At 71.3% G+C, this 57,671-nt stretch carries 54 protein-coding genes and 1 other RNA gene (2 of these 55 cut by a window edge); 16 read left to right on the plus strand and 39 right to left on the minus strand.

All coding sequences use genetic code 11. From position 1 onward, the window contains the following. The 4 genes from aroA to hisN form a co-directional block, all read left to right on the plus strand. On the plus strand, nt 1–516 hold the end of the coding sequence (gene aroA, locus DEJ27_RS05470; protein ID WP_110859062.1) for a 3-phosphoshikimate 1-carboxyvinyltransferase. Its footprint begins 870 nt before the window's first position; 516 of the gene's 1,386 nt are visible here — the last part of the coding sequence; the start codon falls outside the window, past its left edge; the stop codon is at nt 514–516. A 3-nt stretch (nt 517–519) separates the two neighbouring features. After that, entirely contained in the window at nt 520–1,566 is a 1,047-nt protein-coding gene (gene rsgA / locus DEJ27_RS05475; RefSeq protein ID WP_110859063.1) for a ribosome small subunit-dependent GTPase A, read from the plus strand. 257 nt (nt 1,567–1,823) lie between these two features. Beyond that, the gene (locus DEJ27_RS05480) at nt 1,824–2,996 is read left to right on the plus strand and encodes a hypothetical protein (RefSeq protein WP_146244651.1); all 1,173 of its coding nucleotides are present in this window, start codon (nt 1,824–1,826) and stop codon (nt 2,994–2,996) included. Between the two features lie 19 nt (nt 2,997–3,015). Further along, nucleotides 3,016–3,804: a histidinol-phosphatase gene (hisN, locus tag DEJ27_RS05485; RefSeq protein ID WP_110859065.1), complete on the plus strand. Its 789-nt coding sequence runs from the start codon at nt 3,016–3,018 to the stop codon at nt 3,802–3,804. A 17-nt stretch (nt 3,805–3,821) separates the two neighbouring features. Here the strand turns inward: hisN and DEJ27_RS05490 are convergent, their stop codons facing one another. Beyond that, nucleotides 3,822–5,381 (minus strand): MFS transporter, encoded by a 1,560-nt coding sequence (locus DEJ27_RS05490; RefSeq protein WP_110859066.1) that lies wholly within the window; start codon nt 5,379–5,381, stop codon nt 3,822–3,824. Between the two features lie 524 nt (nt 5,382–5,905). Here DEJ27_RS05490 and DEJ27_RS18105 point away from each other — a divergent pair. From DEJ27_RS18105 to DEJ27_RS05515, 5 genes are all read left to right on the plus strand, one after another. Then, a complete protein-coding gene (locus DEJ27_RS18105; RefSeq protein ID WP_110859067.1) occupies nt 5,906–8,605 on the plus strand; it encodes a LuxR family transcriptional regulator in 2,700 nt (899 codons plus the stop codon). 421 nt (nt 8,606–9,026) lie between these two features. Beyond that, on the plus strand, nt 9,027–10,841 hold the full coding sequence (glmS, locus tag DEJ27_RS05500; protein WP_111090466.1) for a glutamine--fructose-6-phosphate transaminase (isomerizing): 1,815 nt from the start codon (nt 9,027–9,029) through the stop codon (nt 10,839–10,841). Nucleotides 10,842–11,004: 163 nt separating this feature from the next. Then, nucleotides 11,005–11,718 (plus strand): M50 family metallopeptidase, encoded by a 714-nt coding sequence (locus DEJ27_RS05505; protein WP_181419986.1) that lies wholly within the window; start codon nt 11,005–11,007, stop codon nt 11,716–11,718. An 88-nt stretch (nt 11,719–11,806) separates the two neighbouring features. Further along, nucleotides 11,807–13,192, plus strand: coding sequence for an O-acetylhomoserine aminocarboxypropyltransferase/cysteine synthase family protein (locus DEJ27_RS05510; protein WP_110859070.1), 1,386 nt, complete (start codon nt 11,807–11,809; stop codon nt 13,190–13,192). Further along, nucleotides 13,193–14,515 carry an LLM class flavin-dependent oxidoreductase gene (locus DEJ27_RS05515; protein WP_110859071.1) on the plus strand — a complete coding sequence of 441 codons (1,323 nt, stop codon included), beginning with the start codon at nt 13,193–13,195 and terminating at the stop codon, nt 14,513–14,515. It abuts the gene before it with no gap. A 16-nt stretch (nt 14,516–14,531) separates the two neighbouring features. Here the strand turns inward: DEJ27_RS05515 and DEJ27_RS05520 are convergent, their stop codons facing one another. The 7 genes from DEJ27_RS05520 to DEJ27_RS05550 form a co-directional block, all read right to left on the minus strand. Continuing rightward, nucleotides 14,532–15,416 carry a hypothetical protein gene (locus DEJ27_RS05520; protein ID WP_111090467.1) on the minus strand — a complete coding sequence of 295 codons (885 nt, stop codon included), beginning with the start codon at nt 15,414–15,416 and terminating at the stop codon, nt 14,532–14,534. A 161-nt stretch (nt 15,417–15,577) separates the two neighbouring features. Continuing rightward, nucleotides 15,578–15,954: a transfer-messenger RNA gene (ssrA, locus tag DEJ27_RS05525) on the minus strand. Nucleotides 15,955–16,049: 95 nt separating this feature from the next. Beyond that, the gene (smpB, locus tag DEJ27_RS05530; protein WP_027465851.1) at nt 16,050–16,526 is read right to left on the minus strand and encodes an SsrA-binding protein SmpB; all 477 of its coding nucleotides are present in this window, start codon (nt 16,524–16,526) and stop codon (nt 16,050–16,052) included. A gap of 131 nt (nt 16,527–16,657) precedes the next feature. Beyond that, on the minus strand, nt 16,658–17,572 hold the full coding sequence (gene ftsX, locus DEJ27_RS05535) for a permease-like cell division protein FtsX (RefSeq protein WP_027465852.1): 915 nt from the start codon (nt 17,570–17,572) through the stop codon (nt 16,658–16,660). Next, nucleotides 17,569–18,324 carry a cell division ATP-binding protein FtsE gene (ftsE, locus tag DEJ27_RS05540; protein ID WP_017888215.1) on the minus strand — a complete coding sequence of 252 codons (756 nt, stop codon included), beginning with the start codon at nt 18,322–18,324 and terminating at the stop codon, nt 17,569–17,571. Before ftsE ends, ftsX begins: the two co-directional genes overlap by 4 nt. A 61-nt stretch (nt 18,325–18,385) precedes the next feature. Continuing rightward, nucleotides 18,386–19,495, minus strand: a complete 1,110-nt coding sequence (gene prfB, locus DEJ27_RS05545; RefSeq protein WP_071244840.1) for a peptide chain release factor 2 — start codon at nt 19,493–19,495, stop codon at nt 18,386–18,388. Between the two features lie 138 nt (nt 19,496–19,633). Then, nucleotides 19,634–20,128 carry a GNAT family N-acetyltransferase gene (locus DEJ27_RS05550; protein ID WP_220032925.1) on the minus strand — a complete coding sequence of 165 codons (495 nt, stop codon included), beginning with the start codon at nt 20,126–20,128 and terminating at the stop codon, nt 19,634–19,636. Nucleotides 20,129–20,186: 58 nt separating this feature from the next. Here DEJ27_RS05550 and DEJ27_RS05555 point away from each other — a divergent pair, with 58 nt between their 5' ends. Continuing rightward, nucleotides 20,187–20,822 (plus strand): hypothetical protein, encoded by a 636-nt coding sequence (locus DEJ27_RS05555; protein ID WP_110859074.1) that lies wholly within the window; start codon nt 20,187–20,189, stop codon nt 20,820–20,822. On the opposite strand, the gene DEJ27_RS05560 is transcribed toward DEJ27_RS05555, so the two are convergent. The 4 genes from DEJ27_RS05560 to DEJ27_RS05575 all read right to left on the minus strand — a co-directional run bounded on the left by DEJ27_RS05560 (nt 20,815) and on the right by DEJ27_RS05575 (nt 23,077). Continuing rightward, nucleotides 20,815–21,300: a hypothetical protein gene (locus tag DEJ27_RS05560; RefSeq protein ID WP_110859075.1), complete on the minus strand. Its 486-nt coding sequence runs from the start codon at nt 21,298–21,300 to the stop codon at nt 20,815–20,817. The two genes, DEJ27_RS05555 and DEJ27_RS05560, sit on opposite strands and share 8 nt — an antisense overlap. 2 nt (nt 21,301–21,302) lie before the next feature. Continuing rightward, the gene (locus DEJ27_RS05565) at nt 21,303–21,500 is read right to left on the minus strand and encodes a hypothetical protein (RefSeq protein WP_111090468.1); all 198 of its coding nucleotides are present in this window, start codon (nt 21,498–21,500) and stop codon (nt 21,303–21,305) included. A 197-nt stretch (nt 21,501–21,697) separates the two neighbouring features. Then, nucleotides 21,698–21,880 carry a hypothetical protein gene (locus DEJ27_RS05570; RefSeq protein WP_110859076.1) on the minus strand — a complete coding sequence of 61 codons (183 nt, stop codon included), beginning with the start codon at nt 21,878–21,880 and terminating at the stop codon, nt 21,698–21,700. A 15-nt stretch (nt 21,881–21,895) separates the two neighbouring features. After that, nucleotides 21,896–23,077, minus strand: a complete 1,182-nt coding sequence (locus DEJ27_RS05575) for a cysteine desulfurase family protein (protein WP_111090469.1) — start codon at nt 23,075–23,077, stop codon at nt 21,896–21,898. 59 nt (nt 23,078–23,136) lie between these two features. On the opposite strand from DEJ27_RS05575, the gene DEJ27_RS05580 reads away from it, so the two are divergent. From DEJ27_RS05580 to glgB, 3 genes are all read left to right on the plus strand, one after another. Next, on the plus strand, nt 23,137–25,245 hold the full coding sequence (locus DEJ27_RS05580; protein ID WP_110859078.1) for a glycogen-debranching protein: 2,109 nt from the start codon (nt 23,137–23,139) through the stop codon (nt 25,243–25,245). A 174-nt stretch (nt 25,246–25,419) separates the two neighbouring features. After that, on the plus strand, nt 25,420–27,420 hold the full coding sequence (locus DEJ27_RS05585) for an alpha-1,4-glucan--maltose-1-phosphate maltosyltransferase (protein ID WP_181430094.1): 2,001 nt from the start codon (nt 25,420–25,422) through the stop codon (nt 27,418–27,420). Continuing rightward, on the plus strand, nt 27,417–29,951 hold the full coding sequence (glgB, locus tag DEJ27_RS05590; RefSeq protein WP_111090470.1) for a 1,4-alpha-glucan branching protein GlgB: 2,535 nt from the start codon (nt 27,417–27,419) through the stop codon (nt 29,949–29,951). Before DEJ27_RS05585 ends, glgB begins: the two co-directional genes overlap by 4 nt. A 211-nt stretch (nt 29,952–30,162) precedes the next feature. On the opposite strand, the gene DEJ27_RS05595 is transcribed toward glgB, so the two are convergent. Further along, nucleotides 30,163–31,173 carry a tetratricopeptide repeat protein gene (locus DEJ27_RS05595; RefSeq protein ID WP_110859080.1) on the minus strand — a complete coding sequence of 337 codons (1,011 nt, stop codon included), beginning with the start codon at nt 31,171–31,173 and terminating at the stop codon, nt 30,163–30,165. Beyond that, complete coding sequence (locus tag DEJ27_RS05600) at nt 31,170–32,912, minus strand: hypothetical protein (RefSeq protein ID WP_111090471.1); 1,743 nt, start codon at nt 32,910–32,912, stop codon at nt 31,170–31,172. The genes DEJ27_RS05595 and DEJ27_RS05600 overlap by 4 nt, the downstream gene beginning before the upstream one ends. 182 nt (nt 32,913–33,094) lie before the next feature. Here DEJ27_RS05600 and DEJ27_RS05605 point away from each other — a divergent pair, with 182 nt between their 5' ends. Continuing rightward, nucleotides 33,095–34,936 (plus strand): hypothetical protein, encoded by a 1,842-nt coding sequence (locus tag DEJ27_RS05605; protein WP_111090472.1) that lies wholly within the window; start codon nt 33,095–33,097, stop codon nt 34,934–34,936. 87 nt (nt 34,937–35,023) lie between these two features. Here the strand turns inward: DEJ27_RS05605 and DEJ27_RS05610 are convergent, their stop codons facing one another. From DEJ27_RS05610 to DEJ27_RS05655, 10 genes are all read right to left on the minus strand, one after another. Then, complete coding sequence (locus DEJ27_RS05610; RefSeq protein WP_111090473.1) at nt 35,024–35,761, minus strand: alpha/beta hydrolase; 738 nt, start codon at nt 35,759–35,761, stop codon at nt 35,024–35,026. Continuing rightward, nucleotides 35,758–36,060, minus strand: coding sequence for a hypothetical protein (locus tag DEJ27_RS05615; RefSeq protein WP_111090474.1), 303 nt, complete (start codon nt 36,058–36,060; stop codon nt 35,758–35,760). Before DEJ27_RS05615 ends, DEJ27_RS05610 begins: the two co-directional genes overlap by 4 nt. A gap of 12 nt (nt 36,061–36,072) precedes the next feature. Further along, nucleotides 36,073–36,972 carry a lytic transglycosylase domain-containing protein gene (locus DEJ27_RS18015; protein WP_258369801.1) on the minus strand — a complete coding sequence of 300 codons (900 nt, stop codon included), beginning with the start codon at nt 36,970–36,972 and terminating at the stop codon, nt 36,073–36,075. 147 nt (nt 36,973–37,119) lie between these two features. Then, nucleotides 37,120–37,668: a DivIVA domain-containing protein gene (locus DEJ27_RS05625; protein ID WP_071406375.1), complete on the minus strand. Its 549-nt coding sequence runs from the start codon at nt 37,666–37,668 to the stop codon at nt 37,120–37,122. 76 nt (nt 37,669–37,744) lie between these two features. After that, nucleotides 37,745–38,689: a phosphatidate cytidylyltransferase gene (locus tag DEJ27_RS05630; RefSeq protein WP_111090507.1), complete on the minus strand. Its 945-nt coding sequence runs from the start codon at nt 38,687–38,689 to the stop codon at nt 37,745–37,747. 65 nt (nt 38,690–38,754) lie between these two features. Next, nucleotides 38,755–39,309, minus strand: coding sequence for a ribosome recycling factor (gene frr / locus DEJ27_RS05635; protein WP_110859084.1), 555 nt, complete (start codon nt 39,307–39,309; stop codon nt 38,755–38,757). Between the two features lie 46 nt (nt 39,310–39,355). Further along, nucleotides 39,356–40,075 carry a UMP kinase gene (pyrH, locus tag DEJ27_RS05640; RefSeq protein WP_110859085.1) on the minus strand — a complete coding sequence of 240 codons (720 nt, stop codon included), beginning with the start codon at nt 40,073–40,075 and terminating at the stop codon, nt 39,356–39,358. A gap of 127 nt (nt 40,076–40,202) precedes the next feature. Further along, nucleotides 40,203–41,030 (minus strand): translation elongation factor Ts, encoded by an 828-nt coding sequence (gene tsf, locus DEJ27_RS05645; protein ID WP_111090475.1) that lies wholly within the window; start codon nt 41,028–41,030, stop codon nt 40,203–40,205. An 87-nt stretch (nt 41,031–41,117) separates the two neighbouring features. Next, nucleotides 41,118–42,035: a 30S ribosomal protein S2 gene (gene rpsB / locus DEJ27_RS05650; RefSeq protein ID WP_027465874.1), complete on the minus strand. Its 918-nt coding sequence runs from the start codon at nt 42,033–42,035 to the stop codon at nt 41,118–41,120. A gap of 322 nt (nt 42,036–42,357) precedes the next feature. Continuing rightward, entirely contained in the window at nt 42,358–43,800 is a 1,443-nt protein-coding gene (locus DEJ27_RS05655; protein ID WP_258369802.1) for a sugar porter family MFS transporter, read from the minus strand. 335 nt (nt 43,801–44,135) lie between these two features. On the opposite strand from DEJ27_RS05655, the gene DEJ27_RS05660 reads away from it, so the two are divergent. After that, nucleotides 44,136–44,693 carry a murein hydrolase activator EnvC gene (locus tag DEJ27_RS05660; RefSeq protein WP_181430095.1) on the plus strand — a complete coding sequence of 186 codons (558 nt, stop codon included), beginning with the start codon at nt 44,136–44,138 and terminating at the stop codon, nt 44,691–44,693. Between the two features lie 33 nt (nt 44,694–44,726). On the opposite strand, the gene DEJ27_RS05665 is transcribed toward DEJ27_RS05660, so the two are convergent. From DEJ27_RS05665 to rplS, 9 genes are all read right to left on the minus strand, one after another. Then, the gene (locus DEJ27_RS05665) at nt 44,727–45,659 is read right to left on the minus strand and encodes a tyrosine recombinase XerC (RefSeq protein WP_111090477.1); all 933 of its coding nucleotides are present in this window, start codon (nt 45,657–45,659) and stop codon (nt 44,727–44,729) included. 25 nt (nt 45,660–45,684) lie between these two features. Next, the gene (dprA, locus tag DEJ27_RS05670; protein WP_111090478.1) at nt 45,685–46,923 is read right to left on the minus strand and encodes a DNA-processing protein DprA; all 1,239 of its coding nucleotides are present in this window, start codon (nt 46,921–46,923) and stop codon (nt 45,685–45,687) included. Beyond that, entirely contained in the window at nt 46,920–48,443 is a 1,524-nt protein-coding gene (locus DEJ27_RS05675) for a YifB family Mg chelatase-like AAA ATPase (protein ID WP_111090479.1), read from the minus strand. Before DEJ27_RS05675 ends, dprA begins: the two co-directional genes overlap by 4 nt. Then, on the minus strand, nt 48,440–48,829 hold the full coding sequence (locus DEJ27_RS05680) for a YraN family protein (protein ID WP_051596761.1): 390 nt from the start codon (nt 48,827–48,829) through the stop codon (nt 48,440–48,442). Before DEJ27_RS05680 ends, DEJ27_RS05675 begins: the two co-directional genes overlap by 4 nt. 151 nt (nt 48,830–48,980) lie before the next feature. Further along, nucleotides 48,981–49,331 carry an Lsr2 family protein gene (locus DEJ27_RS05685; RefSeq protein WP_017888250.1) on the minus strand — a complete coding sequence of 117 codons (351 nt, stop codon included), beginning with the start codon at nt 49,329–49,331 and terminating at the stop codon, nt 48,981–48,983. A 117-nt stretch (nt 49,332–49,448) separates the two neighbouring features. Continuing rightward, entirely contained in the window at nt 49,449–49,772 is a 324-nt protein-coding gene (locus tag DEJ27_RS05690; RefSeq protein ID WP_017888251.1) for a DUF2469 family protein, read from the minus strand. A 45-nt stretch (nt 49,773–49,817) separates the two neighbouring features. Beyond that, nucleotides 49,818–50,525, minus strand: coding sequence for a ribonuclease HII (locus DEJ27_RS05695; protein ID WP_110859093.1), 708 nt, complete (start codon nt 50,523–50,525; stop codon nt 49,818–49,820). Further along, nucleotides 50,522–51,265, minus strand: a complete 744-nt coding sequence (gene lepB / locus DEJ27_RS05700; protein ID WP_110859094.1) for a signal peptidase I — start codon at nt 51,263–51,265, stop codon at nt 50,522–50,524. Before lepB ends, DEJ27_RS05695 begins: the two co-directional genes overlap by 4 nt. Nucleotides 51,266–51,387: 122 nt before the next feature. Then, on the minus strand, nt 51,388–51,744 hold the full coding sequence (rplS, locus tag DEJ27_RS05705; protein WP_017888254.1) for a 50S ribosomal protein L19: 357 nt from the start codon (nt 51,742–51,744) through the stop codon (nt 51,388–51,390). Nucleotides 51,745–51,912: 168 nt separating this feature from the next. Here rplS and map point away from each other — a divergent pair, with 168 nt between their 5' ends. Beyond that, on the plus strand, nt 51,913–52,704 hold the full coding sequence (map, locus tag DEJ27_RS05710; RefSeq protein WP_111090480.1) for a type I methionyl aminopeptidase: 792 nt from the start codon (nt 51,913–51,915) through the stop codon (nt 52,702–52,704). A gap of 149 nt (nt 52,705–52,853) precedes the next feature. Here map and trmD read toward each other — a convergent pair whose 3' ends face one another. The 6 genes from trmD to DEJ27_RS05740 form a co-directional block, all read right to left on the minus strand. After that, on the minus strand, nt 52,854–53,546 hold the full coding sequence (gene trmD, locus DEJ27_RS05715) for a tRNA (guanosine(37)-N1)-methyltransferase TrmD (protein ID WP_111090481.1): 693 nt from the start codon (nt 53,544–53,546) through the stop codon (nt 52,854–52,856). Between the two features lie 5 nt (nt 53,547–53,551). Then, nucleotides 53,552–54,097, minus strand: a complete 546-nt coding sequence (gene rimM / locus DEJ27_RS05720; protein WP_171907871.1) for a ribosome maturation factor RimM — start codon at nt 54,095–54,097, stop codon at nt 53,552–53,554. A 19-nt stretch (nt 54,098–54,116) separates the two neighbouring features. Then, nucleotides 54,117–54,353: an RNA-binding protein gene (locus tag DEJ27_RS05725; RefSeq protein WP_017888258.1), complete on the minus strand. Its 237-nt coding sequence runs from the start codon at nt 54,351–54,353 to the stop codon at nt 54,117–54,119. Between the two features lie 3 nt (nt 54,354–54,356). After that, entirely contained in the window at nt 54,357–54,770 is a 414-nt protein-coding gene (gene rpsP, locus DEJ27_RS05730; protein ID WP_027465884.1) for a 30S ribosomal protein S16, read from the minus strand. A 164-nt stretch (nt 54,771–54,934) separates the two neighbouring features. Next, complete coding sequence (locus DEJ27_RS05735) at nt 54,935–57,070, minus strand: FAD-dependent oxidoreductase (protein WP_111090482.1); 2,136 nt, start codon at nt 57,068–57,070, stop codon at nt 54,935–54,937. 4 nt (nt 57,071–57,074) lie between these two features. Further along, nucleotides 57,075–57,671, minus strand: the 3' portion of a protein-coding gene (locus tag DEJ27_RS05740; protein WP_110859098.1) for an SDR family oxidoreductase. Its footprint extends 249 nt past the window's final position; only the last 597 of its 846 coding nucleotides appear in the window; the start codon falls outside the window, past its right edge — the gene reads right to left on this strand; the stop codon is at nt 57,075–57,077.

The raw sequence follows: 57,671 nt of genomic DNA on the forward strand, positions 1-57,671 counted from the left end.
GTCGGTGCCGACCTCGAGACGCTCCTGCCCCTGTGGGGGGCGAGCGTGGTCCGTGACGGTGACGACCTGGTCGTCGACGGCGGCGTCGGGATCCGGGGTGGGGCCTCCTTGCCGGGTCTCGAACTCGACCTGAGCCGCGGCGGCGAACTGGCCCCGGCGCTCGTCGCGCTGGCCGCGCTGGCGGACGGCCCGAGCGAGATCACCGGGATCGGCCACCTGCGGGGGCACGAAACGGACCGCCTGGCCGCGCTGGCGGCGGACCTCAACCGGTCTGGAGGCGCGGTGCACGAACTCGACGACGGCCTGCGGATCGAGCCGGCGCCGCTCCACGGCAGCGCCTGGGGCGCGTACGACGACCACCGGATGGCGACCGCCGGGGCGATCGTGGGCCTCGTCGTCGACGGCGTCGCCGTCGACGACATCGGGTCGACCGCGAAGACGCTGCCGCAGTTCCCGGAGCTGTGGGCGGCGCTCGTGGCGTCCTCGGTGGCCGCGGCACCGGTGAGTGGGGACTGACGCATGAGCTGGTGGGACGACACCGACGGTGACGACTCCGACGCGGACGAGCCGTACGGGCAGTACGACGAGTCGAGCGTGCGGGTGCGGCCGAACCCGAAGGGCAACCGGCCGCGCACGAAGACCCGGCCGACGTACGACGACGCCCCCGTGGGGTGGGTGACGAACGTCGACCGCGGGCGGTTCGGCGTGCTGATCGACGACCACGTCATCACGGCGACGAAGGCCCGCGAGCTCGGCAAGAAGTCCGTCGTCACCGGCGACCACGTGTCGCTCGTCGGGGACGTCTCGGGCGACCCCGGGTCGCTGGCACGAATCGTGAAGGTCGCCGAACGCACCACACTGCTGCGACGGAGCGCCGACGACTCCGACGAGGTCGAGCGCGTCATCGTGGCGAACGCCGACCAGATGCTCATCGTGGTGGCCGCCGCCGACCCCGAGCCGCGCACCCGCCTGATCGACCGGTACCTGGTGGCCGCGTTCGACGCCGGCCTCGACCCGATCCTCTGCATCACGAAGACCGACCTCGCCGACCCCGCTGCGTTCCTGGCGCACTTCGCGTGCCTCTCCTTACGGATCGTGACGAGCCGCTCGGACGACGTCCCGTTCGAGGCGCTGCACGAGCTGCTCGACGACAAGGTGACCGTGACCGTCGGGCACTCCGGTGTGGGCAAGTCGACCCTGGTGAACGCCCTGACCGGGTCGACGCGCGCGATCGGCGTCGTGAACTCGGTGACCGGTCGGGGGCGGCACACGTCGTCGTCGTCGATCGCGCTGCGGGTCCGCGACGGCGGGTGGATCATCGACACGCCCGGTGTGCGGTCGTTCGGCCTCGGGCACGTCGACCCCGCGAACGTCTTCCGGGCGTTCGCGTCGCACGCCGTGCCGGTGCTGCCCGCGCGGGACGGCATCCCGCTGGCGCAGGCGCACGACTGGGAGATCGTCGACCGGGTGCAGGACGGGGAGCTGGGGCCGACCGGTGTCGAGCGGCTCGACTCGTTCCGGGCGCTGCTGACCGGGATGGGCGCGTCCGACCCCGGTTCCGAGTAGCGCGCGGTGCGGTGATGCCGGCCGGTCGGCGGCCGGTCGGCGGCTGGTCGGCGGCTGGTCGCAACACCCCGCGGTGCGTGCGGCGAGTGGTCACGAACTGTCGGCTGGGGGTGCGGCAACCGACAGTTCGTGACCACTCGAGCGTCGGCGCGCGGTGAGTCGTGACCACTCCGGTTCCCGCGCAACCTCGCACCGGACGGCGCCTCGGCACCGGGCCGCCGTCGACAAGCACGCATCGGGGTTGTACAGTTGCGGTCGTGTCTGAAGTTGCAAAGTACAACTTTGCGCCGACCCCCGCTGTCGACGCCCCGTCCCCGAGCACGACGACGACGTCGCACGCGCACCACTCCCCCACCCACAAGTCCCCCCGGCCCACGAAGCCGCAGCGCTCCGACAGCGTCGTGCGCCCCGCCGGCCTCGGTCGCGTGCTGCTGACCTTCGCCTCGCACATCCTCGTGCCGCTGTTCCTGGCCGCCGGCATGGGCCTGGCGTACCTCGGCGCGTTCCACGCCCCGGCACCGCAGGAACTGCCCGTCGGCATCGTCGGTCAGGGCGCGGCCACCCAGGTGTTCGCCCAGACCGTGACCGACCAGTCCGACGGGGCCCTCGTGGCCCACGTCGTCGGCTCGACGAAGGCGGCCGAGCAGCAGGTGCGCGACCGCGACCTCGCCGCGGTGTACGCGCCGACGGCGACGGGTGCCACGCTCTACGTCTCGACCGCCGCGTCGGAGACGACCGCGAGCGCCGCGCAGAAGGTGTTCCTGCCGATCGCCTACGACCAGCACGTGCCGTTCCGGGTCGACGACGTCGTGCCCACGGGCGACCAGGACACCACCGGCCAAGGGCTGTTCTTCCTGCTCGTCGCCCTGAGCGTCGGCGGGTACGCGTCCGCGATCGCCGTGGCCTCGGTCGCGACGAAGCTCCGTGCCGTGTGGACCGCGGTCATCGGGCTCGCCACCGCGGGGGTAGTCGCCGGCATCGGCGTGATCGTCGCCGGACCGATCTACGGCGTCATCACCACCCACCACTGGCAGGTGTTCCTGTTCGCCTGGCTCTACGACGCGATCATCGTCGCGCTCGGCGTCGGGCTGCACCCCGTGCTCGGACGGTGGACCACCCCGATCCTCACGATGCTGTTCGTGATGCTGAACTTCACGTCGTCCGGCGGGATCTTCCAGCCGGCCTTCCAGCCCGGGTTCTTCGCCGCCCTGCACACCTTCTGGAGCGGTGCCGCGTGGCTGCAGGCCGCACAGGACCTGCAGTACTTCCCGGACGCCTCGCTCGGCCGGTCGTCGCTCGTGCTCGCCCTCTGGCTGGCCGCCGCGCTCCTGCTCTGCGTCGTCGTGCACGGGCTCGTCGCCCGCCGGACCCGCATCGCCCGCGAGCGCGAGGTCACCCGGCTCGAGGAAGAAGAGGTCGTCGCCGCGTAGCGACGGTAGGTTGGGCGACGTGGACCTCAGCGCCGACCTGGACTTCGCCCGCTCCCTCGCCGACACCGCCGACGCGATCAGCCTCGAGCGCTTCCGTGCCGCCGACCTGCACGTGACGAAGAAGGCCGACAGCACGCACGTCACCGACGCCGACCAGGCCGTCGAACGGGCCCTGCGCGCGCGACTCGCCGCCGAGCGACCGGACGACGCGTTCCTCGGCGAGGAGACGACGGCGGACACCGGGGCCGAGGCCGTCAGCGAAGGGCACCGCCAGTGGGTGGTCGACCCGATCGACGGCACCGCCAACTACCTGCGTGGTGTGCCGGTGTGGGCGACCCTCATCGCACTCGCGGTCGACGGCCGCCCGGTGCTCGGCGTCGTCAGCGCTCCCGCCCTCGGCAAGCGCTGGTGGGCGGCCGAGGGCTCCGGCGCGTTCTCGCTGGACGGGCCGCTCCGGGTCTCCGGGGTGTCCGAGCTCGCCGACGCGAGCCTCAGCTACAACAGCATCCAGCAGTGGGACGACGACGACCGCCTCGAGCCGCTCGTCGACCTGTCGCGCCGGGTCTGGCGAACCCGGGCCTACGGCGACATGTGGTCGTACATGATGGTGGCCGAGGGCGTCCTCGACGTCGCCGGCGAACCGGACCTGAAGCCGTGGGACATCGCGGCCCTCGTCCCCATCGTGGAAGAGGCCGGCGGCCGCTTCACCTCGCTCGACGGTGACCCCGGGCCGTGGCACGGCAGCGCCCTCGCCTCGAACGGCCTGGTCCACGACGCCGTCGTCGAGGTCATCCGCCGCGACGCCTGAGCACGGTCGGCGGGCGATCAGCCGCGCTCGGCGGGACCCGACGCCTCGGTCTGCTCGGCGGACCCCGCAGCCGAGCTGGAGTGCTCGGACTCACCGTCGGAACGCCGCGCCGCGCGCCGACGCGCCACCAGGTCCGCACCGGCCAGCACCAGCGCCAGCGCCATCAGCGACACCGTGAACGTCGTGCCACTGCGGAACGCGTCGTGGTACGCGTCGAGACGCCCGCCCGACCCGCCGGATCCCGACCCCGCCGCCTCGCTCCGCACGATGCCGTAGAAGATGCTCGTCGCGACCGCGGTGCCGATCGCGGTGCCGACACGCTGTCCGAGCTGCTGCATCGAACCCGCCACCCCGGACTGTTCGACCGGGATCTCGGCCAGGGTCAGGGTCTGGTTCGGCGACACCACGAACCCGCCACCCAGTCCGCCCACCAGGAACGCACCGGCCATCGCCCACGGGGTGACCTCCGGAGGGGTGGCGACGGCGGCGACCATGAGCAGCAGGAAGCCGACGACGACCATCCCGAGCCCGGCGACGACCAGCGCCCGCCCGACCCGGTCGACGATCCGTCCGCCGATGTAGGAACCCACGGCACTCGTCGCGGCGAAGGGGATGCTCACCATGCCGGCGAACAGCGGTGCGAGCCCGAGGCCCTCCTGCAGGTACAGCGTCACCATGAGGAACGACGCCGGCAGGGCCGCGAAGTAGACGGCGACGATCGACAGCCCGTTGCGGTACGACGACAGCCGGAACAGCTCGAAGTGCACCACGGGCGACTTGCCCTGCCGCTTGAACCGCTGCTCCCAGAGCACGAACAGCACGAGGAACACCGCGAAGCCGACGAGCCAGAACCAGCGGGTCGCGGAACCACCGCCGCCGCTGGTCAGCACGAACGGCAGCATCAGGGTGATGATGGCGGCACCGAGCAGCAGGATGCCGACGACGTCCAGTTCGCGGTCCTGCGCCTTCCCCTGGGCACCTCTCGGCAGCAGGCGGACGGCGAAGAGCAGTGCGGCGATCCCGAGGGGCACGTTCATCCAGAACAGCAGCCGCCAGCCGGACTCCTCGCCGCCGATCGCGATGAGGCCACCGCCGATGGTCGGCCCGAGGGCGGTGGAGATGCCGATCATCGCCCCGAACAGTCCGAACGCGCGGCCCCGCTCCGGCCCGCGGAACAGCTGCTGCACGAGTCCGATGACCTGGGGCATCTGGATCCCGGCGGCGAAGCCCTGCAGGATCCGGGTGACGATCAGGACCTGGATGTTCGGTGCGACCGCGCACAGCAGGCTCGATCCGGTGAACGCGCTGAGCCCCACGATGAACATGACGCGCCGGCTCTTCAGGTCCCCGAGCCGACCCGCGGGCACGAGGGCGAGGCCGAACGCCAGCGCGTACCCCGCCACGATGAGCTGGAGCGACGAGCTGGTGGCCCCGAGCGACTGCTCGATCGAGGGCAGCCCGACGTTCACCTTGGACAGGTCGAGGATCGTCAGGGCCGCGACCGCCACGCACACGGCGAAGGCACGCCACCGGGTGCGGTCATCGAGGCGGGCGTCGGTCGGTTCGGCGTTGGACATCCCGTCCGTGCTACACCTGCGACGACGAACGAGGTCCGGACAGACCTGTACCCCGGTTCCGTCCGGCGGACCCGGATCGGGGTGCAGAGGGCGGGTGTCACACCCCCTCGTGGCCCCCCGTACTGGGGGCACCGTTCTGGACATCTGCTCGCCGGAGTCCGCTCGGCGGGCCGGTACCTGAGTTATCGTGCTCCAGACGGCAGGTCACGTGATGCTCTCGGATTCCCTAGATCCGGACGGCGGAACAGACCGGTCGTGTTCGTCCGAAGACCCTAACCCGAGGGGTGATACAGACGATGACATCATCGTTCCCGAGCGGAACCGAGTGCACCCACACTCGTCGACCGCATCCAATCCACGACAGTTCCGGCGCGCGCTCAGTCGCCGCCGCTCGTCCGCACTCCGCCACGGTCACCCGCCGTGCAGCAGTCCGGTCCGCCTCCGTGCGCCCCGTCGCAGCGACCCCCGTGTTCGCCGACGCCCTCCTCGCAGCATCCACCTCCGGACCCGGAGGCCGGTGAGTCATGGCACTCACCGGTCGACGTCTCGAGGTCGACCGGATCGCGACCCTCGCAGTGCTCCCACGGGAGTCCGCGATGGTCGTGGTCGGCGACCCTGGTTCCGGACGCAGCAGCGTCCTCGACGCGGTCTCGAACCGCGTTTCCCTCCCCGTCGTCCGGGTCGGTGTCAACGGGAGTGAATCCCGCTGGCCACTGGCCGGGGTGACCTCCCTGTTCACCGCGCTCGACGACCCCCGAGCGACCGCGCACATCGCCCACCTGCTGCAGGCAGGCGGGACCGCGGCCGCCGTGACGGCCGGGCTGGCGGCGGCGCACGACTTCCTCGACGCCGTGCACGCCCTGACCCTCCCGCCGACGCTCGTCCTCATCGACGACCTCGACCGGATGGACACGGAGAGCCAGGAACTCATCGCGTTCCTCGCCGGACGACTCGCGGGCACCGCCCTGCGCGTCGTGGCGACGGTCCGCTCGGTGCCGTCGGACGGTCCGCTCGCGGCCCTGCCGACCCTGCGCATCGAACCGCTGCCGTCGGACGAGGCCCTGGTCCTCGCCCGGGCCATGGCACCGGCCGAGGCGAACGACGGCGTCCTCGCCGTCCTCGCCGAGGAGACCGGTGGCAACCCCGGCGCGCTCCGCGAACAGCTCGCGGTGCTCACCCGGGAGCAACTCACCGGTGCGGAGCCGATCGTGCTCCCGCTCCGACCCACTCCGATGACCGAGGCCATCGCGGCACTCGCACTCGGGCCCGCCGCGGGACGCGATCTGGACGTCCTCGCGAAGCTCGCCCTGGTGCCCGTCGCGAAGACCACGGCGTGGGACCGGGACGAGCTGGACGACCTGGTCGGGGCCGGTCTCGCGACCGTCCGCGGACAGAGCGTCACCGTCCGGCACCCGCTGGTCCGTTCCGCGCTCTACTGGCGGATGCCCGCCCGTGACCGTCGTGCGGCACACGCCGAGCTGGCCACGGCGAGCGCGGAGAGCGACCCGCGGTCGGCCGCGTGGCACCGGAGCTTCGTCGACGACGTCCCCGACGTGGTCGCACTGCTCCAGGCTGCACGGTCGTACGTCGTGGACGGCAACGTGCACGCTGCGATCGCGCTGACCGAGCGTGCCCTGCACGTCGGTGGCGGGACCGAGGACGAGCACGTCGCGCTCCTCGGGGTCGCGGAGGCCATGCTCGGCAAGCGCTTGCTCGGCTTCGCCGCGCGGTACCTCGCGGCGCTCCGTCCGTTCCGGACGACGCCGGACGAGGTCCGCCGGCTCCGGCTGCAGTACTCGGCCGAGTACCTCAGCGGTGACGCCGTGCACGCGGACGAGCTGCTCGTCCCCGTCGACGCGACCGACCCGGCGGAGGTGGACGCCGTCGCCGGTCTGATGGCCATGGTGGCGTGCTTCCGTGCCGAGGCGTGGGAGCTCGACCAGGCGAAGGATCTGCTGCACCGGATCGAACCGCTCGAGGGGTCGGCGTCCGCGCACACCCTCGAGATCGCGACGACCGCGCGGGAGCTCATCGCTGCCGTGGACGGCGTGCTGCCGCCCGACACTGAGCTGCACGACGGGCTCGCGACGTCGGAGCTCGTGGCGATGTCCGACCCGGCCCTGCTGCTGCTCGCCCACGCGCTGAGCATCGGCGAGCGCTACCGGAGCGCGCGACGGGTGTTCGCACTCGTGCTCGCCCGGGGGCAGGAGACCGCAGCGGTGTGGACCGAGGCGGCGCGCTACCTGACGGCCGAGAACGAGGTGCGCTCCGGCAACTTCCGGCAGGCGCTCCGCGCGATCGACGTGTGGGAGTCCGGTTCGTCCGTCGCCGAGCGGTTGCGTGAGCCCTCCCGGGCGATCGCCGTCGCGTGGCGGCACTTCGCCGAGGGCCGTTCCGCCGAGGCGCTCGACGTCGTGGACCGGTGCCTCGAGCACCGTTCGACGAGTCGGCTCTGGGGTGCGACGGCGAAGCTGCACGCGCTCCGCGGCAAGGTCCTGCTGCTCGACGGCCGCCTCGACGAGGCAGCCACCGCGCTCGAGGCCGCCGACGCCATCGGTCGGTCGCTCCGGAACCCCGCGGTGCTCCGGCACCTCGGTGACCTGGTCGAGGCGTACGTGCGTCTCGGACGGATCGACGACGCGCGGGCGATCACGGCCCGTCTGGCGGCGGACCACCATGCCCGTCCCGGGCGCTGGGGTGCCCTCGTGCTGGCGCGGAGCCTCGCGCTCGTCGCCGACGACACCACCCGCGAGACGGCTCGTCGCCGTGCGCTGGAGCTGTTCCAGCCGCACGACTCGCAGTACGAGCGGGCTCGCACGTTCGCGGCGCTGGCCGCGGTCGGCAACCCGGCTGAGCGTCCGCGCCTCGGTGCGGCGGCGGCGGCGGCGTACGAGGCGGCCGGCCTGCGTCGACCGCTGGTGACGCCGGCGCCGGCTGCGGCGATGCCGCAGTTCGGCACGGGCTCGTCGTCGATCCGGTCCGCACCGGTGCTCTCGCCGGCGTTCCCGGGGACGCCGCGCAGCGCCCCCGACGCGTCGGCGGTGCTCACGTCGCTGACCGCCGAGGAGCGTGCGGTGGTGCAGAAGGTCACCGAGGGCTACCGCAACCGCGAGATCGCCTCGTCGCTGTTCATGTCGCAGCGCACGGTGGAGCTGCGGCTCACGCAGATCTACCGCAAGGTCGGCGCGCGGTCGCGATCGCACCTGGTCGCGCTCCTCACGTAGGAGACGCACCACAGGACGGAGGGGAGGCCCGGTACCAGCTGGTACCGGGCCTCCCGTCCGTCGTCCCTCGCTTGGTGCGCCGGCGGTTGCGGGAGTCCGCACGCGACCGCAGCGCGGTGTGCCCCCGCACGCGGGGAACCGCAAGAGCGTCCGACGGGTGTTGCCGTGTGGTCGGCGGCGGGTGAGGCTTCTCCTGCACCGACCGCCGTGCCCCTCCCCCGGGGGCCAGCCCGCGGTACCTCGTCCGGTACCCGAACCCCTCGGCCCAACGACACCGACGTCCGTCCTCGCCTGATCCGAGGACGGGCGTCGGTTCCCGGGCCGGGAGGCCCCGGACGCGCGGCAGACCCGACGGCGGTCGGTGCCGCACCAGTCCCACCTCCCCGTTCCACCCACCCTCGTTCCCCCGAAGGGACAGCCGATGTGCGGCATCATCGCGGCCCGCGTGTCTGACGACGCGACCCCCTACCTGCTCGACGGACTCGAACGACTCGAGTACCGCGGGTACGACTCCGCCGGCATCGCCGTCCGGACGGCCGCCGGCCGCACCGAGACGATCCGCTCGGTCTCCCGCGTCGGCGACCTGCGCACCCTCGTCGCTGCACGCTCCGGTGACGCGCTCACCGGCGTCGGCATCGGCCACACCCGCTGGGCCACGCACGGTGCCGTGCGTGAGGCGAACGCGCACCCGCACGCCGACTGCACCGGCCGGATCTCGATCGTGCACAACGGCATCATCGAGAACGCGGACCGGCTGCGGCAGACGCTCGAGGCGCAGGGCCACCGCTTCCGGTCCGACGTCGACTCCGAGGTCATCGCGCACCTGGTCGAGCGGGCCCTCGCGGTCGACCCGGACCTGATGCTCGCGGTGCAGATCGCGACGGCGCAGCTCGAGGGCTCCTGGGCGATCGTGGTCCTGGACGCCCGGGACGGCCGCATGGTCGTGGCGGCGGACCGTTCGCCGCTCGTCGTCGCCCGCTCCGGCCGTGGTGACTTCGTGGCGAGCGACATCGGCGCGATCGCCGAGTGGTGCGAGACGTTCGTGGCGCTGCGCGACGGCGACGTCGTCGAGCTCGGTGAGGCCTGGACGTGGTCGTCCGACGGCATCACGGTGCCCGTGCCGTTCCCCACGCCGTCCCCGTTCGCCGCCGCCGCGCTCGACCTCGGCGACCACACCGACCACATGGCGAAGGAGATCGACGAGCAGGCCGACGTCGTCGCCACGATCCTGGACCGGATGGCCCGGCGCACCGCCGACGGCAGCATGTGGGTGGGTCTCGGCCTGGCCGGCTTCCACCGGCTGGCGATCGTCGCCTGCGGCACGTCGTTGAACGCCGGTCAGGTGATCGCGACCGCACTGCGCGGGATCGGCGGGGTGCCGACCGACATCGTCGTCGCGAGCGAGGCCGAACAGGCCGTGCTCGGTCCGGGCACCCTGGTCGTCGCGATCAGCCAGTCCGGTGAGACCGCGGACGTGCTCCGCGCCCTGGACCGGTTCGAGGACCGCCACCCGGTGCTCGCACTGACGAACAACATGCACTCCTCGCTCGCCCGACGGGCCGACGCCGTGCTCGACTGCCACGCCGGCCCGGAGATCGGGGTCGCCGCCACGAAGACGTTCACGGCGCAGGTCGTCGTCGGCGTCGCGGCGATGATCTCCGCGATGGTGGCCTCCGGCCGCATCGAACCGTCACGCGCGCAGGTGCTCGTCGACGAGCTGCTCGACCTGCCGGCCCGGATCGAGCACGCTGCGCGGGTGTCCGCCGAGCGGATGCCGCTGCTGGTGTCGAGCGTCAAGGAGGCGACGGGCTTCCTCTTCCTCGGCCGCGGCGCCGGGTTGCCGTACGCCGCCGAGGGCGCCCTGAAGCTCAAGGAGCTCAGCTACCGTTGGGCCGAGGCGTACCCCGCCGGCGAACTCAAGCACGGGCCGCTCGCGCTGGTGGACGACGGCACCCCGGTGGTCGTCATCGACCACGGCGAGCCGAAGATCCAGTCGGCGATCGCCGAGGTCCGGGCCCGCGGTGGCTTCGTCATCACGATCGGCGGCGAGACCGCGGACATCCCCGCGCTCGGCCGCCGTGGCACCGGCGACCTGGCCTGGGGCGCGATGACCGCGCCCTGGGGGCCGCTCGAGGCCGTCGTGCCGCTGCAGATGCTCGCGCGGGAACTGGCCCTGCAGCTCGGGTGCGACGTCGACAAACCCCGGAACCTCGCGAAGTCGGTGACGGTCGAATAGCCGGGCGCCGACGCGTGAACCGTCTGACGGTGTTCCTCGCCGTCCTCACCGCCCTGGCGATCACCGGCACCGTGGTCCTGGTCACGGTGGTGCTGACGACGCCCGTGCTCCCCTGACGCCGATCCCGCAGGGTCTTCCTGGGCGGGGCTGCGATGCTGGTCCCTTGACCACAGCAGCCCCGCCCCTCGTCTTCGTCGCGCTCCTCGTCGGCGCCGTCCTGCCGTTCGTGCCGTTCGTCGGCCGGGTGGCCCGCATCGCGGCGACCATCGCGCACGAGGTCGGTCACGCGATCGTCGTCGTGCCGTTCGGCGGGCGGATCCAGCGGATCGAGCTGCACCCGGACGGGTCCGGCGAGGCCTGGGTCCAGCTCGGCCGGGTGCCCGGCGGTGTCCGGTGGCTCGTCCGGATCCTGAACCTGTACGCCGGCTACAGCGCACCCCTGTGGGCGGGGGTGCTCCTGGTGACGGGGGTGCTGCACGGCGCACGGTGGCTGCCCGTGGTGGTGCTCGCGGTCATCGGGCTCGTCGCGCTGGCGTTCGTCCGGAACTGGTTCGGCCTGCTCGTCGTGCTCGGCTTCGACGCGCTCGCCCTGTGGGTGGCCGTGCGCCCGTCCGAGACGACCGTCCTGGTGGTCGCCGCCGTCGGGGCCTTCTTCGTCGTCGACGGCCTGCGCTCGGTGGTGCAGGTCGGGCGCTGGCTGGTCACCGGCGCCCGGGTGCAGACCGACTTCCACATCGCCGCAGCCGAGATGCGGGTGCCGGCGTCCCTGTGGTTCGTGCTGTTCGTCGCCGTGAACGCCGTCGCGGTGTGGCTGGCGCGCGAGCCGCTGCTCCAGGTCTGGGACACCGTCGTCACCGGGGTCGGCGCGCTCGTCTGAGGCTGCGCTCGCGTAACCGGGGGCCGCAATCGCCTGTCCGCGCCGAGGGGCTGCGAGGCTACCGCCAGATGACCCCCGGAGGTGTCCCATGGCGACCGACGACCACGGCTTCGCGACCGAGCAGGTACACGGCGGCTTCGTGCCCGACGCCGGGCACGGCGCCCGGGTCCCCGCGATCCACATGTCCTCCGGGTTCCTGTTCGACGACTTCGACCAGGCCCGCGACCGCTTCGCCGACACCGACGACGGCTACACCTACACGCGCCTCGGCAACCCCACGAACGCCGACGTCGAGCGTCGCGTGGCGCTGCTCGAACGCGGTGTCGCAGCGATCCTGGTCGGCAGCGGTCAGGCAGCGGCCACCGTGGCGTTCCTCGGCCTGCTGCAGGCCGGCGACCACGTCGTCAGCGCCCGGAGCATCTACGAGGGCACCCGCGGCCTGCTGCTGCAGAACCTCGGCCGGCTCGGCATCGAGGTCGACTTCGTCGCCGACGCCCGCGACCTCGACGCCTGGGCCGCCGCGGTCCGACCGAACACGAAGGCGTTCTTCGCCGAGACGATCCCGAACCCGAAGAACGACGTCCTCGACATCACCGGCGTCGCCGAGACCGCGCACCGCGCCGGCGTCCCGCTGATCGTCGACAACACCCTGGCCACGCCGTACCTGGTGCGCCCGGTCGAGCACGGTGCGGACATCGTCGTGCACTCGGCGTCGAAGTTCCTGTCCGGCCACGGTGCCGGACTCGGCGGCGTGGTCGTCGACGGCGGCCGGTTCGACTGGACCGCGGCCCCCGAGCGCTGGACGCACCTGACCAGCCCCGAACGGTCCCTCGGCGGCGAGAGCTACGTCGAGCGGTACGGCAACCGGGCGTTCGCCGTGTTCGCCCGCGACGTCGTCGCCGCACGCATCGGTCCGGCGCCGTCCCCGTTCAACGCGTTCCTGCTCCGCCAGGGCATCGAGACGCTGTCGCTGCGGGTGGAACGCCACTGCGCGAACGCGCTGGCCGTGGCGTCCTGGCTGGACCAGCAGCCGGAGGTGACGAGCGTCGACCACGCGGGCCTGGCCTCCAGTCCGTTCCACGACCTCGCCCAGCGCTACCTGCCCCGCGGGGCCGGGTCCGTCTTCGCCTTCACGCTCGCCGGTGGCGAAGCCGCCGCGCGGGCGTTCATCGACGCCGTGCAGCTGTTCAGCCGGATGACCCACCTGGGCGACGTGCGCTCCCTGATCCTGCACCCGGCCACCACCACGCACGTCGGCCGCACGCCGGAGGAGCGAGCTGAGCAGGGGATCAGCGACGGCTTGATCCGCCTGTCGGTCGGCATCGAGGACGTCGCGGACCTGCTCCGCGACCTGGAACGCGGGTTCGCCGCGGTGCGGTCCTCAGACGCCGCCGCCGGCCTGGAGGCGCGTGGAGCGTCGGACGCGCAACGCACAGCGGTCGGTGGGCCGGCCCTCGACCGGCAGGAGCGCTGAATGGCCGGGCTGCAGCACTTCGGGTACTTCTTCTCGCGCGGCTTCGGCCCCCAGGCGTGGGGGCGGTCCGACTGGGACTGGGGCCACGACTGGACGAAGCCGGACCTGTACCAACAGTCCGTCCGGACGCTCGAGCAGGCCGGCATGGACCTGGTCATCGCCGAGGACGCCGTCTCGCTCGGCTCCCCCGCGACCCTCGACCTGCGCATCCGGCAGGCGTACGGCGGCCCGAAGCACGACCCCCTCCTGCTCGCCCCGTACCTGTTCGCCGCCACCTCGCACATCGGCATCGCGCCGACCGTCAACGCGGGCATCACCCCGCCGTACCTGGCGGCACGGCAGTTCGCGACCCTGGCGCACCTGTCCTCGGACCGGCTGGGCATCAACGTCGTCACCGACGTCGGCAGCGCACGCCACGCCGGCCTGCCGCCGCTGCCGCACGACCAGGCGTACGACCGCGCCGAGGAGTGGATCACCCTGCTCCGCCGGCTCTGGCACTCGTGGGGCGACGCGTACGTCGGCGCACCGGACTCCTGGCACTTCGCGGACGGCGACGCCCTCGACGCGTTCCACCACGAGGGCGCCCACTTCACCGCTGACGGTCCGCTCAACGCCCTGCCGTTGGCGTCGGACCCCGTGGTCGTCTCCCCCGGTGGCTCGGGCCGGGGGCTCGCGTTCGCCGGCACCCACTCGGACGTGCAGCTCGCGCTCGCGCCGCTGTCCGCCGCCGCGGTGACGGACTACCGCGCCCGGGTGATCGCGGCAGCCGAGGCCGCAGGGCGGTCCACTGCGGACCTGCGGATCCTGTTCGTGCTCAAGCCCGTGATCGTGTCCTCGCCGGAGGAGGCCGACCGCATCGTCGCGGCGTCCGAGCACCCCACCGACGACGCGCTGCGTGCGGCGGCGGTCGCGTGGTCGAGCGACTCCGAGACCGACCTGCTCGCGCTCGACCTGGACGCCCCGGTGCCCGACGGGACCTTCGGTGAGCACGTCTCGGCCGGCACGATCCGCGGGCTGCTCGGGGACACCCCGGACGCACCGCTGCGGGAGCTGCTCACCCGCAAGGCGCGGCAGGGGCGGATCGCGTCGGGCTCGGGGTCCGGATCGCGGTCCGGGTTCGTCGGGACCGCGGACGAGTTCGCGGACTTCATCGAGGAACTCGGCAGCGACGCCGACAACGACGGGATCATCTTCTCGGGCGACCTGCACCCGGTGCAGATCCACCGGATGTTCGGCGACCTGGTGCCCGTGCTGCGGCGCCGCGGGCTGCTGCGACGGGAGTACGGCGCCGGAGGGATCCGGGGGAACCTGTTCGACTTCTAGCGGGAGCGGCTGCGAGCTACTTCTTCTTCTTGGACTTCTTCTTCCCGTCGTCGTCCTTCTTCTTGGACTTCTTCTTCCCGTCGTCGTCCTTCTTCTTGGACTTCTTCTTGTCGTCGTCCTTCTTCTTGGACTTCTCCTTCTTCCCGTCGCCGTCCTGCTTCGACGTCGCCTTGCTCGCACCCGCCGGCAGCGGCAGGACGGCCGACACAGCCTCCGGCTCCGCCTGCGCGGCGTCGGCGTCAGCGTCAGCGTCAGCGTCAGCGTCAGCGTCAGCGGACGCAGGCTCGTTCTCGGGCGACTCCACCCCGTCGATCGGCTCGACGACCACGGCCGACCCGGTGTCCAGCTCGACGTCGACCGCGTGCTCCTCGAGCACCGGCGCCAGGGCGTCGGCGACCCGTTCGACCGTCAGCACCGCGTCCGCCTCGGCGAGCCGGAGCAGGGCCTGCGCGGCCCGCACCCGGGTGGTCGCCTTGCGCGCGAGGACGTCCGACCGCGCCCCCTCGAGGAACGTGCGCAGCTCGCGTTCCACGGCGGAGCGTCCGCGCGGGGCAGCGCGGTCGAGCCGATCGAGTTCCCCGGCGACCCCGGAGACGTCGTCGGCGACGTGCTCGTGGCGGACCGACTCGACGAGCGCGGCGATGGCGGACGCGGCACGTTCGACCCCGGCCGAACGCTGGTCGAGCACGACGAGCATCTCGACCACCGAGCCGTACGTGACGGTCTCGAGCCGCACCGGTTCGGCACCGCGACCGCGCACGACCAGGCGGGCGTCGGGGTTCGGCAGCCAGGCCGCGAGGGCCGCGACCGTGGCGACGGAGCCCACGATCCGCTCGTACTCGCTGAGCACCACTCGTTCCTGCTCCCGCAGACGGACACGGATCGCGATCTCCTGCACCACGTGCTGACCTCTCGTTCGGGTTCGACGCGAGCGTGTTCTGCGCGCCTGCTCCGGAGCGTAGTCCTCGGACGTGGCGGAACAGCGAACGCCCCGGCACTGTCCAGGGACGGTGCCGGGGCGTTCAGGTGGCGCAGCGTGACAGCGGTTCGTCGTTCGGCGAATGGTGGAGATGGGGGGAATCGAACCCCCGTCCATCGCTGCAATTCGACGTCTTCTACGGGCGTATCCGGATAGTTCGTTCTGCTCGGCCCCGTCCTTTGCTACCGGCTTCTAGGACGACGGGCCCAGTCTCAGTGCAAGTCCCGCACGGCCCTGAGGCGCAACCGTGCAGCAAGTCCTCTGGATGACGCCGGTATCAGGTTAGAAGACGATCACCTGGCCGACGGACTTCATGTGCTGGGCTGCTTACGCAGCGAGAGCGAAGTCAGTGCGCTTGGAATTGGCACTTGTTGTTTTCCACGGATCGTTAACGAGATAACCGTGGGTCCTCGGCCCGCTTCCCGTCGGCACACAGGCAATGTCGAAACCGATCATCCCCATGCGGGCCGGACGTGCGAGCCGCTGTCACGCTGTTGAGTTGCCAATGCCCCTGTCGGAGCAGTCCCTCAGTCTAGCCGAGGAGATACGTCGGCGCTACTCGCCGACGCGGTTCCGGGTGCGCATGGCCCGCTCGGCCTCACGCTTGTCGGTCTTCTCGCGCAGCGCCTGGCGCTTGTCGAACTCGCGCTTGCCCTTCGCGACAGCGATCTCGATCTTGGCCCGACCGTCGTGGAAGTAGATCTGCAGCGGCACGAGCGTGTACCCGCCCTGGGCCGTCTTGTGCGAGATCTTCACGATCTGCTGCTTGTGCAGGAGCAGCTTGCGCTTCCGTCGGGGCGAGTGGTTGTTCCACGTGCCCTCGGTGTACTCCGGGATGTGCACGGCGTCGATCCACGCTTCGCCACCGTCGATGTAGGCGTACCCGTCCACCAGGGACGCCCGCCCCATCCGCAGGGACTTCACCTCGGTGCCGGACAGGACCATGCCCGCTTCGTACGTGTCCTCGATGAGGTAGTCGTGCCGGGCGCGACGGTTCGTCGCGACGATCTTCTCCCCGCGTTCCTTCGCCATGACGACTCCTCTCGATGGTGACCGGTGCAGTGTGCTGCGTGGGTCTTCCCGCGCAGCCCTACAGACTACTCAACACGAAGCGGGCGGCGCACCTTCCCGGCGCGCCGCCCGTTCGCGGATGCTGTGCTGGGTCAGACCTTCAGGTACCGGCGGATGGCGATCGACGCCGACGCCGCGGCGAGGAGCACGCCGATCACGATCACCGCCGGGACCACGATGGCCGCGTCCCCCATGCCGATGAACGCCGTGCCGGTGAAGCGCTCCGCCAGGAAGTTCCGGACGAAGAACCAGACCACGGCGGTGATCGCGCCACCGGCCAGGACGGCTCCGATGGCGGCGGCGATCACCCCCTCGAGCACGAACGGTGTCTGGATGAACCGGTTCGACGCACCGACGAGCCGCATGATGCCGAGCTCTCGCCGTCGACTGAACGCCGACAGACGGATCGTCGTCGCGATGAGCAGCACCGCCGCCACGAGCATGAGGGCCGCGATGCCGATCGCCGTGTACGACGAGGCGTTGAGCAGGTTGAAGATCGGCTGCAGGTACCCGCGTTGGTCGACGACGCTCTGCACGCCGGCGACCTTCGACAGGCTCTCGACCAGGACGTCGGCCTGCGAGGGGTTCTTCAAGTTCACCCAGAAGGTCTCGTTCAGGTACTCCGGCTTGACGAACTCCGTCGCGGCCGAGTCCTTGAACTGCTCCTTGAACCGGGTGAAGGCCTGGTCCTGGTTCTCGTAGTAGGTCTTCTCGATGTACGGCTTGAGCGTCGACGAGTCGAGCTGCGCCTGGACCTGCTCGCGCTGGTCCGCGGTGGCCTTCGCGCCGGTGCAGTTGCCCGTGGTGTCGGTGTCGGTGCACAGGTAGACGGCGACCTGCGCCCGGTCGTACCAGTACCCCTTCATCTGGTTGATCTGCATCTGGAGCAGGATCGCCGTGCCGACGAAGGTCAGGGAGATGAAGGTCACGAGGACGACGGAGACGACCATCGACGCATTGCGCCGCAGGCCCGAGCCGACCTCGGACATGACGAGCCCGAGCCTCATCGGATGAGCCCCGGGATCGTCTGGATGCCGGTGGTGTTGGACACGGTGCCTCGCTGGATCGGGACGGCCTGGGTCTGGTAGCCGCCGGACTGCTCGTCGCGCAGGACGGTGCCGTTCGAGAGCTCGATGACCCGACGCTGCATCTGGTTCACGATGCTGGCGTCGTGCGTCGCCATCAGCACGGTGGTGCCTCCCTGGTTGATGCGTTCGAGGAGCGCCATGATGCCGGCGGAGGTGGTGGGGTCCAGGTTTCCGGTGGGCTCGTCGGCCAACAGGATCGCCGGCTTGTTCACGACGGCGCGGGCGATGGCCACACGCTGCTGCTCACCACCGGAGAGTTCGTGCGGCATGCGGGTGGCCTTGCCGGCGAGCCCGACGAGCTTCAGCACGTCGGTCACGGCCTCGCTGATGAAGCCCTTGCTCTTGCCGATGACCTGCAGCGAGAACGCCACGTTGTCGAACACGTTCTTGTTCGGCAGCAGACGGAAGTCCTGGAAGACCACACCGAGGTTGCGGCGGAAGTACGGGACCTTCCGCGATGCCAGGGACCCGAGGCGCTGCCCGAGCACGTGGATCTGCCCACTGGTGGGCTTCTCCTCCTTGAGCACGAGGCGCAGGAAGCTGGACTTGCCGGAACCGGACGCGCCCACGAGGAACACGAACTCGCCCTTGAGGATCTCGAGGGTGAGGTTGTCGAGCGCCGGACTCGGGTTGCCCGAGTAGACCTTGGTGACCTGGTCGAATTTGATCATGACCGGATCAGGGTAGGTCGCCCCGCTTGGAAAGCAAGCGAGGCGCGCGGCTCACGAACCCCTACTCGGCGGCGGATTGCTTGCGCCAGCGGATGCCCGCGTTGATGAAGCCGTCCAGATCACCGTCGAACACGGCTGAGGGGTTGTTCACCTCGTGCTCCGTCCGGAGGTCCTTGACCATCTGGTACGGCGCCAGCACGTAGGAGCGGATCTGGTCGCCCCAGCTCGCCGTGATGTTGCCGGCGAGTTCCTTCTTCTTCGCGTTCTCCTCTTCCTTCTTCAGGAGGAGCAGGCGCGACTGCAGCACGCGCATGGCGGCAGCACGGTTCTGGATCTGCGACTTCTCGTTCTGCATCGAGACGACGGTGCCGGTCGGGATGTGCGTCAGGCGCACCGCGGAGTCAGTCGTGTTGACGGACTGCCCGCCGGGGCCCGACGAGCGGAACACGTCGACGCGGATGTCGTTCTCGGGGATGTCGATGACGGCGGTCTCCGGCATGAGCGGGATGACCTCGACCGCGGCGAAGGACGTCTGGCGCTTGCCTGCGGCACCGAACGGCGACATCCGCACCAGGCGGTGGGTGCCGGCCTCGACCGACAGCGTGCCGAACGCGTGCGGGGCGTCGATCTCGAACGTCGCGGACTTGATGCCCGCTTCTTCGGCGTACGAGGTGTCCATCACGGTGGTCTTGAAGTTGTGCTGCTCGGCGTACCGCAGGTACATGCGGAGGAGCATCTCGGCGAAGTCCGCCGCGTCGACACCGCCCGCGCCGGCACGGATCGTGATGACCGCGGGACGGTCGTCGTACTCGCCGTCCAGGAGCGTCTGCACCTCGAAGTCGCCGATCATCTTCTGGATCGCCTTGAGCTCGGCGAGGGCTTCGTCGGCGGACTCCTGGTCGTCACCCTCGTTCGCCATCTCGACCAGCACCTCGAGGTCGTCGATGCGCTGCTCGGTGTCGGTGATCTTCTTCAGCTCCGACTGGCGGTGCGAGAGCGCGCTCGTCACCTGCTGCGCGTGGTCGACGTCGTCCCAGAGGTCCTGGGCCCCGGCCTGCTCGCTGAGGTCGGCGATCTCACGCTGCAGGCGGTCGACGTCGACCACCGAGCGGATGTTGCCGAAGGTCTCGCGAAGGGCGGAGAGCTGCTCGGTGAAGTCCAGTTCGACCATGGTCATCGATCCTACCGGCGCGAGTCCGACTCGGCCGACCGGGAGGCCCGGTGTCGGTCCGTCCCGCTGGTCGCGGTCTTCCCCCACGCGCCCTGCACCCCCGCTCCGTCCCCGCAGCACCGGATGACCGGCGCTTCGTCATCCGGGCCTCCGGTGCGACCTGGCGATGGCGTACCGTCGCAGCCGCACGCCTCCGCGGCGCTCGGTCGACAGCAGGACGGCGTCGTAGTGCTCCAACACCCCGATGGAGCCGTCGTTGTCATCGCGGCAGACGGCGATCACCGGGTCGATCCCGACGCGCGATGCGTGCGCGAGCACCTGGCCCAGCGCCCACGTCGCCACGCCTCGGCCCCTCGCCGACGGGCGGATCCCGTACCCGACGTGGCCGAACCGCTGCACGCCGTCCGCGTCTCCCGGAGCCCGGAGTGCGATCCCGCCCAGGACGCGGCCGTCCTCGACGATCCACCAGAGCGCTCCGGGTCTGGCGTGCAGTCGTCCGACCCAGGTGCGGAACCCGTCCTCGTCGCCGACGTCGTCGTGGGCGGTGATCCCGAAACCGTCCTCGTGCACGCCCGGCCCCCACTCGGCATGCGCTTCGGCCCACGCCTCGTACAACGCCGTCTGCGGTCTCACCAACTCGAGCATGTCCAAGTATCACAACGAAGCGGGTCGGTACGTCAGGACCAGAACCATGACCAGCCCCGCAACCGACCCAGCCGGAGCCGATCGATGGGCAGCCGCCGCCCGGCTCGCCGACGGCCAGAGCGACGACGGGTTCCACCGTCGCCGGACGCGCGTGTTCGTGTGGGTGGGGGCACTCGTCCTGGTCTCGTGGGCGGTCGGGGTGGTCCTGGCGCTGGTGCTGGTGCCGGCCACCGGGAGCAACCACGCGAGTGGCGGCGGTGGCGTGCAGCTGCTCCTCCAGCTCCTGCTGTTGCTGCTCGGGCTGGTCGTCGGCATCGTCGGTTTCGTGTGGGCGTACCGCTCCGGTCACTACGTCACTCGCTGGCGATCGGTGAGCAGCCCGCTCTCGCGCGCTGAGCAGCGGTCGGTGCGGCGTCAGATCGCCGGCAAGGAGCCGGTCGACGACGAGCACGCGGACATCGTCACCGCGGTCGCCGTGCAGAACCGTCGAGCCACGCTCGGCATCCTGCCGATCTTCGGCGCCCTGATGCTGTTCGCCGCGTCGACAGCGGTGAGCACGGACAGCGTGGCCATCAAGCTGCTCGAGCTCGTCGCGTCGCTCGCGTTCGTGGTCGGGCTCGTGCAACTCGCCTTCCAGTACCGGCGTGCCGGGCGCTTTCTCTCGGAGCGGCCGCTCAGCTGACGCCGTCCGCAACACTCGGCCGTCGGCGGCGTCGGCGCCTCAGGGCCAGCAGGAGAATGACCAACGACGCGGCTCCCCCGAGGAAGACCCCCGCTCCGATCCACGTCGTGACGAACGTGCCGTGCCCGAAGAGCGCGTTGATGAGCATGCCGAGCCCCACTGCCACAGCCGTGAGCAAGCCCGCGCAGGTCGGTTCGAGCCACGGAGGCGACAGGAGCGACCGTCGGTCGACCGGCAGGCCGCGGTCCAGTCGAGCGCGCGCAGCTTTCTCGCGGTCCTGGATCGCGATCCCGATCGTCGGTCCCCAGAACGCCACCGTCGCCTGGCTGCCGTCGGGATCGACCAGGATCAGGATCGCCATCGTCGCCACCGCGCCGCTGAGGTACCACCAGGGGAAGACCCGACGGATCGGGACGGCCCAGCGGCTGTCCGGCCGGGTGCCGTTCCGAGGGTGGCGCTCACCGCTGTTGGTGGCCATGGTCAGCGCTCCCGGCGCAGCCCTCGGATGAGCAGAGCGGTGCACACCAGCATCGTGCCGGAGAGGAGCATCGCGGCCCCGAGGACGGCAGTCGGTGTCCTTCCTGCGGCCACGAGCAGGACGATCCCGATGAGAGCGAGCGGATCACCGACGAGCAGGCCCACCAGGTCGGCGCTGCCCTCTGGTCTCGGAGTGGTCACGAGATCAAGCTACTGGCGCGCACGTGCGAGCTTCGCTTCGAACGCCGCAGCGATCTCGTCGTTCCACTCGGTCGAGCGGTACCAGTTGTCGTCCCGCGGCGGTCTGACGCGCGCTGGACGGCGGACGTCCCCTGCGTCGTGTACGTCGTCCTGCCCCAGCACCACGAGCAGCAGTATGCCCTGGAAGGGGACCGGCGTCAGCGTCGCAGCCGAGATCGCCGGTGTCCCACCCAGGCACTGACCAGGACGACGACCGCGCAGACGAGGGTGACGAACCCGAAGGGCCGGGATCCCGCCTGGGCGAACAGCGCGACCGAGACCCCGAAGAACACGATGCCGAGCAGGGCGAAGACGACCCACACGGCGGACGAGCGAAGCATGCCCGGAGTCAACCACTACCGCCCGAGCAGCGGCTCCCTCGACGCCATCCCCGCGGCACCGGCCCGTGCGACGGCATCCGGCAGCGCCGCCAGGAACGCGTCGACGTCGGCATCGGTGGTCGTGTGGCCGAGCGTGATCCGGAGCGCACCACGGGCGTCCTGCTCCGACAGCCCCATCGCGAGCAGCACGTGCGACGCCTCGGGCACACCGGCCTGGCACGCCGATCCGGTCGAGACCGCGACCCCGGCGGCGTCGAGCAGGAACAGGAGCGAGTCGCCCTCGCACCCGGGGAACGTGAAGTGCGCGTTGCCCGGCAGCCGGTCGACGGGGTCCCCCATCAGCACCGCTGACGGCACGGCTGCACGGACCCCGGCGATCAGCCGGTCCCGCAGGGCGACGAGCGACGGGTGCGGCATCGGCTCGGCGACGACCGCGCTGGCCGCCACGCCGAAGGCCGCAGCCGCCGGGGCGTCCTGCGTGCCGCTCCGCACCTGCCGCTGCTGCCCACCACCGTGGATGAGGGGCTCGACGGTGGCCTTCCGTCCGAGCACGAGCGCACCGATCCCGACGGGCCCACCGACCTTGTGCGCGGAGACGCTGAGCGCGTCGAGGCCGGACCCGGCGAACGACACCGGCACCTGCCCATAGGCGGCGACCGTGTCGCTGTGCACGGGCACGCCGGAGGCGTGCGCGAGCTCGACGATCCGTGACACGGGCTGGATGGTGCCCACCTCGTTGTTCGCCCACAGGAACGTGACCAGGGCGACGTCCGAGGCGTCGGCGAGCCGCGCCTCCAGTCCGGCGAGGTCGACGCGACCCTGCGCGTCCAACGGGACCACGTCGATGACGGCGCCCTCGTGCGTCTCCAGCCAGGTCAAGGTGTCGACGGTGGCGTGGTGCTCGCCACCCGGGACGACGATGCGGGGCCGCCGGCGGTCGCGCTGGCGAGCCCAGAACAGGCCCTTCACGGCGAGGTTGATGCTCTCGGTGCCGCCGGAGGTGAACACGACCTCCACCGGGTCGGCGTCGAGCGAGCGGGCGACGGCGGCGCGGCCGTCCTCGAGCAGCATCTTGGCGCGCTGACCGGCGCTGTGGATGGACGACGGGTTGCCGACGGTGCCCAGGGCATCGGTGAAGGCGGCGAGCGCCTCCGGCAGGATCGGCGTCGTCGCGGCGTGGTCGAGGTAGACCGACAAATGCACCCCCTGGATCGAGCAGTGTCCAGGATACGCGCCGGTCCTCGTACCCTTGTCGCGTGCACGAGACAGCGATCGACCTCACACCGGGGTTCTCCCTGGGCGGGACCGTCCCCCGGTTCACCCTGCGGTCCGCGACGGCGACGGGCGTCGTCCTGGTCGTGGCGAGCGCGGGAAGCGCCGACGGCGCGGACGGTGCCGACCGCACCGACGGCGGGCCGACCCGGCACCCGCTCGAGCGGGTGCCGGACACGGACGTGTGGACCGGCGAGGTCCCCGGGATCATGCCCGGCGACCGCTACCACCTGCTCGTCGACGGGCCGGTCGGGCCGCGACACGAGTTCGACCCGACGCGTCCGCTGCTCGACCCGTACGCGCGGGGCATCCTGCCGACCGGCGACGAAGAAGCGGCCGGTCCCCGCTGGACCAGCGTGGTCGTCGACGACGCCTTCGACTGGGGCGGCGTCGTGAAGCCGCAGGTCCCGCTCGACCGCGCTGTCGTGTACGAGGCGAACGTCCGCACCCTGACGGCAGCGAACCCGCACCTGCCGCAGCACCTGCGCGGCACGTACGCCGGGGTCGCCCACGAGACCACGATCGCGCACCTGCACCGCATCGGCGTCACCACGCTCGAGCTGCTGCCCGTGCAGGCGTTCGACACCGAGCGGTGGCTCCGCGACGCCGGTCGTCAGAACGCCTGGGGCTACAACACGCTCGGTTTCTTCGCCCCGCACGCCGCGCACGCCTCGGCGCCTGCGCAGCAGGAGGGCGCCGACGCCGTCCTGCGCGAGTTCAAGGGCATGGTCCGGCTGCTGCACGAGGCCGGCATCCAGGTCGTCCTGGACGTCGTCTACAACCACACCGCGGAAGAGGGCCTGGGTGGTCCGACGACGAGCCTGCGTGGCATCGACGGTGCGAACCGCTACCGCTGGGCGCAGACCGACCCGCCCCGCCGGGACACGTACTACGACACCACCGGGTGCGGGAACACGCTCGACACCTCGGTCGAGGCGACGGCGGACCTCGTCGTCGACAGCCTGGTGTACTGGGCGCGCGAGGTGCAGGTCGACGGGTTCCGCTTCGACCTGATGGCCGCCCTCGCCCGCGACGGCGAGCACCGGTTCGACCCGTCGCACCCACTGCTCGAGCGCATCCGGAACCACCCCGACCTGCAGGACACCCTGATGATCGCCGAGCCGTGGGACGTCGGCCCGGACGGCTGGAAGACCGGGGCGTTCGGCGCGGCCGGCCAGCGCACGAGCGAGTGGAACGACGGGTTCCGCAACACGGTCCGCCAGTTCTGGCTCACCGACATCGCCGAGGAGCGCCGCACCGGCCTGCCGCAGACCGGGATCGGCGCGCTCGCCGGAGCCCTGACCGGCTCGCGTCACGTCTTCGGCGCCGACCGCGGCCCGCTGGCGAGCGTCAACTTCGTCACCGCGCACGACGGCTTCACCCTGCTCGACCTGGTGTCGTACGACGGCAAGCACAACGAGGCCAACGGCGAGGACAACCGTGACGGCTCGAACGACAACCGCTCGTTCAACCACGGCATCGAGGGTGACACCGCCGACCGCGGGGTCCGCGCCGCGCGTGGTCGGTCGATGCGCAACCTGCTGGCGACCCTGATGCTGTCCGCCGGGGTGCCGATGCTCACCGCCGGTGACGAGCGGAGCCGCACGCAGCACGGCAACAACAACGCCTACGTGGTGTCCGACGACCTGACCCCGGTGGACTGGTCCGACGACGAGGACGCCGAGGCGATGACCGAGGCCGTCGCCGCGCTGGCCCGGTTCCGGCAGGCGCACCCGTCGCTCCGACCCACCCGCTTCGGCGTCGAGGGGCAGGAGACCCCGGGGGCCTCGCGGATGTCCTGGTACGGACCCGACGGGCACCCGATGACGATCGAGGGCTGGGACCAGCCGGTGCACCGCGCCCTGCAGTACTTCGTCGAGTCGACGCCCGAACACGAGCCCTTCGACCGCGTCCTGGTGGTGGTGCACGGCAGCGGCCGCACCCGCGACCTGACCCTGCCGGTGCGCGAGGACGTCCTCGGGTACCGGCTGGCCTGGTCGAGCGAGAAGCACCGCGACCACGAGCGCCTCCGACCTGCCGGGCAGGTCTTCACCGCCTACGGCCCCGGCATCCACCTGTTCGAGGTGGCGTAGCGCCGAGCAGTCGGGTGCGGCCCGGCGCCGCGACCGGCCGACGGACGGGAGGCCCGTGGCGGCTCCGCCACGGGCCTGGCGTCCGGTCCTCCACAGGCTCCACGGCGCGCCCGGCCCGCCACAGCGGGCCGATTCCGGGGAACGCGGAGCCGCCCGCCGGGTAGCGTCGCTTCCGTGGCCACCGCAGACCGACCCCGCCGCCCGAAGATCGGGCGCATCCCGATCACCGAGCTCGCCCCGAGGACGCCGAACGGCTTCCCCGGCAAGGCATTCGACGGCGAGGTGATCACGTTCGGTGCAACCGTCTTCCGAGAAGGACACGGCATCATCGGCGCAGACCTCGTCCTCGAACGCCCAGACGGTGGAACCCGCACCGTCCCCATGACCCTCGGTGCCCCCGGCACCGACCGCTACGAAGCCACGGTGCAGGTCGACCACGTCGGCGTCTGGACCTGGCACGTCGAGTCGTACTCCGACGACTGGGCGAGCTGGCTGCACGGCGCACGCCTGAAGATCGCGGCCAGTGTCGACACCGAGGCGACCCTGCTCGACGGCGCCGTGCTGCTCGACCGGCTGGCCGAGGAGACCGACTCCCCCGCCGCCACCCGTGCCGCCGCGCGCGTCCGTGACACCGACCTCGACCCGGCCGAACGCCTGGCCGCCGTCGACGACCCGCGCATCGTCGCCGAGGTCGAGGAAGCACCGCTCACCTCGCTCCGCACGCACTCCGCCACCCAGCTGCTCGACGTCGAACGCACCCGCGCCGGCGTCGGTGCCTGGTACGAGTTCTTCCCCCGCTCAGAAGGCGCGAAGAAGAACCCCGACGGCTCCTGGAAGAGCGGCGACTTCCGCACCGCGGCCCGCCGTCTGCCCGCCGTCGCCCGGATGGGCTTCGACGTCATCTACCTGCCGCCGATCCACCCCATCGGCACCACCGCCCGCAAGGGGCCGAACAACACCCTCACGCCCGGGCCGAACGACCCCGGCAGTCCCTGGGCGATCGGCTCTCCCGAGGGCGGGCACGACGCGATCCACCCCGACCTCGGCACCGAGGACGACTTCCGCGGCTTCGTCGAGACGGCGAAGAACACCGGCATGGAAGTGGCGCTCGACTTCGCACTGCAGTGCTCCCCCGACCATCCCTGGGTCACCCAGCACCCGGAGTGGTTCACACAGCGTGCCGACGGCTCCATCGCGACCGCCGAGAACCCGCCGAAGCGCTACCAGGACATCTACCCGATCCAGTTCGACACCGACCCCGAGGGCCTGGTCACCGAGGTCGAGCGCGTGCTGCGCCACTGGATCGACTTCGGCATCCGGATCTTCCGCGTCGACAACCCGCACACCAAGCCGCTCTGGTTCTGGGAGCGGGTCATCCGTGAGATCCGCGACGAGCACCCCGACACCGTGTTCCTCGCCGAGGCGTTCACCCGCCCGGCGATGATGCGCGCGCTCGCCGAAGCCGGGTTCCAGCAGTCGTACTCGTACTTCACCTGGCGCAACACCAAGGACGAGATCGAGGACTACTTCACGGAGCTCTCCCACGAGACGAGCGACTACCTGCGCCCGAACCTCTTCGTGAACACCCCCGACATCCTCACCGAGTACCTGCAGTTCGGCGGCCGTGCCGGCTACAAGGTGCGCGCGGCGCTCGCCGCCACCGGTGCACCGACGTGGGGCATGTACGCCGGCTACGAGCTCTTCGAGGACGTCGCCCGACCGGGCTCCGAAGAGAACATCGACAACGAGAAGTACGAGTACAAGCCGCGTGACTTCGCCCTGGCCGAGGCCGAAGGTGCGTCGCTCGCGCCGTACGTCACGATGCTCAACCGCTTCCGGCAGGCGCACCCCGCGCTCCGACAGCTGCGGAACCTGCACGTGCACGCCGCCGAGGACCCGGCGATCGTCGTCTACTCGAAGCACCTGTCGGGCGAGTACATCCGGTCAGGACGCCCCGACACCGTGATCGTGGTCGCCAACGTCGACCCGCACTCCGCCCGTGAGACCACCGTGCACCTGGACCTCGCCGCACTCGGTCTGCCGACCGATGGCCTGTTCGACGTCCGTGACGTCGTGACCGGTCAGCGCTGGACCTGGGGCGCGTCGAACTACGTCCGCCTGGATGCGTTCCAGGAGCCCGTGCACCTGCTCGTCGTGGAAGGACCCCACCGATGACCAACGACCCGACCGACCCCACGAAGCGCGGACCGGCCGTCCCGCCGGTGCCGCCTCCGCCGCCGGCCGTGCCGCGGTACGAACCGAAGGTGTCCGCGCCCGACGAGGACCTGCCCGGCGCCCCGCCGGCGCAGCGCGAGGCGCCCGACCGCGGGGTGGCGGAGTCCGCCACGCTCGCCGGGCACCCCGCCGATCCGACGCACCCGCGGCAGCCGTCCGTCGCAGCCGCCTCGGCGTCCGACACCCCGACGGCCCCGACCGGGGGCGCCGCGCCCGTGGTCCGGCCGGCCTCCGTCGAGGCTCCGGTCGCCCCCACCGCTGCTGCCTCGGCTCCGGCCGCCGCCGGTACGTCCACGGATCCGCGTCCGGCTCCGATCGAGGACTGGCTGCGTCTGCAGGTGGCCGAGGGCCGCTGGTCCCAGCCGCACGACGTGCTCGGCCCGCACCCGGTCGACGGCGGCACCAGCGTCCGCGTCGTCCGGCACCTGGCCCGTGCGGTACGGATCGTCCGCCCCGACGGCGACGACATCGAGCTCACGCACGAGGGTGACGGGCTCTGGGCCGGCGCCACCGCCGGCCCGCTCGGTCGCTACCGCGTCGAGTCGGAGTACGACTACGACGAGTCCACGGACGAGGACGACGCCACGTGGACCACCGACGACGCGTACCGGTTCGCCCCGACGCTCGGCGAGCTCGACCTGCACCTGTTCGGCGAGGGCCGTGACGAGCAGCTCTGGCACCACCTCGGCGCACACGCCCGCACCGTCGACGGGGTCGACGGCGTCGCGTTCGCCGTCTGGGCACCTCGGGCGACCGCCGTCCGGGTGATCGGCGACTTCGAGGGCTGGGAAGGCCGCACCACCGCGATGCGCCGTCTGAGCGACCTCGGCGTCTGGGAGCTGTTCTGGCCCGGCGCCGTCGTCGGCCAGCGCTACAAGTTCCAGATCCTCACCGACTCCGGGTGGGTGGAGCGCGCCGACCCGTTCGCCCGCGAAGCCGAGATCGCCCCGGCGACGGCTTCGGTCGTCACCGAGTCCACGTACACGTGGTCCGAGGGCGACGCCGCCTGGATGGAGCGCCGCGCCCAGACCACCACGCACGACGCTCCGATGAGCGTCTACGAGGTGCACCTCGGCTCCTGGCGCCCCGGCCTGTCGTACCGCGAGGTCGCCGACCAGCTCATCGGCCACATGGAGTACACCGGCTTCACCCACGTGGAGTTCCTGCCGCTCGCCGAGCACCCGTTCGGCGGCTCGTGGGGCTACCAGGTCACCGGGTACTACGCACCGACCGCGCGCTTCGGTTCGCCGGACGACCTGCGCTACCTGATCGACCGTCTGCACTCCGCGGGCATCGGCGTGATCATGGACTGGGTCCCCGGACACTTCCCGAAGGACGAGTGGGCCCTCGGGCGCTTCGACGGCTACGCGCTGTTCGAGCACCCGGACCCCCGCCGCGGCGAGCAGCTCGACTGGGGCACCTACGTGTTCGACTTCGGACAGCCGCAGGTGCGCAACTTCCTGGTCGCGAACGCGCTGTACTGGTTCGAGGAGTTCCACATCGACGGCCTGCGGGTCGACGCGGTGGCCTCGATGCTGTACCTCGACTACTCCCGCACCGACTGGCTGCCGAACATCCACGGCGGCCGCGAGAACCTCGACGCGATCTCGTTCCTGCAGGAGACGAACGCGACGGCGTACAAGCGCTACCCCGGCATCGTGATGATCGCGGAGGAGAGCACCTCGTGGCCGGGCGTGACGCAGCCGACGAGCGCCGGCGGGCTCGGCTTCGGGCAGAAGTGGAACATGGGCTGGATGCACGACTCGCTCGAGTACGTGCAGCGCGACCCCGCGTACCGCAGCTACCACCACGACGAGATCACGTTCTCGTTCGTCTACGCCTTCAGCGAGCAGTTCACCCTGCCGATCAGCCACGACGAGGTCGTGCACGGCAAGGGTTCCCTGTACGGCAAGATGCCCGGCGACGAGTGGCAGAAGCTCGCCAACGTGCGCGCCTACCTGGCGTTCATGTGGGCGCACCCCGGCAAGCAGCTGCTCTTCATGGGCCAGGAGTTCGCGCAGCCCTCCGAGTGGTCCGAGGCGAAGGGCCTCGACTGGTGGCTCCTCGACCAGCCCGGCCACCGCGGTGTGCAGGACCTCGTCGCGGAGCTCAACCGCGTGTACAAGGACTCCCCGGCGCTCTGGACGCACGACTCGACGGCCGACGGCTTCGAGTGGCTCGAGGGCGGCGACGCACCGCACTCGACCCTCGGGTTCCTGCGGAAGGACGGCGACGACCGGGTCGCCGTGTTCGTGAACTTCTCCGGCGTGCCGGTGGAGCGCCGCTTCGGGCTGCCGACCGCTGGCGAGTGGCACGAGGTGCTCAACACCGACGCGGCCGAGTACGGCGGCTCCGGGGTCGGCAACCTCGGCGTCGTCACGGCGGAGGACACCCCCTGGGCGGGCCGCCCGGCCTCGGCGCACCTCGTGGTCCCGCCGCTCGGCGCCGTCTGGCTGAAGCTGGCCCAGTAGCCCGGCCAGCGTCCGCGACGCGACCGACCGACGGACGGGAGGCCCGGTGCCAGCTGGCACCGGGCCTCCCGTCTGTCCGTTGCCGCGTCCGCCGCGATGCGCGAGACGCCGTCGTGTCCTCGAGATGCCCCGGACACACCGAGACGCCGCCGGATCCGGCGGCGTCTCGGTGTGACGACGGCGTCTTCTCCGCCGCGAGGACCCTACGGGTCTAGTACAGGGCGTTCGCCAGGCGACGACGCGCCGCGACGACGCGCGGGTCCTCGCTACCGATGAGCTCGAAGTACTCGACGAGCCGGACACGCAGGGCCTCGCGGTCATCGCCGAACACCGTCGGCACGAGGTCGAGCAGACGCCCGAAGGCGTCGTCGACGTGCCCGCCCGAGATGTCGAGGTCGGCGACCGCCAGCTGCGCCTGGACGTCCTGCGGGCCGGCGGCCGCTGCCGCACGGATCTCGTCGGCCGTCCGGCCGTTGAGCCGATCGAGCAGCGACACCTGTGCGAGGCCGGCGACGGCCATCTGGTCGTGCGGGTCCTGCAGGATCGCGGTCTTGTACTCCTCGATCGCGGTGGCGAAGTCGCCCCGCTCGATCGCGTCGTACGCGGCCTGGTGGTGCGGCGGGAGCGGCTCCGGCTCCGGCTCGCCCTGCTCGGCGTCGGTGGGGGCCGCTCCGCCGTCGACGGTGACGCGACCGGTCACGCCGTTCTGCTCGGCCGCCTGGAGCACCTGCTCGTAGACGTCGCGGACCTGCGCCTCGGGCAGTGCCCCGACGAAGAGCCCGAGCGGGCGTCCGCCGATCACGGCGGCCACGGTCGGGATCGACTGCGCCTGGAACGCCTGCACGAGCTGCGGGTTCGTGTCGGCATCCACCTTGGCGAGCACCACGCGGCCGTCGTACTCCGCGGTGAGCTGCTCGAGGATCGGCGAGAGCTGCTTGCACGGCCCACACCACTCGGCCCAGATGTCCACGATGACCGGGACGATGGTCGACAGCTGCAGGACGTCCTGGAACGTCGCATCGGTGACGTCGATCACGAGCGACGGCACCGTCAGGTCGGCGCCGTTCGCGGTGTCGGCTTCGGTACCGGGCACGGCACCGCCAGTGGAACCCGCCGGGGCCGGAGCACCGGACGGCTGGGGCGGCCGCTGTGCGCGGTCGACGAGGGACGACAGGTCCACGGCTCCGCGGAGCCCGGACGGGGTCGGGGGGATGTTGCTCATTGCACCTCACTCGCTGCGGTCAGGCCCTGTGTGAACCCGAGCAGGACCACTTTGCCATCCGAGGCGACCGGCGGCACGTAGAAGAGCAGCTGGACGCTGTAGGTCGCGCTGATGCCCTTCTTGCTCGTGTCCACGCCGGACAGTGCCTTGACCGCACCCTCGGTGTTCACCTCGGCGCCCGAGGCGGTCGGGGTCACCTTCTCGACCTCGTCCAGGTCGGCGGAGACCAGGGCACCGGCGTCGTCGGTCGCGATGGCGACGGCGGAGTCGGCCGGGACCTCGGACGAGTACTCGATCTTCGCCGTGTCCGGCAGGGCCTTGGCCTTCTTGTCCTTGTACGCCTTGCCGATGGTGGTGCGGAGCGCATCACCCTCGCTCGCGAACAGGTCGGCGTACTCGCTGGCGGTGTCCTTCGACAGGATGTCGCCGTACGCGGTCGCGACCTGGGCGGGCTGGATCGTCAGGAGCTTCGACTCCGGCGCGAGCAGTGCGGCACCGATCGTCGTCGGCGCGAGGCTCGGGATCTTCGCGTCGGCCTCGAGCGAGACGTCGTACGCCACCTTGTACGGATCGCGAGCGGTGTCCTGCACCAGGGTCAGGGCCTGCGGGGCCGACTTGGCGTCGCAGTCCTCGGCGACGATCGTGAAGACCGTGCGCGGCCAGCTGTCGGTCTGCTGCGGCAGCGCGACGCACACCTGCGCGGCCGAGATCGCCGGCGGCGCCTTGACGTCCGTGTCCTTCGCGCGGATCGCGTAGTTCGCCTCGCGCAGCTCGAGCGCGGCGCCCGTGAAACGGGTCCCGGCGAGCCTGCTGTCGCGGGTCTCGTCGGCCTGCTTCGCCACGGCGGCGGTGCGCTGCACGACGCGGGTGATCTGCTGCTTGGTCGCAGCCGTCGGCTCGGTCGTCTCCGCAGCCCCCGTGGCAGTGGCCGTCGGGGTCGGCGTGGCGAGCGACGGGTCGCCGCCCTGCGGCCAGTAGTCCGAGGAACAGCCGGCCAGGGTCAGGGCACCGACGAGCAGCACCGGCACGCCGACGAAGGCGCGCGAGCCGCGGCGACCAGGACGCGGCACCTGCGCACCGGCTGCGGCAGCACGGCGCGAGGCGCGCACCCGCGGCGGCCGGCTGCCCCCGCTGCGGCGACGGGGACCGCGGCCGCGGCGCTGGTGCAGGAACGCGAGGACGAGCAGCACGAGGCCTCCGACGACGAACACGCCACCGGCCACGAGCAGCGGACCGACCGCCGGGGTCGCGGTGTCCTGCGGCCAGGTGACGGACACGTCGCTCGGGGCCGCGGCCTTGCCGTCGCTGACGACCAGCACCGAGACGTCCTGCGGCAGACGCACGGTGAACTGCCCGGCGCCGTCGTACTCCTGGTACCAGAGGTCGCTGCCCCCGGGCGAGGGGACGCTGGTCTCGCTGCCCGTGGTCGACCCGACGAGCGAACCCTTCTCGGCGTCGAAGCGGAGCGTGGTGTGCTCGGCGTCACCGATCCAGGCGTCGACGTCGGCGGTCTTGCCGTAGGCCGCGAAGACCTTGCCGGAGCCGGACACGTTGATGCGCTGGTAGCCGGGGTTGGCGTTGAGGGTCGTCCCCGGGATCACCGTCACCGGGGCGGAACTGGTCGTCGAGCTCTCGGCCACGAGCGAGGACGGCGGCGCGAACACGGTCCGCTGTCCCACCGCCAGCGCCACGAGCAGCAGACCGATGACGAAACTGACGATCGCCAGGACGAATCGCACGAACTCTCTCCCTACCGCGCCGGGGTGGGGATGTCGGCGCGCGAATCAGCGACTCAGGATAGCGAGCAACGCTGGACAGTGCATCAATCCGCGCTGCCGCCGGACTCAGACGCCCCGCTCCGGCCCCCACTACAATCGGCAGCGGGCCGAACCTGGCCCGCTGCCGACCCCAGGAGCGACACGTGGCGAACGACGAGGCCGAGTTCGGAACCGAGCTGCGCGGGTACCGCCGCGACGAGGTGGAACGCGCACTGAACGACCTGCGCCGCGAGCTCATCAAGTCGAACAACGACCGCGCCGACGCCGCGAAGGAGATCCGTCTCCTGCAGGCCCGGGTCTCCGAGCTGCAGGGCGAGCTCGACGAAGCCGGCACCCCCACGTACAGCGGACTCGGCACCCGCCTCGAATCCACCCTGCGCGTGGCCGAGGAGCAGTCGACCCGGCTCATCAGCCAGGCGGACATCGACGCCCAGCGGCTCCGTGCCTCGAGCCGCACCGAAGCCGAGCGCACCGTCCGCGAAGCACAGGAAGAAGCGCGCGACACCCTCGAGGACGCCCGTACCCGCGCCACCAACGAGCTCACCCGCGCCCGCGCCGAGGCGGCCGACACCGTCGAGCGCGCCCGCGCCGAGGCCGGTCTGCTCACGCAGGACGCCCGGAACGAAGCGGCCGCGATCCGCGGTGCCGCCGTGACCGAGGCCGCCGAGGTCCGCTCCATCGCCATCCGCGAGACGAACGCCCTGCGCGCCCAGGTCGAGCACGAGGTCGCAGAACTGCGCGAGATCGCCCAGCGGGAGTCCGCCGAGGCCCGCACCGCCGCCGCCGAGCTCGACCGCGAGACCGAGCACCGCCGGACGGTCTTCGAAGCCGACCACACCCGCCGTACCGAGGACCTCGACCGTGAGGAGACGACCCGGCGCGAGGCCCTCGAGCGCGAGGTCACCGAGGGTCGCGCCGCCTGGCACCGTGAGCGTGACGAGGAGCAGCAGGCACACGCGCTGGCACTCGAGACCGGTCGTGCCGAACTCGAGTCCGAGGTCGCCCGCCGTCGCGCCGAACTCGACAGCGAGGTCGCCGACCGCCGCCGCGAGCTCGACGAGGAACTCGCCGCCGCCCGCGCCCAGTGGGACCGCGAACTCGCCGCCGCCCGCACCGCACTGGAGCAGGAGGTCGAAGCGGCCCGCGCGCAGCTCCGCGTCGACGAGGAACAGACGCGCGTCGAGAACGCGCGCCTGGTGCAGGAGACCGCCGACCGGATCGCCCGTGAGCTCGAGGAGCACGACGCCCGGATCGCGCAGGAGCGCGCGGAGGCCGTTGCGGCAGCCGAGCGCGCGCTCCGTGAGCACGAGAACGCCATCGCCGCCCGACGCGAGCGCGAGCACGCCGAGGTCGACACCGAGATCGCCGACCGCCGCACCGCCGAGCTCGGGGTGCTCGAGGCCGAGCGCACCGCCCTGCGGCAGGAGATCGACACCGCCCGCGCCGCCCTGGTGAAGGAGCGCGACGAGGTCCGCGCCGAGATCGCCCGGGAGCGCGACGAAGCCCGCACGACGCTCGAGTCGGAGCTCGCTTCCCGACGTGACGACGCCGAGCAGGACTACCTGCGGAAGCACCACGAGACGGTGACCGAGACGCAGAAGTACCTGGACGAGGCGAACCTGCAGCTCGCCGAGGCCACGCGTCGCGCGACCGAGGCCCGGGAGCGCGCCGAGCGCCTGCAGCAGGAGGCCGACGACCTCGAGCGCACGAGCACGGCCGAGGCCCAGGAGCACGCGCGCACCATCGTCGCCGACGCGCAGGACCGCGTGCACCGGATGGTCGCCGACGCCGAGGAGCGCACCGCCGGCGTCATCGCCGAGGCCGAGGACCGCCTGGCGGCGATCCGGACCGAACGCGAAGCCGTCGCGGGGTACCTCGAGAACCTCCGCGGCGTCCTCACGAACGCCACGGGCCTGCTCGGCACGGCGCCCGCCGCAGCGTCGGATGCGGACGCTGACGACGACGTGGACGCGACCGAACGCTGACGGTCCACTGCCCGGAGGCGCGACCCGCGCCTCCAGGCAGTCCCACCTGGTGCAGGTGGCGGGCCGCAGGGCGCCTTCCGGGCGTCGTCAGACGGGCCAGCGGGTCGGCAGCGGCGCGCTGCCCGGCACGACGAGGTCGGCGATCGCGTCGAGGACGATCCGCACGTACCGCTCCCCCACCCACAGGTGCTTCGCGCCCGCGACCGCCACGACCCGGACGTTCGGGGCGAGCGCGAACCGTGCCGCCGCGGCCTCGGGCTGCAGGAAGTCGTCGTGCTCCGGGACGAGCGCCACGACCGGGACCCCGACGGCAGCCCAGCGGACGAGTTCCTCGTCCGAGGTGCGGTGCAGCGGCGGGGACAGCAGGACGACCCCGGCGACCGTGCCTGCCTCGACGTGTTCGAGCGCGTGCTTGAGGATCACCTCGGTGCCGAACGACCAGCCGACCAGCCACGGGGTCGGCAGGCCGCGGTCGATGACCTCGGCGACGGCGGCTCGCAGGTCGAAGCCCTCGGACACACCCTCGCCGAAGACGCCCTCGGAGGTGCCGCGCGGCGACGTGACGGACCGGAAGTTGAACCGCAGCACCGCGATGTCGGCGAGGGCGGGCAACCGTGCGGCAGCCTTCTTGAGCACGTGCGAGTCCATGAACCCGTGCGCGGTCGGCAGGGGATGGAGCGTGACGATGGTTCCGCGAGCCGAGGTGTCGGCAGGCTCGGCGAGCTCACCGACGAGCGTCAGGTGGTCGTCCGTGACGAGCTCGACCTCGGTGCGACGGGCCGGCAACTCGGTGGCGGATCGGATCTCGGTGTCGTGCTCGGTCATGCGATGCTCCAGCAGTGGTTGTGCCAGTGCCGACGCGACGCCAGGTCGGCGGCGTCACCGAGCACGCCGTCCGCGCGCCAGACGACCACGTGGGCGGCGCCGGGCAGGACCGTTCCGCCGCACCCCGGGCAGATGTACTCCTTCTGCGCCGACGCGGCCGAGATCGGCTGCACCTGGTACTCGCGACCGTGACGGACCTCGGTGCGCTTCCACGAGCTCATCAGCCGGTCGAGGGTGGTCTCCTCGTCAGGCTCGACGTCGCGACCACGGGGACGCCGCGGCCGGTTGCTGCGCGGCACCCGAGCAGCCGATCAGTACCAGTTGTTGGCCTGGCTGTGACCCCAGGCACCACAGGGGGTGCCGTAGACGCCGGCGATGTAGTTGAGACCCCACGTGATCTGCGTCGCCGGGTTGGTCTGCCAGTCGGCGCCGGCCGTGGCCATCTTGCTGCCGGGGAGGGCCTGCGGGATGCCGTACGCACCGCTCGGGTTGTAGGCGTTCACCCGCCAGCCGGACTCCTTGTTCCACAGCGAGACCAGGCAGTTGTACTGGTCGGTCCCCCAGCCACGAGCCGTGACCTGCTGCAGGGCGATCGCCTGCGCGCTGCCCGGGTCGGGCGTCGCGGCGGTGGCGGCGAGCGTGTTGGCGGCCGAGACCGGCTGGGTCTCGGTGGCCGCGGTGTCGTCGGTGGTCTCGGCGTCGGCCTCGTCCTCTTCGACGACGGGCTTGACGACCTTCGGGGCGGGGACGGTGACGTCGTAGCCGTCACGGTCGGCGGCGGCCACGGCGTAGGTGCCGTGCGCGGTGTACTGCTGCGGTGCCGGCGGCGTCTTCACGAGCACCGGGGTGTCGACGGCGGCCTGTGCGACGTCGGCCTGCAGCGGGTTGAACAGCGAGCCGCCGACGAACAGGAACACGCCGACGAAGGACATCATCGGGGCGGTCGCGCGCTTGCGGGCCACGGCGTTCACCGACGATGCGGCGGGCTTGACGAGCTTCGGCGTCGCACGGCGCTGCACCGTCGCGGTGCGCTGCTTCGCGGGACGCTGGTCGGCGTCGACGAGGGCATCGTGGGCGAAGGACGCCACACGCTCGTCGGAGACGCGGTTCGCCGCCACCGACTTCGGCGTGGCGACCGGACCCGTCGTCGCGGGCGCTGCCTGCGGGGTCACCCCGAACGCCGACGTCTCCGTCGTGCGGGTTCGCTGCATTGCCGCGCGGCGCTCACCGGAAGCCTGGAGGCTGAGGTGCTCGCGGGTATCGCGGTCGGAGCTTGAGTCTGCCGTGTGCCTGCCCATGAGTAGGACCAGGGTAACGGAACGATCACGGAAAGCGAAGCACCTGGGGACAGCGCGTCGTCACCGGACAGCGAGCATCACTTCGACGACGGCGTCGAGCAGCGCGTCGACCTGCGCCTCGCGGTACCCGCCGTGCTTCGGGCGGAAGACGATCGAACGGACCTCGGTGAGGCTGAGCGGCTTGCCCTCGCGGAAGTACCCGGCGAGCCGGGCGGCGAACGCGTCGACGTCCTTCGGGTGGTAGCCGGTGCCGAGCACGCTGACCCGGCTGAACCGCTGACCGTCCGGCCGCTCGAGCCGCGCCACGACGTCGGATGCCTTCGTCCGTGCTTCTGCGTACCAGGCCTTCTTGCCGACCTCGCTCATCTCCCGCTCACGCTCACGGGCAGCGAAGGCGTCCTCGAGCCGCTCGAGCGCAGCGTCGACGTGCGACGTGGAGTACCCGCCCTTGCGCATCGAGAAGGCCGTGGCGCGGATCTTCGCAGCCTCGATGCCGGGGGCGCTGTCGTCGGCGGAGTACGCGCGCCGGGCGTCCTCGAGGAAACGCTCGACTTCGTCGACGTCGTAACCGAGAGCGGAACGGGCTGCGGTCGGGAAGGTGGTGGCCACGGCGTCATTCTGCCAGTCCGGACCCGTGGCACAACCTGGACGCGCTGAGTGCGGCGTTCAGCCGACCCGACCGCGGTCAGTGGTTGACGATGAGGTACAGCACGTAGGCGACCGCGGCGGACGGCAGGATGCTGTCGATGCGGTCGAGCAGGCCGCCGTGTCCGGGCAGGAACGACGAGATGTCCTTGATGCCGAGGTCGCGCTTGATCATCGACTCGGTCAGGTCACCCAGCGTGGCCGAACCGGAGATGAGCACACCGAGCAGGACACCCGTCCACCAGGGCAGCCCGAGCATGAACAGGGCCACCAGGATGCCGACGACGATGCTCGCCGCCACGGACCCGGCGAAACCCTCCCACGTCTTCTTGGGGCTGATGCGAGGTGCCATCGGGTGCTTGCCGAGGTTCAGCCCGGTGGCGTACGCGCCGGTGTCGACCGCGACGACGACGAGGATGAAACCGATCACCCAGAGGTTGCCGTCCGGCTGAGCGGAGAGCAGCACGACGCAGGCGCCGAGCAGCGAGATGTAGGCCTGGACGAACAACCCGTTGGTGAGGTCACGGGCGACGTTGCCGGCCGGGGGCTTCTGCCGCGCGACGGCGACCTCGACCAATCGCCAGACGCTGATCAGGACGATGCCGCCGAGCAGGGTGAACAGCGCAGCCACCTGCCCGAGCAGGAACGCCGCCGGAACGATCGCGACCGCGACCGCGACGCTCGGGATCCGCGGGACGTCGCGCCCGGCGAACCGCATCGCGCTCGTCAGCTCGTAGACGCCGACGCCCAGCAGGAACGCCGCGACCACCATGAAGGACGGCGGCCAGAGGAGCAGCGTGCCGAGCATCACGACCGCGAACGCGAGCGCGATCCCGATCGCCGCCGGCAGGTTGCGCCCGGTCCGCGCGGTGAGCGCTTCGTTGCGCGCGCCGAATTCGGCCTTGCGCTGGCGGAGCTGCGCCTCGAGGTCGGTGCGCGCCGCTCGTGCACGCGCATCGAAGTCCTGACGGAGCCCCTTCTTCACGGGCCCGCTCGACGCGGGCCCGTGCTCTGCTGTGGGGCGGTCATCGCCCTGGTCGGAGCGACGCATCAGACCTCGAGGAGTTCGGCTTCCTTCTTCTTCAGCGCGTCGTCGATCTGGTCGACGTGCTTCTTCGTCAGGGCCTCGAGGTCCTTGTCGCCACGCGAGATCTCGTCGTCGGAGATCTCACCCTTGAGCGCGTCGAGGTCGTCCTTGGCCTTGCGGCGGATGTTGCGGATGACGACCTTGTGGTCCTCGCCCTTGCCGCGGACGAGCTTGACGAACTCCTTGCGGCGGTCCTGCGTGAGCTCCGGGATCGTCACGCGGACGATCTCGCCGTCGTTCGACGGGCTGGCGCCGAGGTTCGGGAACGTCGCGATGGAGCGTTCGATCTCCTTGAGCGCCGACTTGTCGTACGGCGTGACGATGAGCGTGCGGGCCTCGGGCGTCTGCAGGGACGCGAGCTGCGCGAGCGGCGTCGGCGTGCCGTAGTAGTCGACCGGGATCTTCTGGAAGAGCGCGGCGTTGATCCGGCCGGTACGGACGGTCGAGAAGTCGTCCTTGGCGACCTCCACGGCCTTCGCCATCTTCTCGGTGGCTTCGGTCAGGACATCACTGATCACGGTGTTACTCCTTCGGTACTGGCGTCGAGTCTAGTCAGCGCGGGGGTCAGTTGCTGACGACGGTGCCGATGCGCTCGCCACGGATCGCGGCCTGGACGTTGCCCTCGCCCTCCATGCCGAAGACGTGCATCGGCATGCCGTTGTCCATGCAGAGCGAGAACGCGGTGGCATCCACGACCTTGAGGCCCTTCAGCAGCGCGTCCTGGTAGGTCACGTGGTGCAGCTTCTCGGCCGTCGCGTCCTTCTTCGGGTCGGCGGTGTACACGCCGTCGACGCCGTTCTTGGCGACGAGGACCTCGTCCGCCTTGATCTCGAGCGCACGCTGCGCCGCGACCGTGTCGGTCGAGAAGTACGGCAGTCCGGCACCGGCGCCGAAGATGACGACCCGGCCCTTCTCGAGGTGCCGCTCGGCGCGCCGCGGGATGTACGGCTCGGCGACCTGGGTCATCGCGATGGCGGACTGCACGCGGGTTGCAGCTCCCGCCTGCTCGAGGAAGTCCTGCAGCGCGAGTGCGTTCATCACCGTGCCGAGCATGCCCATGTAGTCGGCGCGGCCGCGGTCCATGCCGCGCTGCGAGAGCTCGGCACCCCGGAAGAAGTTGCCCCCGCCGACGACGATCGCGATCTCGACCTCGCGCGCGGCGACGGCGATCTCCTTGGCGATGGTGCCGATCACGTCGGGGTTCACCCCGAGGGAGCCGGCGCCGAACGCCTCTCCCGACAGCTTCAGCAGAACGCGGCGTCGTCCGGTCTTCTCGTCGGTCATCTGGTCCGCACCCTTCGTCGTGGTCTCGTGGAAATGTACTCGCGGATGTGTCGCGCGCGTGCCGTGCCCGTGCGCGCGAAAAACGGGGCCAGGAACCTGGTTGGTTCCTGACCCCGTCACGGGTTCGTTACGCGCCGACCTTGACGCGGGCGAAGCCCTGGATCGTGATGCCGGCGTTCTCGGCGGCCTTCGCGACGGAGATCTTGTTGTCCTTCGCGTAGTCCTGGTCGAGGAGCGACACCTGCTTGATGTAGGCGTTCACCCGGCCCTCGACGATCTTCGGGAGCGCAGCCTCGGGCTTGCCCTCTTCGCGCGTGATCGCCTCGACGGTCGCACGCTCCTTCTCGATGGCCTCGGCCGGGACCTCGTCGCGGGTCAGGTACGTCGGGTTCGCGAACGCGACGTGCTGCGCGATCGAACGTGCCTCGGCGGCGTTGTCACCCTCGTACGCGATGACGACGGCGATCTGCGGCGGCAGATCCTGGCTGGTCTTGTGCAGGTAGATCTCGAAGGCCGAACCCTCGACACGGCGGACCGTGCGGACCTCGAGCTTCTCGCCCAGCGCGGCAGCGGCCTCGTTGACGACCTCGAGGACGGTCTTGCCGTCCAGCGGCGCGGCGTTGGCGGCAGCGACGTCGGCGGCACCGGCAGCGGCGACCGCGCCCAGCACCTTGTCGGCGAGGGTGGTGAACTTCTCGTTCTTCGCGACGAAGTCGGTCTCGCTCGCGAGCTCGACGACCGTGGCGGCGCCGTTCTCGGAGGTCGCGACGACGACGCCTTCGGAGGTGGCACGGTCGTCGCGCTTGGCGACGGCCTTGGCACCCTTGATGCGGAGCAGCTCGACGGCCTTGTCGTAGTCGCCGTCGGCCTCGACGAGCGCGTTCTTCGCGTCCATCATGCCGGCGCCGAGGTCCTCGCGGAGCTTCTTCACGTCAGCAGCGGTGAAGTTTGCCATTGACTGGAGTCCTTTCTGGACTGTACGTGTGTGGAGAGTGGAGTGCAGTCGGGGCGCCGGACCCGGTGGGTCCGGCGCCCCGGCGACTCACTCGGCGGGGGTGGTCTCCGCGGCTGCCTCGGCCTCGGCCGTCGGCTCCGCGTTCTTCGCCTCGTCGGCGATCGGCTCGCCGATCTCCTTCGCGGCGACCTGCGCGTCAGCGTCGTTCTCCTCGACGGGGGCGGCGGGCGCCTCGGTCGTGGCGGCGGTCTCGCCACCGAGGAGCTCCTGCTCCCACTCGGCGAGGGGCTCGCTGGCCTCGTCCTCGTCGCCACCGTTGTGGCGGGTCTTCAGGCCCTCGGCCGCGGCGTCGGCGACGATGCGGGTCAGGAGACCGACGGAGCGGATCGCGTCGTCGTTGCCCGGGATCGGGTACGTGATCTCGTCGGGGTCGCAGTTGGTGTCGAGGATGCCGATGATCGGGATACCGAGCTTCTGCGCCTCGTCGACGGCGAGGTGCTCCTTCTTGGTGTCGACGATCCAGAGCGCGCTCGGGGTCCGCGTGAGGTTGCGGATACCACCGAGGGTCTTGTGGAGCTTGTCCAGCTCGCGCTTCTTGATGAGGAGCTCCTTCTTGGTGAAGCCCTTCGTCGTGTCGTCGAAGTCGATCTCCTCGAGCTCCTTCATGCGCGCGAGGCGCTTGGAGACCGTCTGGAAGTTCGTGAGCAGACCGCCGAGCCAACGCTGGTTGACGTACGGCTGGCCGACGCGGGTCGCCTGCTCGGCGATGGAGCCCTGGGCCTGCTTCTTGGTGCCCACGAAGAGGATCGTGCCACCGTGCGCGACCGTCTCCTTGACGAAGTCGTACGCGCGGTCGATGAAGGCCAGCGACTGCTGCAGGTCGATGATGTGGATGCCCGAGCGCTCGGCGAGGATGAAGCGCTTCACCTTCGGGTTCCACCGACGGGTCTGGTGTCCGAAGTGGACGCCGCTGTCGAGCAGCTGGCGGATGGTGACGACGGCCATGTGCCGTCCTCCTTCTGTGTTCTCGGCGCGCAGCCGTGCTCTCGCACGTCCCTGCGGACCTGTTGCGGTTGTGTCGATCACGACCGTCGGTCGTGGTCCCTGGTGTCCTGGCACGCGACCGCCCGCTCGTGGGAGCGGGACCGGTGGTCGGGTACCGAGCCGGTGAGGGCCTGGTGGACACGCGAAGTCAGCGCGCATCAGCACGCTGCTGGATAGATGCTAACAGACGGGCGGCCCGGATCACGCGCGCCTCGCGGCTGACGTGATCCGGGCCTCCCTTCCGGCGATCCGTGCGGAACTGACGCAGTGCGCGACCGGCCGATCAGGCCTTGGCGTCCACCGTTTCGCCGTCGGCGGAGATGCCCATCTCCTCGAGCGAGCGGCCCTTGGTCTCCGGGATCTTGGCGATGACGAAGAACAGCGACAGCAGTGCGAACAGCGCGTAGATGCCGTAGGTGACCGTCAGGTTGAAGCCCGAGAGCACCGGGAACGAGATCGTCACGATGAAGTTCGCGATCCAGTTGGCGGCCGAGCCGATGCCCAGCGCCGTGGCCCGGATGCGGTTCGGGAACATCTCGCCGAGCAGCACCCACATGAGCGGGCCCCACGTGGCGCCGAAGGACACCACGAAGAGGTTCGCGAAGATCAGCGCGATGACGCCCCACGAGCCGGGGAGGCTCGGGCTGCCGTCGACGATCGTCGCCTGCGAGAACGCGATGGCGACCATGGTCAGCGAGACGAACATGCCCGCCGAACCGGCGACGAGCAGCGGCTTACGACCGACCTTGTCGACCAGGAAGATCGCCACGAAGGTGACGGCGACGTTGACCACCGAGGTGATCGTGGAGATGAGGAACGAGTCCTCCTCCTTGAAGCCGACGGCCTGCCAGAGCGTCGTCGAGTAGTAGAAGATCACGTTGATGCCGACGAACTGCTGCAGCACGGCGAGGATGATGCCCACCCAGACGATCGGCTGGAGCCCGAAGCGGTTGCCCCGGATGGAGCCCTTCTTCTCGTTCGCTTCCTTCTTGATGCCGTCCTGGATCTCCTCCAGGCTCGTGTTCACGGTGTCGCGCGGGACGATCTTGCCCATCACCACGCGCGCGTCGTCAGCACGACCCTTGGTGAGGAGGTAGCGCGGGGACTCCGGCAGCGTGATCGCCAGGACGCCGTAGACGACCGAGGGGATCACCCCGACCAGGAACATCCAGCGCCAGGCCGCCAGGCCCCAGACCTCGGCCGAGGCGCTGCCCGCGGTGACGGCGAAGAGCTGGTCGGACAGGAGCGCGGCGAAGATACCGAGCGTGATCGCCAGCTGCTGGAACGAGGCCAGCCGCCCGCGGATCGCCTTCGGGGACACCTCGGAGATGTACGCCGGTGCGATGACCGAGGCAGTACCGATGCCGAGACCGCCGACCAGACGCCAGATCACGAGGTCCCACGTCGCGAACGCGAACGCCGACCCGATCGACGAGACGAAGAACAGCACGGCGGCCCAGAACATGATCCGGGTGCGGCCGTAGCGGTCGGCGAGGCGGCCTGCGAAGTAGGCGCCGAACGCGCAGCCGATCAGGGCCGAGGCGACCGCGAACCCGCTCGCCGCGTCGGAGAGGTCGAACTCGCCCTTGATCGCGTCGACGGCGCCGTTGATGACGGACGAGTCGAAGCCGAACAGGAAGCCACCGACCGCCGCCGCGATGGCGAACAGGGTGACCTTCCCCTTGAACGCACGGTCTTCGCCGTGCCCGGTGGTCGTGGTGGACACGATGCTCCTGGGTTCTGCCGCCGTGCCGGTGTGCAGCACGGTGCCCCGGCGGTCGGCTGGTTCGCCGTCCGAGCGGCGTTGCGTGTTCCGGAGCGGCCCCGACTGTACTCCTCGCTCGGGATCTGGTCATAACCGGGGCGTGATCGGCACGACTCGCTCCCGTGCGGAGGCGGATCGACGGTGTCGTTGTCGTACGACGTCGGTTCCGTCGCGCCCGTCGCGCCCGTCGCGCCCGTCGCTGCATGGTTCCTCCCCAGGGCCTGGAGGCGGGACTCACCCTCCACGGATCACCTCGGCTCCGCCCCGGGGCCGGTTCCACGGCCGAGGCTGGGAACATGCGATCGACTGCACGTTCCGTCTTGCTGTCCGTGGTGTGCGCGGCGGTGCTGAGCGGGACGGCGGTGCTCGGTGCATCGCCGTCGACGGGCGCCGGGGCGTTGGCGGGTGCTGCGACCGACTCGGGCCGGGTCGAGGCTCGCTGGGTCTGGCCCACCGGATCGCGGGTCGTCGAGCGCGCGTGGGAACCAGCGTCCTCGGACTACGCCGCCGGCCACCGGGGCCTCGACGTCCCGGCCGTCCTCGGGAGCACCGCCTCGGCGGTGGACGACGGCACCGTGGCGTTCGCCGGCGCGGTGGGCGGCCGCTCCGTCGTGACCATCGACCACGGCGACGGGCTGGTCAGCACGCTCGACTCGGTGACGCCCCTGGTCGCCGCGGGAGACGAGGTCGTGCGGGGTGCGGCGGTCGGACGCGTCTCGGTCGGACACTGTCCGGCGTCGGCGCCGTGCCTGCACCTCGGTGCTCGCGTCGACGGTCGCTACGTCGACCCGATGGCGTACCTGCCACCGGCCGAGTGGCCGGTGCTGCTGCCCGAGTCGGCCTGGCCCGGGTGAGCGGAACCGACCGGGACGCACGTCGGCGCAGCGTCAGGCGCGCGGGTGCGCTGTCCGGTAGACCTCGCGCAGCCGGGCCGACGACACGTGCGTGTAGATCTGCGTCGTCCCGAGGCTGGCGTGACCGAGGAGTTCCTGCACCGCACGCAGGTCCGCTCCCCCGTCGAGCAGGTGCGTCGCCGCGGTGTGCCGGAAGGTGTGCGGGCCGCTCGGGCCCTCGCCCGGCAGGTCACCGAGCAACCGCGCCACCACGCGGTAGGCACTGCGGACGCCGAGTCGGGCGCCACGGTCGCCGAGGAACAGCGCCGTGCCGGCCGCTCCCTCCGCCCGTGCCGCGAGGGCGGGCCGTCCGCGCTCGAGCCACGCCTCGAGTGCGTCCCGCGCCGGCACCCCGAACGGCACCACGCGTTCCTTGCCGCCCTTGCCGAGCACGCGCACGGTCAAGCGTCCGCGATCGACGTCGGTCACGTCGATCCCGACCAGTTCGCTGACCCGGATGGCCGCCGCGTACAGGAGCTCGACGAGGGCCAGGTCCCGCAGCGCCGTCGGGTCCTCCGTCGCCGCACGGGCACCGAGTCCGTCGAGCAGGGCGCGCACCTGGTCGGCCGACACCACGCGAGGCAGGTGCGCCCCACCCTTCGGCGCGCGGAGCCGGACCCCGGCGTCGGTCGTCGTCATCCCGGTCTCGCTCGCCCAACGCGTGAACGCCCGCACGGACGAAGACCGCCGGGCGATGGTCGACCGGGCCAGCCCGCGGTGATCGGCGTCCCACAGCCAGTCACGCAGGAGCTCGAGCTCGACGTCGGCGACGCGGTCGATGCCGCGACCGTCCGCGAACGCGACGAGCTGCTCGAGGTCGTTGGCGTACGCGCGGAGGGTCTGCTCGCTGAGGCCACGCGCGTGCCGGGCGTGCCCGAGGAAGGCGTCCACCGCCACCACGAGTCGACTGTCCGTCCGCGCAACCACGACGCCAGCGTACGGCGACCGGACGTCATGCCCGACCCCACCCGCCGCCGCTGGCGACGACGAGTCCCTGCAGCTGTGCGAGCGCGAGCGCGTCGGCGACGTCGGCCGTCGACATCCCGGCCCGGCGGGCGATCTCGGCCTCGGGCAGGGCGCGACGGCCGAGCGCGTCGAGCACCCGGAGCACCTCGGGATCCTGCCTGCCGGACAGGAGCGGTTCGTCGCGCACCGCTCCCCCGCTCGTCCCGGTCGCGGGCCTCACCGCCGCGACCGGATCCCCGGGGTGCACGACGATCTGTGCCCGCCCCTGTGCGATGAGTCGATGGCACCCGACCGACGCCGAGGACGCGAACGCTCCCGGCACCGCGAACACGGGCCGGCCGAGCTGTGCGGCGTGGTGGGCGGTGTTGAGGGCCCCGGACCGGGCGCCTGCTTCGACCACGACCGTGACGTCGGCCAGCGCGGCGATCAGTCGGTTCCGGGCGAGGAAGCGCCACCGCGTCGGTCGCGTCCCCGGTGCCGACTCGGCGAGCAACGCCCCTTGCCGGGCCACGTTGTGGAGCAACTGCGCGTTCCCCACCGGGTAGAGCTGGTCGATGCCACCGGCCAGGACCGCGATCGTGGGCGTCCCGGCGGCGACTGCGACACGGTGCGCCACCGCGTCGATGCCGTAGGCACCCCCGCTCACGATGCGGCACCCGGCGTCCGCCGCCGTCGACGTGATCTCCGCCGCGGCCTCGGCCCCGGCCACCGTGTTCGCCCGGGACCCCACGACGCCGAGCGCCGGCCTCCCGTCGCCGAGGCACACGCCCGAGCTGCGCGTCCAGAGGACCACCGGGGCGTGCGGACCGAGGTCGTCCATCGCCGACGGCCACCCGTCGCTCGCGGGGACCAGCAGACCGGCTCCGACCGCTCCCGCCGCCGCCAGCACGTCGCCCACCTCGACGGCGGCCAGCCGGGGCCGCCAGCGTTCCACCGCGGTCTGCAGCACACCGAGCAGCACCGCGGGGTCCTCGGCGCCCGGTACCTCGGCGTCGACGCAACATCCCAGCAGCGGATCGAAGTCCTTGTCAGCGGCGAGCAGCACCGCACCGAGCGCGCGCTCCGGTCCGAGTCCGGCGAGGAGCTCTCCGGCGACGGAGTCCCCCGGCTCGACGATGGCCGACCACGCGACGCGGGCCGCGGCCTGCACCGGGTCGACCGCCGCACCGCTCGGCCCGAGCAGGCGCGCCACCGTGTCGAGGAGCTCGGTGCCCGCCGCGATCACAGGGCGCTCCGCAGCGCGAGGGCTCCGCGGACGTGCGCACCCGTGGGCCGCTCCACCGCGTCGAGGTCGGCCAGCGTCCACGCCAGTCGCATCACGCGGTCCCAGCCGCGCATCGTCAGGGTGCCGAGGTCGAGTGCGCGGTCGAGGTCTGCCGTCGACCCGGGTTCGATGCGCCCCTCGGCCCGGAGCCACGTCCCGGTGACCTCGGCGTTGCGGGACCATCCCGTCCCGTGCAGTCGCTCCGCCATCCGGGCGCGGGCTGCCGCGACCGCGGCACGCGCGACCGCCGTCGTCGGGGTGCTGCCGTCCGCGTCCCGCATCCGACCCGTCGTCACCCGGGGCACCAGCACCCGGATGTCCATCCGGTCGAGCAGTGGCCCCGACATCCGGCCGAGGTACCGGCGGACGGTGCTCGGCGAGCACTCGCACGGCTGCCCGTGCGCACCACCGGCGTTGCCGCACGGGCAGGGGTTCGCCGCCAGGACGACCTGGCAGCGTGCGGGGAACTCGGCCGCGCCCGCCGCACGGTGGATCGTGATCCGACCGGACTCGAGCGGCTGCCGGAGCGCGTCGAGCACGGCCCGCGGGAACTCCGGCGCCTCGTCGAGGAACAGGATGCCCCCGGTGGCGCGCGACACGGCGCCGGGGCGCAGGACCCCCGAGCCGCCGCCGATGAGCGAGACCGCCGACGCGGAGTGGTGCGGGGCTTCCCACGGCGGCTTCGTGCTCCACGAGGCGGGACCCAGCCCGGCGACGGACCGGACCGCGGCGACCTCGAGCGCGGTCTCGTCGTCGAGGTCGGGCAGCAACCCGGGCAGCCGCTCGGCGAGCATGGTCTTGCCCGCGCCCGGTGGCCCGAGCAGCAGTGCGTGGTGTCCCCCGGCCGCCGCGGCGATGAGTGCTCGGACGCCGACCGGGTTCCCCACGACGTCCGACAGTTCGGCCACGGGACGCGGCACCGACGTGACCGGGACCGGCAGCACCGGATCGACCTCGACCGCCGGCAGGAGCGCCCCGGCGTCGATCGCCGCCGCCCGCAACGAGTCCACGCCCCGGATCCGCACCCCGCCGACCACGCGGGCCTCGGTCAGGTTGCCGACGGGCAGCACGACGCGGTCCGCACCGGCGTCGCGCGCGGCGACCAGCATCGGGATCACCCCGGGGACCGGACGCACCCGCCCGTCGAGGCCGAGCTCGCCGATGTAGACGATGCGCTCCGAGACGTCCGGCGCGAGACCGGCACCCGCGAGCACGGCCATCGCGATGGCGAGGTCGAACCCCGAACCGCGCTTCGGGATCGCCGCCGGGGTCAGGTTCACGGTGATCCGACGTGCGGGCAGCGGGCACCCCGCGTTCGCCGCCGCGGATCGCACGCGTTCCCGTGCCTCACCCAGCGAGGTGTCGGGCAGACCGATGATGCTGAACGCCGGGAGCTGACTGGTCAGGTGCGCTTCGACCTCGATGCGACGACCGGTGACCCCGAGGAGCGCGACCGCGGCAGCGCGCCCGATGCCGGTCACAACACACCCGCCAGATGCTCGACGACGGTGCGGGGACCGTCGACGTGGACCGCGACGACGTCCACCCGGACCGCGCGCGCCGAGACCTCGGGATGCGCGTCGAACCACTCGGGCACGAGTCGCCGCATCCGGGTGAGCTTCGCGGCGGTGATCGCCTCGAACGGGTGGCCGGTCGCGGCCCCGGAACGGGTCTTCACCTCGATGAACGCGAGCGTGCAGGAATCCCACGCGACGATGTCGATCTCGCCGCGGGCACATCGCCAGTTCCGCTCGAGCACGCGGAATCCCCGCGCTTCGAGCCAGACCACCGCTCGTTCTTCACCGAATCGTCCGAGTCGACCATTCCGGAGCGACCGCCCCGGTGGACGTTGCACGTCTTGTTCCATGTCGTTGCCTCCACGACAACGATCGCCGGAACGAACACCCCGATCGGCGGAGTCGGAGAGTCTGTGGAATCAGCGCCCGCGAATTGCCCCTGTGGAGGAAAGAAGAAGGACCCGGGCGATCGAGATCACCCGGGTCCTGCTGCGACGAGCGTCAGTGCGCTGCTGCGTAGGCTTCCTGCACCTGCGTCGAGATGCGGCCGCGGGACGAGACTTCGTACCCGTTCTCCTTGGCCCACTCGCGGATCTTGCCGAGCTCTTCCGAGTTGCCGCGCTTCGGCGCGGACTTCGGGGCGGAACCGCCGCCGGTTCGGCGACCGGACACCTTGCGCGCTGCGGCGATGTAGTCGGAGATCGCCTCGCGGAACTTGTCGACGTTGTCGTTCGACAGGTCGATCTCGTACGACGAGCCGTCGAACGCGAATTCGACCGTCCGACCTTCACCGGTGGTGATGGGGGAATCGTCGAGGTCGTCGACGAGCTGGACGGTGACCTTCTGTGCCATGGGGTGCTCCTGTTCGTGGGGCGGTTGAATCCCCATCAGAATAGCGCGAACAATTCACCGCCGGTTCGGATCAGCGGCGATTCACCGAGAAAGAAGCAGAAGAAAGCAAATTGACGATCACTCGTCGAGTGCGAGTTCCTTCGGCAGTTCGAGTTCCCGCGTCGTGAGTTCCTCGACATTCACGTCCTTGAACGTGAGTACCCGGACACCCTTGACGAACCGGTCGGAACGGTAGACGTCCCAGACCCAGACGTCGTTCATCGTCAGTTCGAAGTAGAAGTCGTGCTCCGTGTCACGGCGCACGAGTTCGACCTCGTTCGCCAGGTAGAAACGGCGCTCCGTCTCGACCACGTAACGGAACTGCGACACCACGTCTCGGTACTCGCGGTACAGGGCCAGCTCGACCTCGCGGTCGTAGTCGTCGAATTCGTCCTCATCCATTGCGCCCACAGTCTACGGCGACGGAGGGCCGAGCGGACGACGGGCTCAACCCGCGACGGCGTCGAGTTCGTCGAACCCGTCCAGTGCGACGCTCGAGGCCTGGTGCAGCCAGGACTTCCGGTGCAGTGCGTGCGCACCGATCGTCCGGATCGCGTCGTAGTGCGCCGTCGACCCGTAGCCCTTGTTCGACACCCACCCGTAGTGCGGAGCCTCGTCGTGCGCCGAGATCATGAGCGCGTCACGAGCGACCTTCGCCACCACCGACGCAGCAGCCACCGAGGCACAGTCGCGGTCGGCCTTGACCCGGACGACGACCTCGAGCGGATCGGCGGCCGGACGGAGCGCCTCGGGCAGGGCGCGGCTCAACCAGTCGAACGAGCCGTCGAGCACCACCACCGCGCCGTCGAGCGACACCCCGTCGGCGACCAGGGAGCCGAGCGCCTGCGCACCGGCCGCGCCGAGGGCCGGGACGATGCCCTGCTGGTCGACGAACTCCGCCGATGCCATGCCGACCGCCGTGCGTGCCCAGCGCTGCACGACGGGCACGAGGTCGGTCCGGCGCGCTTCGGAGAGCAGCTTGGAATCGGCGAGTCCCTGGGGCACACGACCGATGTCGAGCGTCACCGCGGCCACACCGACGCCGACCGGACCGGCGATGGCGCCACGGCCGACCTCGTCCATGCCGATGACCGTCACGCGGCCCTCGGCGAGCAGACGCTTCTCGACCCGGAGCGACGGACGGACGGCGGTCACTCGTCGCGCTCCTCCACGCCGGCGAACACCTCGGGGTGGTCGTCGAGCCACGTCCAGCGGCTCGCCGGCCAGGAGATGACGAACGCGCGGCCCGTGACGTCGGACATCGGGACGAAGCCCTTCGACGGGGTGTCGCCGTTGTACCGGGAGTCCTTCGAGTCGTTCCGGTTGTCGCCCATCACCCAGATGGTGCCCTTCGGTACGGTGACCGAGAAGTCGGTGGCCGAGGCCGGGGCGCCGGCGGGGAGCTTCAGGTACGGCTCCTTGATCGGCACACCGTTGACCGACATCTGTCCGAGGTCGTTGCAGCAGGACACCTTGTCGCCCGGCAGCCCGATGACGCGCTTGATCAGGTGGTCGTCGCTGTCACCGGTGCCGAGCCCGACCTGCGTGAGGAGCCAGTCGATGGCCTTGGCGGGCTGGGTGTCCGGCGTGACGCTCGGCACCTCGGACCCGGTGAGCCAGCCGCCCGGGTCCTTGAAGACGACGACGTCCCCCCGCTTCAGGGCCACGGCGCCGGGGACGAGCTCGTTGACGATCACCCGGTCGTTGATCTGCAGCGTGTTCTCCATCGACGCCGACGGGATGTAGAACGACCGGATCAGGAACGTCTTGACCAGGAACGACACGAGCAGTGCCGCGATGAAGATGATGACGAGGTCGCGGAGGAATGTGAGGACTCCGTTCCGTTGCTTCTCAGCACGTGGCCTGCGCCCGGAATCCTCTGTCGTGTCCGTCATTTCCGCTCTCGTTCGAACCACTGACTCCCCGCAATGGGAAGAGCCCCCCGTCGATGCACAACCGTACATGGACGAGGGGCTCGCAGCGCCGTCCGGCTCGCGGACGTTCACTGTGAAGGCGATCAGGCGTCGCGCTTCTCCTTGATCTTGCGGCGGGCCGCCTTGCCGCGGAGCTCGCGCAGGTAGTAGAGCTTCGCACGACGGACGTCACCCTTCGTGACGATCTCGATGTGGTCGATGATCGGCGAGTGCACGGGGAACCAGCGCTCGACGCCGACCTGGAAGCTCACCTTGCGGACCTTGAAGGTCTCGCCGATGCCGTGGCCCTGACGGCCGATGACGACTCCCTGGAAGACCTGGATACGCGAGCGCGTGCCTTCGATGATGTTGACGTGCACCTTGATGGTGTCGCCGGGGCGGAAGTCCGGGACGTCGGTACGCAGCGATGCTGCGTCGACGTTGTCGAGGAGCTGGCTCATGGTGGGTTTCACTCTCTGCGGACGCGCACGGGTCGCCGCGGATCGAAGGTTCGGAAAGTGGTGGTGCGTGCCCGGTGTCGGCGACTCCCCCGTGGCAGAGTCCAGCCAGGGCACAGCGTTCAATACTGCCACAGAGAGCGCGGGAGACAAAACGACGAGGATGGACCCATGAGCGAACTCCGCACCCCCGCCGAGCTGGACGGACTGCGCGTCGCCGGCCGGTTCGTGGCCGACGTCCTCGACGAGCTGCTCGAGACCGTCGACGTCGGCGTCAACCTGCTCGACCTCGACCGCGTCGCGGCCAGGATGATCGCCGAACGCGGGGCGGAGAGCTGCTACGTCGACTACCACCCGTCGTTCGGCATGTCGCCGTTCGGCAAGAACCTCTGCACCTCGGTGAACGACGCCGCCCTGCACGGGCTGCCGCACGACCACACCCTGCAGGACGGCGACCTGGTGAGCCTGGACTTCGCCGCGAGCGTCGGCGGCTGGGTCGCGGACTCCGCCGTGAGCGTCCAGGTCGGCACGCCGCGCGACGAGGACCAGGCCCTGATCGCCACGGTCGAGCGAGCGCTGGCCGCCGGCATCGCCCAGGCGGCTCCCGGCAACAAGCTCGGCGACGTCTCGCACGCCATCGGTCACGTCGCGCACGAGGCCGGTCACGACGTGAACCTGCAGTTCGGCGGGCACGGCGTCGGTCGCACGATGCACGGGGATCCGCACGTGCCGAACGACGGCCGTCCGGGTCGCGGCCTGAAGCTCCGACCGGGGCTGGTCGTCGCGATCGAGCCGTGGCTCATGCAGACGACCGACGAGCTCTACCAGGACGATGACGGCTGGACCCTGCGCAGCGTCGACGGCTCACGTGCCGCGCACGTCGAACACACGGTCGCGGTCACCGAGGCCGGCCCCGAGGTCCTGACCCTGCGTCGCGCTCAGCGCGCCGACCCGACCGTCTGACGGACGGGAGGCACGGTGCGGGCCCGCCCCGTGCCTCCAGGCAGACCCGGCGGGGCCGGGTTTCGTGCTCAGCGACAGTTCACGCGGAACGAACCGCGAGGAGTGTCGCTCAGCCCGAAACGCGTTCAGCAGGCAGACGCGCCAGCCGATCACGCAGGCGGCAGCAGGTCCGGACGGACGCGCCGCGTCCGCTCCAGCTGCTGCTCGTGCCGCCAGGCACCGACGCGGGCGTGGTGCCCGCTGAGCAGGACGTCGGGGACGTCCAGGCCGCGCCACGACGCGGGCTTGGTGTACGAGGGGTACTCGAGCAGGCCGTCCTCGTGGGACTCCTCGACCAGCGACTCGGGGTTGCCGACGACCCCGGGGACGAGTCGACCGACGGCCTCGATCATCGCCATCGCGGCGACCTCGCCGCCGTTCAGCACGTAGTCCCCGAGCGAGAGCTCCACGACGGTGGCGTGCGTCGACGCCCACTCGAAGACGCGGGCGTCGATGCCCTCGTACCGCCCGCAGGCGAACACGAGGTGCTCCGACGTCGACGCGAGCGACCGCGCGATGGACTGCGTGAAGGGCGTGCCGGCCGGCGTCGGGACCACCAGGGTCGACGAGCCGTCGGGCCGGAAGAGCGCCTCGAGCGCCTGCGCCCACGGCTCCGGCTTCATCACCATGCCGGCACCACCGCCGTACGGGGTGTCGTCGACGGTGCGGTGCCGGTCGGTGGTCCACGACCGCAGGTCGTGCACGTGCAGGTCGAGCAGACCGCCGGAGCGGGCCTTGCCCAGCAGGGACACGTCGAGCACGGAGAAGAACTCCGGGAAGATCGTGACGATGTCGATCCGCACGGGGACTAGTCCGTGACCGTCTCGGGGCGCGAGGTGTCCTCGGGGTCCTCGAACAGCCCCTGCGGCGGCGTGACCGTGACGGTGCCGGCCGCGATGTCGACCGCCGGCACGATGGCCGAGACGAACGGCACGAGGACCTCGCCGCGGGACGGCGTGTCGATCGCGAGCAGGTCCTGGGCGGGCATGTGGTCCACACGGGCGACCGTGCCGACCTCGACGCCGTCACGCAGGACCTTGAGCCCGACGAGCTGGTGGTCGTACCAGGCGTCGTCCTCACCGGTCTCGGCGTCGGCGTCCTGCTCGACCCAGAGGATGATGCGCGCCAGGGACTCGGCCGCGGTGCGGTCGTCGATCCCGGCGAAGAACGCGACGGGGTGACCGTTGTACCAGCGCAGTTCGTCCAGCTCGAGGGTCTTGCCCGACCACGGTGAGTCGTCGGGGACCTGGAGCGTGAACGTGGCGCCCGGGGTGAACCGACGATCCGGGTCGTCCGTGTAGAGCTCGAGCTTGATGCCGCCCTTGAGCCCGTGCGCCTTCGTGATTCGACCCACCCGGAGCTGGGTCGTCTCCCTAGGAATCGGTGTCCACCACGTCGACCCGCACGCGCTTGCCGTCGGCCAGGGCCGTGACGAGGGTGCGGAGCGCCTTGGCGGTGCGCCCGGCGCGACCGATCACGCGGCCGAGGTCCTCGGGGTGCACGCGCACCTCGAGGACCTCGCCGCGTGGGGAGGTGGAGCTGGCGACGCGCACGTCGTCAGGGTGATCGACGATCCCCTTGACGAGGTGCGTCAGCGCGGATTCGAGCAAGGACTACGCCTCGGTCGTCTCGTCGGCGGTCTCGGCGTCGTCGGCCTTGGCGGCGGGAGCCGTCTTCTCCGACTTCGGCTTGAGCACGGCCTTCTTCGAGGAGTCGACCTGGAAGGCCGGCTTCGGCTCGGCGACCTTGACCTTGGACTCGGTGTCCTTCTCGCCCTTGAACTTGGCCCAGTCGCCGGTCAGCTTGAGGAGGGCCGCGACCTGCTCGGTCGGCTGCGCGCCGACGCCGAGCCAGTAGAGCGCACGCTCGGACTCGATCTTGATGACCGAGGGCTCCTCGGTCGGGTGGTACTGACCGATCTCCTCGAGGACACGACCATCGCGCTTGGTGCGCGAGTCGGCGACGACGATGCGGTAGTAGGGCGCACGGATCTTACCGAGACGCTTCAGACGGATCTTGACAGCCACAATTGCTCCTGTTTGCTTTCGTTGTGGTTGAACTGGAACCGCGGGCGTGGGGGCACACACGGCGAAAGCTCGAGAGAGATCGCTCACAGCTGGATAGAGGGTCGAGCTGCGGCGATTCGACCGTTCATTCTTGCAGATTCCCGGCCGTGATGCGAGCCGACTCGCTACGGCGCGAGGCGCCGCACCGCTTCGAGGGCCTCGGACGTCGCCCGAACCGCGTCCACGCTCCGTGCGTCCCGCGCGCCGCCGACGACGGCGTACGGCACGCCGGCGGCCTGGAGGCCCGTGGCGAGTCCGTCGGGCGCGTCGCCCTCGGCGTCGGTCGCGCGCTCCTGCCCGGCGCAGACCACGACGGTGTCCGCCGGTACGCCGACCTCGTCCCCGTGCTCGTCGCGGATCCAGAGCACCCCGGGTTCGATGCGCAGGTACTCCTGCACGCCGCCGACCATCCGAACCCCGGCGTCCCGCAGCCGACCGATCGCGACCCAGCGCGAGGTGATGCCGATCCCCTGGCCGAACTTGCCCGAACGCCGGAGCACCGTCACCTGCGACCCCGGCCTCGTGGTGCGCTGTGCCGCGGGGAGCCGCTGCGGCACGTCGCCGACGAGCTCCTCGGACACGTCGAGGTCCCAGCGGGCCGCGAACTCGGCGGCCCGGACGACCTCGTCGGGCGACTCGGTCAGGAACGCCGCGGTGTCCACGCCGATGCCGCCGCCACCGATGATCGCGACGGTGCCCTCGCCGACCCCCTCGCGGAGTGCCTGCTCGTAGGACAGCACGTGCGGCAGGTCGCTGCCGGGGACGTCGATGCTCCGCGGGACCACCCCGGCCGCGAGCACGACGGCGTCGCTGTCGACGAGGTCCCGAGCCGTGGCCGGGCGTCCGAGGTGGATCGTGGCGCCCCGCTCGGCGAGCTCGGCACGGGCGGACCGCACCGTGGCGGCGTAGTCCTCCTTCCCCGGGACGAGTGCGGCGAGGCCGAACTGGCCGCCGAGGCGGTCGGACGCCTCCCAGACGGTGACGTCGTGGCCCCGGCGAGCGGCGTCCACCGCGGCGGCGAGCCCTGCCGGTCCGCCACCGACGACGTCGACGCGCTTCGGGTCCGCGGTCGGCCGTGCGGGGAAGGCCACTTCGCGGGCCGCCCGCGGGTTCACGAGGCACGACACCGGTGCGCCGATGATCGAACGGTCGAGGCATGCCTGGTTGCAGCCGATGCAGGTGTTCACCAGTGCGAACCCGCCCGCGAGCGAGCGCGACACGATGGCGGGATCGGCGAGGAACGGCCGGGCGAGGGCGACGGCGTCGATCAGGCCGTCGCTGAGCACGGCCTCGCCGTCGCGCAGGTCCGTCATCCGGTTCGAGGCGATCACACGGACGTCCGGGTACGCGGACGAGCGCACCACCGCGGCGATCCGTGCCGCGTACGCCAGCCAGGCCCCGTGCGGCACCGAGGCCTGCACGGTCGGGGTGCGGGACTCGTGCCAGCCGATGCCGACCGAGATGCCGTCGAGCCCGAGCGGCAGCAGGTCGTGCACGAGCGCGTCGACCTCGTCATCGGTCGACGAGCCGGGCATCAGGTCCGCGCCGGACAGCCGGATCGTCACGGCGAGCTCGGGCACCGCGGCGCGCACGGCCCGGACGACCTCGATCGCGAAGCGCCGACGCCGTTCCGCATCGCCGCCCCACTCGTCGTCGCGCAGGTTCGTCAGCGGCGACTGGAACTGGTTGATCAGGTACCCCTCGGACGCCATGATCTCGACGCCGTCGAACCCGATCGCGCGGGCGGTGCGGGCAGCGGCGGCGAAGTCCTCGATGGTCCGCTCGACCTCGGCCGACGTCAGCTCGGTCGGAACCACGCCGCGGGCGGCCGCCCACGGCAGGGCCGAGGGTGCCACGACGCGCTGCGGGTCGCCGTGCCGGTCGACCATGCCCGACGCGAGCGCGTACCGCCCGGCGTGGAACAGCTGCGCCAGGATAGTCCCGCCCTCGTCGTGCACGGCGTCGGCCGCCACCCGGAACCGCTCGTCGGCTCCCCCGACGCCGAACACCGCGAAGTCCGGACCGCCGCGCGCCTCGTCGTTGACCGCGATGCCGCCGGTGATGATGCACGCCGCCCCGCCGGCCGCCCGTTCGCGGTAGAAGGCGGCCATGCCGGCTCCGCCGTCGTCGTGCACCTCGAGCCCGGTGTGCATCGACCCCATCACCACCCGGTTCGCCAGGTGCAGGGGGCCGAGGGTCCATGGTGACGCGACGGTCCGGAGGGACTCCGGCACGACGGGGGCGGAAGCGACGCTGCTCATGCGCCTATTCTGCGGTGTCCGCGCCCGGAGCGTCGGCCGGCAGCACCGCGTCGCGGAGGGGCGACGTGGTGTCCGACCAGTACGGCGGGGCGATGACCGTCAGACCGCCGTCCACCGAGAGCACCTGCCCGGTGATGTACCCGGCCTTGTCCGACAGCAGGAAGTCGACGGCGTCGGCCATGTCGTCGGCCGTCCCGGGGCGCTGCAGCGGGAGCTTCTCGAGCACGGTGTCCATCGGCGCCTGGCCGGGGACCTTCGTGTAGAAGTACTCGAGCGAGTCGGTGTCGATGAGGCCGCCGTTCACCGCGTTGACGGTGATCTGGCGCGGACCGAACTCCACCGCCATGTACTTCATGTACGCCTCGCTCATGGCCTTGGCGGCACCGAGTGCGGCGTAGGTCGGGAACGCCCGGAGCGATCCGTACGACGTCACCACGACGATGCGACCGCCGCGGTCCATGAGTTCCGCGGCGCGCTGGGCCCCGAGCACGAACGAGCGGGCGTTCGTGGCGTAGCTGCGGTCGAGGTGGTGCAGCTTGAGGTCGGCGACGGGCTTGAACGCGCTGGCGGCGGCGTTCGCCACGAACATGTCGAGGCGTCC

Origin of the sequence: Curtobacterium sp. MCPF17_018, assembly GCF_003234135.1 — a bacterium.
Classification (GTDB): domain Bacteria; phylum Actinomycetota; class Actinomycetes; order Actinomycetales; family Microbacteriaceae; genus Curtobacterium; species Curtobacterium flaccumfaciens.

What these genes read in the sequence shown, in the direction of transcription:
- smpB (WP_027465851.1), bottom strand. Translation starts at nt 16,526, where the DNA reads ATGGCGAAGGAACGCGGGGAGAAGATCGTCGCGACGAACCGTCGCGCC.
- ftsX (WP_027465852.1), bottom strand. Translation starts at nt 17,572, where the DNA reads ATGAGGCTCGGGCTCGTCATGTCCGAGGTCGGCTCGGGCCTGCGGCGC.
- DEJ27_RS05735 (WP_111090482.1), bottom strand. Translation starts at nt 57,070, where the DNA reads ATGAGCAGCGTCGCTTCCGCCCCCGTCGTGCCGGAGTCCCTCCGGACC.
- DEJ27_RS05610 (WP_111090473.1), bottom strand. Translation starts at nt 35,761, where the DNA reads ATGACCGAGCACGACACCGAGATCCGATCCGCCACCGAGTTGCCGGCC.
- tsf (WP_111090475.1), bottom strand. Translation starts at nt 41,030, where the DNA reads ATGGCAAACTTCACCGCTGCTGACGTGAAGAAGCTCCGCGAGGACCTC.
- rplS (WP_017888254.1), bottom strand. Translation starts at nt 51,744, where the DNA reads ATGAGCCAGCTCCTCGACAACGTCGACGCAGCATCGCTGCGTACCGAC.
- DEJ27_RS05685 (WP_017888250.1), bottom strand. Translation starts at nt 49,331, where the DNA reads ATGGCACAGAAGGTCACCGTCCAGCTCGTCGACGACCTCGACGATTCC.
- rsgA (WP_110859063.1), top strand. Translation starts at nt 520, where the DNA reads ATGAGCTGGTGGGACGACACCGACGGTGACGACTCCGACGCGGACGAG.
- rpsB (WP_027465874.1), bottom strand. Translation starts at nt 42,035, where the DNA reads ATGGCCGTCGTCACCATCCGCCAGCTGCTCGACAGCGGCGTCCACTTC.
- DEJ27_RS18015 (WP_258369801.1), bottom strand. Translation starts at nt 36,972, where the DNA reads ATGCAGCGAACCCGCACGACGGAGACGTCGGCGTTCGGGGTGACCCCG.
- DEJ27_RS18105 (WP_110859067.1), top strand. Translation starts at nt 5,906, where the DNA reads ATGGCACTCACCGGTCGACGTCTCGAGGTCGACCGGATCGCGACCCTC.
- glgB (WP_111090470.1), top strand. Translation starts at nt 27,417, where the DNA reads ATGACCAACGACCCGACCGACCCCACGAAGCGCGGACCGGCCGTCCCG.
- DEJ27_RS05570 (WP_110859076.1), bottom strand. Translation starts at nt 21,880, where the DNA reads ATGCTTCGCTCGTCCGCCGTGTGGGTCGTCTTCGCCCTGCTCGGCATC.
- DEJ27_RS05660 (WP_181430095.1), top strand. Translation starts at nt 44,136, where the DNA reads ATGCGATCGACTGCACGTTCCGTCTTGCTGTCCGTGGTGTGCGCGGCG.
- DEJ27_RS05690 (WP_017888251.1), bottom strand. Translation starts at nt 49,772, where the DNA reads ATGGATGAGGACGAATTCGACGACTACGACCGCGAGGTCGAGCTGGCC.
- pyrH (WP_110859085.1), bottom strand. Translation starts at nt 40,075, where the DNA reads ATGACCGACGAGAAGACCGGACGACGCCGCGTTCTGCTGAAGCTGTCG.
- DEJ27_RS05515 (WP_110859071.1), top strand. Translation starts at nt 13,193, where the DNA reads ATGGCCGGGCTGCAGCACTTCGGGTACTTCTTCTCGCGCGGCTTCGGC.
- DEJ27_RS05560 (WP_110859075.1), bottom strand. Translation starts at nt 21,300, where the DNA reads ATGGCCACCAACAGCGGTGAGCGCCACCCTCGGAACGGCACCCGGCCG.
- glmS (WP_111090466.1), top strand. Translation starts at nt 9,027, where the DNA reads ATGTGCGGCATCATCGCGGCCCGCGTGTCTGACGACGCGACCCCCTAC.
- DEJ27_RS05510 (WP_110859070.1), top strand. Translation starts at nt 11,807, where the DNA reads ATGGCGACCGACGACCACGGCTTCGCGACCGAGCAGGTACACGGCGGC.
- lepB (WP_110859094.1), bottom strand. Translation starts at nt 51,265, where the DNA reads ATGACGGACACGACAGAGGATTCCGGGCGCAGGCCACGTGCTGAGAAG.
- DEJ27_RS05555 (WP_110859074.1), top strand. Translation starts at nt 20,187, where the DNA reads ATGACCAGCCCCGCAACCGACCCAGCCGGAGCCGATCGATGGGCAGCC.
- DEJ27_RS05595 (WP_110859080.1), bottom strand. Translation starts at nt 31,173, where the DNA reads ATGAGCAACATCCCCCCGACCCCGTCCGGGCTCCGCGGAGCCGTGGAC.
- prfB (WP_071244840.1), bottom strand. Translation starts at nt 19,495, where the DNA reads ATGGTCGAACTGGACTTCACCGAGCAGCTCTCCGCCCTTCGCGAGACC.
- map (WP_111090480.1), top strand. Translation starts at nt 51,913, where the DNA reads ATGAGCGAACTCCGCACCCCCGCCGAGCTGGACGGACTGCGCGTCGCC.
- DEJ27_RS05680 (WP_051596761.1), bottom strand. Translation starts at nt 48,829, where the DNA reads ATGGAACAAGACGTGCAACGTCCACCGGGGCGGTCGCTCCGGAATGGT.
- DEJ27_RS05490 (WP_110859066.1), bottom strand. Translation starts at nt 5,381, where the DNA reads ATGTCCAACGCCGAACCGACCGACGCCCGCCTCGATGACCGCACCCGG.
- ftsE (WP_017888215.1), bottom strand. Translation starts at nt 18,324, where the DNA reads ATGATCAAATTCGACCAGGTCACCAAGGTCTACTCGGGCAACCCGAGT.